Genomic DNA, 57,671 nt, shown 5'->3' on the forward strand with positions numbered 1-57,671 from the left:
CAGTAGCATTTATTAATGCAATTAATAAATCCTTATTTTCTTCTACCCCAAATATTTTTTTAAAGGCCAAATCTATTTTTGGCGTAATTTTTTCCATACTTTATTCTATTTTTTAGTTGTAAAGCGACAGCTTGTATAAGCGTAATACATGTTGTAAGATAATAGTTTTCTATAGAATGTAAGGGGAGTGTCTAAATGGTTTAGCCATTACAATGGCTGGTACGTTTAATGGACAATATGCGTTCTATTGGGTTGGCAAGATTCGCTTGGTAGGGAAGAGGATATTTACAATACTTACTGACTGCTTGCTACAATGCATCAATGCTGTTTATAGTATTGCTGGTATTTCATTAGGAATATTGCGTAATCTGCTTAATCTGTTCTGTAGATAATCCAGTTAGTGAGCTAATAGCTTCTATAGGGTAACCATGCTGAAGCATAGCCTTAGCTATAGAAAAGGCTTTTGCCATTTCTCCCTCTGCTTTACCTTCTGCTTTACCCTCTGCTTTACCTTCTGCTTTACCTTCGTTTCTAGCTTTCTCTAGCGTATTCGCTTCTATCCTTAACCATTTCAAGCGATCTTCATAAGCCATTCTTTCCTCAGCAGTGAAGTTTATCGTATCTAAAACATGCAACGCCTTTTTTAAGCTGTTGCTATTTAACGGTTGGGGCAAATTATCTTTGTTGAGTAAGTCATGTCGGGTAAGAAAAGCTATCCAAATGTCTAACGAATTCTTTATTTTTTTTAATAATGTTTCTAGGTTTTCCTTTGGATCGTTACTGAACTTAATCAGCTCTATGGTATGCAATTCCAGATCGGTAAAATAGGGCAGTCCACTCTCTTGTTCTCTGATATGGAATACATTATGATACTTATTGCTATCTGTTATAGAAATAAAATTAAGAATATGAATTCCTATTGCTTTGTTTAAAGAGGAGTAAGTCTCAGAAGATTTTAATTGATCAGTATACAGCTTAGCCCAATAATATAAGGCGCGTTTATCATAATCTGCTTCATCTGTAATTTGAATTTCTATATTAAACCTTTTCCCTGTTTCTCCTATGGCTTTCACATCTAGTATGGATAGTTTATCACTTCTAAAATTTTTTGGGTTATAGGGATTTAATAGGGTAAGATCTACCACTTGATCCTCCGGAGAAACAGTAGCATTTATTAACGCAATCAATAGATCCTTATTTTCTTCTACCCCAAATATTTTTTTAAAGGCCAAATCTATTTTTGGCGTAATTTTTTCCATATTATATTCTATTTTTTAGTTGTAAAGCGACAGCTTGTATAAGCGTAATACATGTTGTAAGATAATAGTTTTCTATAGAATGTAAGGGGAGTGTCTAAATGGTTTAGCCATTACAATGGCTGGCACGTTTGATGGACGATATGCGTTCTATTGGGTTGGCAAGATTCGCTTGATAGGGAAGAGGATATTTACAATACTTACTGACTGCTTGCTACAATGCATCAATGCTGTCTATAGTATTGCTGGTATTTCATTAGGAATATTGCGTAATCTGCTTAATTTGTTCTGTAGATAATCCAGTTAGTGAGCTAATAGCTTCTATAGGGTAACCATGCTGAAGCATAGCCTTAGCTATAGAAAGGGCTTTTGCCATTTCTCCCTCTGCTTTACCTTCGTTTCTAGCTTTCTCTAGCGTATTCGCTTCTATCCTTAACCATTTCAAGCGATCTTCATAAGCCATTCTTTCCTCAGCAGTGAAGTTTATCGTATCTAAAACATGCAACGCCTTTTTTAAGCTGTTGCTATTTAACGGTTGGGGCAAATTATCTTTGTTGAGTAAGTCATGTCGGGTAAGAAAAGCTATCCAAATGTCTAACGAATTCTTTATTTTTTTTAATAATGTTTCCAGGTCTTCCTTTGGATCGTTACTGAACTTAATCAGCTCTATGGTATGCAATTCCAGGTCAGTAAAGTAGGGCAGTCCACTCTCTTGTTCTCTGATATGGAATACATTATGATACTTATTGCTATCTGTTATAGAAATAAAATTAAGGATATGAATTCCTATTGCTTTGTTTAAAGAGGAGTAAGTCTCAGAAGATTTTAATTGATCAGTATACAGCTTAGCCCAATAATATAAAGCGCGTTTATCATAATCTGCCTCATCTGTAATTTGAATTTCTATATTAAACCTTTTCCCTGTTTCTCCTATGGCTTTCACATCTAGTATGGATAGTTTATCACTTCTAAAATTTTTTGGGTTATAGGGATTTAATAGGGTAAGATCTACCACTTGATCCTCCGGAGAAACAGTAGCATTTATTAATGCAATCAATAGATCCTTATTTTCTTCTACCCCAAAGATTTTTTTAAAGGCCAAATCTATTTTTGGCGTAATTTTTTCCATATTATATTCTATTTTTTAGTTGTAAAGCGACAGCTTGTATAAGCGTAATACATGTTGTAAGATAATAGTTTTCTATAGAATGTAAGGGGAGTGTCTAAATGGTTTAGCCATGCTAGCGGCCCACTACTTAGTAGTCCTTGAATTATTATGTATTTATTTATTAATCAATTATAAAAATTATAATATTCTATACAATAACCATATTGGGAAATATATAATATTGGTTATGATTATTTTCAGTTTAAGTCATCTTGTCATTTTTCTTATTGTTAATAATCGAATAGAAAAAGCCGCTGCTGTTGAAGCATTAAAAAGAACAGGACAATTAAAACTATTAATTTAAACGGAATCAATATTGGAGATGCAGCGCTGAAGACGTTAGCTGAAACAGTATAAAATAATACCACAATTACAACTATTAGCCTATAATTCAATAATATTAAAGATTCAGGTGCCATAGTCTTAGCAAAAGCCTTGCTACAGCTGCTATGGCGTTAGCGGAAGCATTAAAACAAAGCAATACAATTACAGCTATCGATTTAGAAGGCAATTGTATTGGAAATTCAGGCGCCGCAGTGTTAGCTGGAGAATCAAGATTCAATTTGGAGATTTAGGAGGAGGTTTAATGATCTAATAGGTTTGGACTACAATTTTATAAATTGTAAATTGCTAAGACTAGAAAAGTAAGCTGGCTTGTCGCTTTGGTGCTTAATAGGAAGAGGATGATCGAATAGCATGTTGCGTGCAGCATGTTTTCCTTATTAAGGAAGCGGTCAGCTATCCGTTTGGGTTAGCCGAAGAGGAAAGTCCGGGCAATAGAGAGCGCCCTACTTCCTAACGGGAAGGCATGGGGTAGTAGATGACCCTGTGACAGCAAGTGCCACAGAAAATAAACCGCTTGTTACATTAGCTGATGATGTAGCAAGTAAGGGTGAAACGGTGCGGTAAGAGCGCACCGCTCTATTGGTGACAATAGAGGCATGGTAAACCTTAGGGATTGCAAGGCCAAGTAGGCATACCTCTGCTTGCGTAGGTAAGTAGGACGGGCTGCTCGTCTGTTTTTCTTTTATTAGAAAGGGTATGCGGGTAGGCTGCTAGAGGGTCTAAGTGATTAGGCCCCCAGATAAATGACAAGCAAGTGTATCTGTTTTGCACTACAGAACCCGGCTTATAGGCTTACTTTTCTTCTTTATTTATTTTATTCTGTGTATTATCCTTTTATGCATCATAAAAAGATCGGTAGGGAAAATGACTATTTTTTATTCCTTTGACTTGCCTACCGATAAGGAGGCTCTATCATGAAAAACGCTACTTTTTCCTTCCAAAAGGCAAAACAATAAGTCAAGTCAATGTGATCCCTTTAACATGTAGAAGCAGCCATATGTGAAGGACATAAAGTGTTGCTGTTTTATTTATTACTTATGCTGGTAAATAAGCCTTTTGTCTTGGCAAATTTCTTTATTTGCTTGCGTAAAACCCGCTATAGCTAATTGGTGTGCATTATGTTTTTAGCTGAATTAGGCCTTAGCTGCATATACTCTGCTGCCTGATTTCAGTGCTACTTTATCCAACAAAACTGGTAAATGACTAGATGCTTTTGTGGTACTGACTGCTAGAACCAAACCTGCTTTATTTTCCACAATAAGGGTTGCTATGCTGTGCTATTTCTCTCTACTGATTATAAATACTGATTAGTAACAGTTTATATAACTAATTAATAAAAAATTAAAAGCAGCCACCATAGCTATACAGTGGCTGTTAGATATATTGTTCATTTTAAACCATATCTGGTTTATGATTTATGATACCCGCACTTACCGTAGTCTAACTCATCCAAAAGTTGTTCCAGACCTTCCTTCTCTTGTAGTGTCAATGCTTTATGATGCCGTATTGTAAACCTTAGCCTAGGCGTACAGTTCATTAGAAGAACCTGTTGAGTTACCGTTAGTTGCGTATTCGGATGCTGCGCATGTATAAGCGTCATCCGAAGATCCATCTTTTCTTCTGGAGTTAGCACTTGCTTCTGCAGTTGTAGCTCCAGTTTCTTCATTTGCATAAGCACTACAAATTCCTGGGTACGTTGGTATTCTTCATGTGTTAGTCTTGGCTTTTTTAATAACTGTTCGTATTCCTGGTATTCCTGATGTTCCAGTAGTAGTTGCGCTTGTTGTAGCAACATAGATTGCGTACGCTCAGGGTACCCCTTCTGTTCCTGTTGTTGCAGTTCTTCCCTCATTTGCATAAGCGCTACAAATTGCAGGCGACGTTGATTTTCATCTTGTGTTAATCTTGGCTTTTTTAGTAACTGCTCGTATTCTTGGTATTCCTGATGTTCCAGTAGTGGCTGCGCTTGTTGTAGCAACATAGATTGCGTACGCTCAGGGTACCCCTTCTGTTCCTGTTGTTGCAGTTCTTCCCTCATTTGCATAAGCGCTACAAATTGCAGGCGACGTTGATTTTCATCTTGTGTTAATCTTGGCTTTTTTAGTAACTGCTCGTATTCTTGGTATTCCTGATGTTCCAGTAGTGGCTGCGCTTGTTGTAGCAACATAAATTGTGTACGCTCAGGGTATCCCTTCTGTTCCTGTTGCTGCTGCTCTAAAAGTTGTTCCCTTTTTCGCTGATTATTATAAACAGATTTAATCGATGGATCGGTATTAGGGTTGGTCTTAATATTTTCACAATCTTGTGCTAATGCTACTAGAGCGGAAAAAAACAATAAAGGTATAATTTCTTTTTGGTATTTTTTGTTTTGCATATGGCTTCTTATGGTATTAAAGTTTGTTTGAATAATTATGTGTTTATACTGATTATGCTCCCTTGTAAATGTTAAGATACATACCTCCTTTAAGGATAAGGCAGTTTTAAGGAATTATTTTATATATTCCAAAGGGCTTGAGGGTACTCATGTATACTTGTTGTAATTTAACAGTAGTCTACCACCGTATCATACATAATAGAAGCAAGAACGCAACTAGATTATTATACATATAATATACATATAATTTTTAAACGCCCCTGTACAAGGGGGAAATATTTTATTAAACCGTTAAAGGGACAACCGAAAAAAGAAAACCCACTAGAACCTGTTCGTTGACCTCAAGTGAAATATTGTTAGGAACCAATAGAAAGACTTCATTTTTAATGAGTAAATTAACCTATTATAACCTTTTGTATATACATTTAAAAATGTACCAACTGCAACACGCCTCTTTGCCTATTCCTATTTTATATAGGAGAAACTTCCTTATTGGATAATAAACAATATAAAGAGTAACTTTCCCTGTAAGGCTAAAAATTTTATAAGGGTAATAACAACCTTTATTATTATTAAAACAAAGGCATAACAAAAATGTCTCTGTTCGGCACTGTGGCGGTAAGCTGAATGAGCACAAAAATTATGCTTCAAGGCAACATAGCCTCATTAAATAATAATAAATTATTCAGTTTATGCAAAACAATGCTAACAATAAAATAGCAATAAGCGTATTCCTATTAACCAGTGCAGTAGTTTCTTGTCGAATGAATAGGCAAGATATGGGTAATAAACAGCTCCCCAAGGAATTACTTTTCGAAATGACCCAATGTATAAAAAGAGATAGCATTGAAGAATTTTGGCGTTCCAATAGCGTAACGAAGACTTATGCAGAAAAAAAGTTTGAGAATTATATAAACTTGTTTAATCGTTATGAAAACTTGTTTAATAAGCTCGATACACTCGACGACGAACATGCAGACTTTCTTCTCACTATTGATGACCCAATACAAAAAGCCGCTGCTGTTAAAGCGTTAAAAAAAAATAAGACAATTACAACTATTAGCCTAACCCAGAATAGGATTGAAGATGCAGGTGCAACAGCATTAGCGGAAGCTTTAAAGGTTAATAAGACAATTACAACTATTGACCTCTTTTACAATGCTATTGAAGATGCAGGTGCAGCAGCATTAGCGGAAGCTTTAAAGGTTAATAAGACAATTACAACTATTACACTAAGCTGTAATTCTATTGGAGATGCAGGTGCAACAGCATTAGCGGAAGCTTTAAAGGTTAATAAGACAATTACAACTATTAACCTCTTTTACAATGCTATTGAATATGCAGGAGCAGCAGCATTAGCGGAAGCTTTAAAGGTTAATAAGACAATTACAACTATTAGCCTAACCCATAATAAGATTGAAGATGCAGGAGCAGCAGCATTAGCGGAAGCTTTAAAGGTTAATAAGACAATTACAACTATTAGCCTAACCCATAATAAGATTGAAGATGCAGGTATAGCAGCATTAGCGGAAGCTTTAAAAGTTAATAAGACAATTACAGATATTAACCTAAACTCTAATAGGATTGAAGATGCAGGTATAGCAGCATTAGCGGAAGCTTTAAAGGTTAATAAGACAATTACAACTATTAGCCTAACCCATAATAAGATTGGAAATGCAGGTACAGCAGCATTAGCGGAAGCTTTAAAGGTTAATAAGACAATTACATCTATTAGCCTAAGCTATAATACTATTGGAAATGCAGGTACAGCAGCATTAGCGGAAGCTTTAAAGGTTAATAAGACAATTACATCTATTTACCTACTGTACAATGGTATTGAAGATGCAGGAGCAGCAGCATTAGTGGAAGCTTTAAAGGTTAATAAGACAATTACAACTATTCATCTAATGTACAATGGTATTACAAAGAGAGGTGCAAGAACGTTCGCCAAAGTAGATGGCCGTATTTATTATTAGATATGGCTGCTTTATCTTTTTTTCTGTAAGCTGTAGGAGGGTACAGAGCTGTTGAAAGGTATAGGATTTGTCCGGGGCTTTTTTAAATTAAAGCCTGTAGGATTATTAGTGCAGTTTGTTTGGATGCTTCTTTGGCGTATTATGCATGATTTTAGTTATGGTTGTACCCTTAGGTATGAAAAAACAGACCCATATGCCAAGGTTGTTCCCTACTGGAACTAGGTGCCATAGCCCGGACTATATGCCAAATGTATATAAGCATCTAGCTTATATAAGTAGAATAGACCAACTATAATTAACCTTGCAGGGTTAAAGATCTTACACAGAAATTCCACAGGGGACCCATTGTAATAAAGATAAATTATTCAAAAACCTCTTGTGCAAAACAATAGTAGCGAAATGATTACTATTAACCAGTTCAATAGCTTCTTTTTAAATGAACAGGCAAAATAGGGACGCTACGCTTCGGATGATCAACATGGCCTATTGTCCTATTTGGTTTTATACATCTCTTGTTATGCATAAGGAATTGCATCATAAATAAATTATAAGAAAAGCTTTTATGTTACCCCTTAGCGTCAAACGGCATGGCAGGCTTAGGGAGGGTGGTGCTGCTATTTTCTGCTGATAGTAAGCTTATGTCCATTAATGTAGCAATAATTTTATATGCGAACAAAGGTGTAGGCGTCAAGATTTAATCTTGCAGGCAGTAAAAATCTAACCCTCCTATACTTGTCAGTTAAGTTTAGTCTGTTAGTTATTGCTCTTACATATACGCGAAATGGGGTCGCTCACAATTATAGTAGTGTAACCAGCTATTTAAATCCTGTTGTAAGTCATCCAGTTCTGTATAGATCTTTTTACGCATAGCTGTTTTTATATAGGAGTAGCTTCCTTATTGGATAATAAAAATATAAAGAGTAACTTTTTGCTTACTTTATAAGGCTAAAAATTTTATAAGGATAATGATAACCTTTATTAAAACATAATAATAAATTATTCAGTTTATGCAAAACAATGCTAACAATAAAATAGCAATAAGCGTATTCCTATTAACCAGTGCAGTAGTTTCTTGTCGAATGAATAGGCAAGATATGGGTAAACACCTCCCCAATGAATTACTTTTCGAAATGACCCAATGTATAAAAAGAGATAGCATTGAAGAATTTTGGCGTTCCAATAGCGTAACGAAGACTTATGCAGAAGAAAATTTATATAAGTATTATAAAAACAGATTTAATGAGCGCGATACATTCTACTGCAAAGACGAATACTTTCTTATCGCTGTTAATGAACCAATACTACGAGCTGCTGCTGTTAAAGCGTTTAAAGAAAATACGACAATGACAACTATTAAGGTATCCAACTTCGACGAATACTTCAGGAGGGGGAATCCAAGGATTATATCACCTTTTAGTTGGAATATGTTAGCTGAAATACTGAAAGAAAATAATACAGTTAGAACTATTAATCTAGGTGACGGTATTATTGCAGGTGGTCTAGCAACATTAGCGGAAGCTTTAAAGGTTAATAAGACAATTACAACTATTAAGCTAAATGGCACGTATATTAACAATGCAGATATAGCAGCATTAGTGGAAGCTTTAAAGGTTAATAAGACGATTACAACTATTGAGCTAGTTTGCGATAGAATGACAAATGGATATATAGCACGATTAGCGGAAGCAATACGAAATAATACCACAATAACTATTTTCCCAAGCCCTTTTAGAATAATTAGATATGGCCGTATTTATTATTAGATATGGCTGCTTTATCTTTTTTTCTGTAAGCTGTAGGAGGGTACAGAGCTGTTGAAAGGTATAGGATTTGTCCGGGGCTTTTTTAAATTAAAGCCTGTAGGATTATTAGTGCAGTTTGTTTGGATGCTTCTTTGGCGTATTATGCATGATTTTAGTTATGGTTGTACCCTTAGGTATGAAAAAACAGACCCATATGCCAAGGTTGTTCCCTACTGGAACTAGGTGCCATAGCCCGGACTATATGCCAAATGTATATAAGCATCTAGCTTATATAAGTAGAATAGACCAACTATAATTAACCTTGCAGGGTTAAAGATCTTACACAGAAATTCCACAGGGGACCCATTGTAATAAATAAATTATTCAAAAACCTCTTGTGCAAAACAATAGTAGCGAAATGATTACTATTGACCAGTTCAATAGCTTCTTTTTAAATGAACAGGCAAAATAGGGACGCTACGCTTCGGATGATCAACATGGCCTATTGTCCTATTTGGTTTTATACATCTCTTGTTATGCATAAGGAATTGCATCATAAATAAATTATAAGAAAAGCTTTTATGTTACCCCTTAGCGTCAAACGGCATGGCAGGCTTAGGGAGGGTGGTGCTGCTATTTTCTGCTGATAGTAAGCTTATGTCCATTAATGTAGCAATAATTTTATATGCGAACAAAGGTGTAGGCGTCAAGATTTAATCTTGCAGGCAGTAAAAATCTAACCCTCCTATACTTGTCAGTTAAGTTTAGTCTGTTAGTTATTGCTCTTACATATACGCGAAATGGGGTCGCTCACAATTATAGTAGTGTAACCAGCTATTTAAATCCTGTTGTAAGTCATCCAGTTCTGTATAGATCTTTTTACGCATAGCTGTTTTTATATAGGAGTAGCTTCCTTATTGGATAATAAAAATATAAAGAGTAACTTTTTGCTTACTTTATAAGGCTAAAAATTTTATAAGGATAATGATAACCTTTATTAAAACATAATAATAAATTATTCAGTTTATGCAAAACAATGCTAACAATAAAATAGCAATAAGCGTATTCCTATTAACCAGTGCAGTAGTTTCTTGTCGAATGAATAGGCAAGATATGGGTAAACACCTCCCCAATGAATTACTTTTCGAAATGACCCAATGTATAAAAAGAGATAGCATTGAAGAATTTTGGCGTTCCAATAGCGTAACGAAGACTTATGCAGAAGAAAAGTTATATAAGCTTTATAAAAACAGCTTTAATGAGCTCGATACATTCTACTGCAAAGACGAATACTTTCTTATCGCTGTTAATGAACCAATACTACGAGCTGCTGCTGTTAAAGCGTTTAAAGAAAATACGACAATGACAACTATTAAGGTATCCGAATTCAGGAAGAGGAATCCAAGGATTATATCACCTTTTAGTTGGAATATGTTAGCTGAAATACTGAAAGAAAATAATACAGTTAGAACTATTAATCTAGGTGACGGTATTATTGCAGGTGGTCTAGCAACATTGGCGGAAGCTTTAAAGGTTAATAAGACAATTACAACTATTAAGCTAAATGGCACGTATATTAACAATGCAGATATAGCAGCATTAGTGGAAGCTTTAAAGGTTAATAAGACGATTACAACTATTGAGCTAGTTTGCGATGGAATGACAAATGGATATATAGCACGATTAGCGGAAGCAATACGAAATAATACCACAATAACTATTTTCCCAAGCCCTTTTAGAATAATTAGATATGGCCGTTCTATACACATTTAAAGACGCAGCATACATTGCAAGGCGATGCTTTGTTTTTTGCTATTAGGATTAGCCATTCTTTGTTTTAAGTATATGGATTCCAGTAGATAAGTTACTGTATATTTTGCTTCCAAACGTATCCATGGTATAGGTTTCCAACAAATTAAAAAATGGGAGTCTATACCATGACCATAAAAAGGTTTGAAGAACATACCATTATATAATGGTTGGGGCGTATGGATATATAATCTTGCTGCATAATTTTTTGCATTGAAATAAATCACTTTACAAGCAATTTGTAATTTGTTACAGATCCATTTCTGTACAGCGGATAATGCATAACCCGAATAGGTTACCGCTCCAAAAGTATAGTGGGTATATTGCATTTCTATGTTGGTCCACCAAGTGGGCGTAAATATATGGTCTATTTTACATTTAAAATGATGTTTCTGAATTATGCCTACTACGTTATCCATAGGATGTATACGCATGGTTTCTATAGATTTATTTTTGGGGTTTTGGTTAAATCTGTGCTGTAGTACCCATGTAGTAGTTCGATGCCATGTATAGCTGGAACGTGTAACAACAGTATAGCCATGGCCAGCTTTGTCTAATTGTGGTTTAGGGCGTAACGTAGCAAAAAGATGCGCATGGGTAGACAGCTTCCAGTTAGATTGTGGCGTCCAGCTGATGCCACCATACATACCCTCTTCATTACCATGGTTTGTAGCATACTGTTTAAAAGGATTGCCGTAAGGAGCATAAAATGTTTTACCATAGTAATACAATGCGGTGGCAAAATCTAGATAGCGTGAAAGACTAATGATTAATCCTGTAATAAAAGCAGCTCCCACTTTGTGCTTTGCTAAAGCAGTACTAAAAATTCCAACGCCCCCTTCTCCAAACCATAGGCTATTGTACCAGGGGAGGCAGTAAAATAAACTACTAGCTGCTGCCTGTTGACCTTGGAATAAATAGCTGCTATAGTGACTCACTTTAGGTATGATAGGCAAGTCATAATAATGGTAAAGTACATTTATCCCTACTGCTGCTTGGTTATGAAGATAAGGTAGACGTAACGTACAACCTACTGTCTGTTCATTCAGGGTACCTTTCTTTTCTAAATGATGGAGCGTATCGTATTTAGTTGTATAGGCTATATGATGGGTATAAGGTTTGTAATGGGTAGCCCATTTTAAATCAGCATCCAAATTGTTATTAGCATAAAATCCAGTCCATTCAAGCGGTCCTATAGTAGAGGTAATAGCTATACCACGTAATCCTTTACGTTGTATACTTTTATAAGGCCGAATGCCTATGTTATTAGAACGCATAACAGCAACCAGATCAGACCCCTTTTCCCTAGTATAACCTGCATTTAGCAACAGACCTTGCCCTTGTCCAATTTGGAAATCGCCTATTATCAAGTACTTAAAATATTTGCTAGCTGTTAAGGAAAGAGAAATGGACCATATATTAAATCCATAACGATGGGTAGCTGGATCCCAGCAAAAAGCTTCCCCAGCTTGTTTGCTGGCTGTAATATGTAATGCCATGTTATGATATTTAATAGCCAATCGGGTGATCCATTTATCAAAATTACCCAAAGGTAAATAATTTACGCTTGGGCTTATATTAGCTTTTGAAAACCAATAAGGATCATAACGAACCAGCCAATAATAGTTACCGCTTTTTATCTTTTCCCCTAATGAATGAGCTGGAACACTATAACTTTCTTGTACATATACAAAAGGCAATAGCAATGCAATGCTATCTCGGTCAAATTCAGGAATAGCTTGTAGCTCATATTTGGAATAGAGCGGCCCTGTGTTGGCAAGGTGCTTAAAAAAGTGCTCAATTTGCCTATCTGATAGAATCCCTAATGAGGTCAATGCTACAGGGGTAATTTTATTTAAATCTAGCGGTTTAGCATAAGCTGCTTGAAGGTTTTCCTGAATGGATATAAAATCTGCTTCTTCTTCAAAATTTTGTCTTTGATAAACTTGCATAATAGCATCATCCAAAGAACGTAAAAGAGGGGCTTGGGCTAGACAAGGCGCATGTATATTTGTTAGGGTACCCAAACAAAAATAAACCATTGTGACGTATTTGTTTCTAAACGTATGCATTAGATTTAGATTAAAATAGAGCCTCCTTTTGACATAGCGATATGGTTTTTGAGTTTGAAAAAATTTTAAAAGTATCTTTGCTTAGCTTTAGTTGATTGTCCAGCATTCATAGGGTAATATGTATCGTATATAGTTTTTCAAAAAGCCTTACCTTTACCAGTAGGATAAATAAAAAATTATGGATTTTAGCAAGTATACCATCAAAGCACAAGAAGCCATACAACGTGCCATAGAAGTGGCACAGCAACACCAGCAGTTGGCTATAGATACGGGCCATCTCTTAAAGGCTATCCTCAGCAATCCTGAAACACATGTTGCTTTTCTAATGAGCCAGTTGCAGGTTATGTTAACGCAATTAGCATCAGCAGTGGATCAAATTATTCAAAGTTACCCTAAAGCATCTGGGCAGCAGCCCTACTTATCACCTACTATAGAGGCTACTTTACGGAGTGCGGCAGATTATCAAAAAGAATTAGGAGATAATTTCATTGCCATAGAACATTTACTGTTGGGTCTCTGTAGTGGAACAGATAAAACAGCAGTACTTATGAAAAAGTATGGTATAGAAGAGCAAGCATTACTTCGAGCGATTCAAACATTGCGTGGTGGTCATAAAGTTGAAGATCCTAGTGCAGAATCTAAATACCAATCCTTAGCACGTTATGCCAAAAATTTAAATGAGCTTGTTAAAGATGGTAAGATAGATCCCGTTATTGGGCGTGAGGAGGAATCCCGCAGAACCTTACAAATTATCTCCCGGAGAACGAAAAACAATCCCTTACTAATTGGGGAACCTGGGGTAGGTAAGACAGCCATTGTGGAAGGGTTAGCCCAACGTATTGTAAGCGGAGATGTTCCCGAAAATATGAAATCTAAAATTATTTTTTCGTTAGACCTAGGTCTCCTCATTGCTGGCGCTAAGTACAAAGGGGAATTTGAAGAGCGGCTTAAAGCTGTAATCAAAGAAGTGATTGATTCTAATGGCGAGTATATTCTTTTTATTGATGAAATACATACCCTTATTGGGGCTGGTGCAACTGGAGAAGGCGCCATGGATGCAGCTAATTTATTGAAACCTGCATTAGCACGCGGAGAGTTACGTTCCATCGGTGCTACTACACTAAAAGAATACCAAAGGTATATAGAAAAAGATAAAGCTTTAGAAAGAAGGTTTCAAATAGTTTTGGTAGAAGAACCAAAAGAAGCGGATGCTATTTCTATTTTACGTGGCATTAAAGAAAAATATGAATTACATCACGGTGTACGCATTAAAGACAGTGCTGTTGTTGCGGCTGTAAAACTTTCTAGTCGTTATTTATCGGAACGTTTCTTACCCGATAAGGCGATTGATTTAATGGATGAAGCTGCTTCCAAGCAACGCATCATATTGGACACGATACCAGTTGACTTAGATCAACTACAGCGGAACATCACACAATTAGAAATTGAACGAGAAGCCCTACGCAAAGAAAAAGACACAACAAAATTAGAAGAACTGACGAAAACCATTGCTAATTTAAGCGAAAAAAGAGATACAGTAAAAGCAAAATGGGAACAGGACAAAGCCATTATACAAGGTATTAGCGTCCAAAAAAAGCAGCTAGAACAGCTGCGTTTAGAAGCAGAACAAGCAGAAAGAAATTTTGATTATGGCAAGGTTGCAGAGATTCGTTATGGCAGATTAGTAGAAGCAGAAAATAAGCTAAGCGCATTACAAGTAGAGGCAGAGGCCTTGCGTGATGCCAACCCCTTATTTCAAGAAGAAGTTGGCCCAGAAGATATTGCTAAAATTGTAGCCCAATGGACAGGCATACCCGTTGCCAAAATGTTACAGGATGAAAAAGAGAAGCTATTGCAATTAGAAAGTTTCCTAAGAAGTCGGGTAGCAGGTCAAGAGGAGGCCATTCAAGCCGTTGCCCATGCAGTACGCAGGAGCCGTGCTGGATTGCAAGATCCCAGCAGGCCTATTGGTTCTTTTATTTTCCTGGGCACTACAGGGGTAGGAAAAACAGAACTAGCTAAGGCATTGGCCTATTTTTTATTCAACGATGAGCAAGCCATGGTTCGTATTGATATGTCTGAATATCAAGAAAAACATTCGGTTAGCCGTTTGATTGGGGCGCCACCTGGTTATGTAGGGTATGAAGAGGGGGGACAACTAACCGAGGCTATACGCAGGAAACCATATGCTGTAGTGCTGTTGGATGAAATAGAAAAGGCCCATGGGGATGTGTTTAATATCCTATTGCAGGTATTAGATGAGGGCAGGTTAACGGACAGCAAGGGGAGAACGGCTAATTTTAAGAACACCCTTATCATTATGACGAGCAATATGGGTGCGCAGCTTATTCAAAGTAGGTTTTTGGCTATGGAAGAGCTTCCTTCCCCTGCATTATGGATGCAGACCAAGGATGAGGTTATGCAGCTGTTGCAGCAGCAGTTGCGTCCAGAATTCCTTAATCGGGTTGATGAGCTGATTATGTTTAATCCACTTTCTAAAAGTGTAATCAAAGATATTGTTTCCATCCAAGTAAAGAAACTGCAAGCAGATTTACAGAAGAATGGTATTGCTATAGCATTGGATGAAGCAGTAGTAGCCTATTTAGCAGAGGAAGGATACAGCATACAATTTGGGGCAAGGCCATTAAAACGTCTGATCCAGAGATGTATACTTAACAGTTTGTCTACAGAATTACTAGCTGGTCATATTGCCAAAACGCAGCCTATTGGGGTTACCTATAAAGAAGGGAAAATTTTGTTTAGCAACCGCAGTGGGTAGCACATTTTATTGGATAATAAGAAATAGGTAACTAAACCCTGTAAGGTAAGAAACTTTATACAGGATAGCAGTACTTAAGCATAAAGGAAGTGAGGGTATGCTAAAAAGGTAATAGAAGATCTATTGCAATCAATATAAATTCAAATATAAACCATCATACAGAACCATTTTAATAGAATAGTAGTAGGGTTATTATTAACGAGTGTAGTAACTGCTTGTTAAATGAATAGGCAAGCTATGGCCGATAAACGGCGTGGTTTACCACGTGAATTGTGCTACGAAATAATTGATTGTGTAAAGTAAACTAGTAGTTACAAGCTGTGGTGTACTAATCGGATGATACGAGAATCTATAGTAGCGAAGAAATATAATAAAGTTGGGAAAGAAAGATGTTTTCAGTTAATTAAAGATTATAGGGAACGTTTTAATAGTGCCACTTATTTTACTGTGAAAATGCGTAATTTCTCAAAATTGCTGACCCAATAGAAAGAGCCATTGCTCTTGAGATGTTAGAGGTAAATAAGATAATTTAAATTATTTTTAAATTGTGATCATATTTTAGATGAAGATGTCATAGATTTAGCTAAAGTATTAGAAAAAAATAGGACAATTAAAAGTATTAACTTAGCTTCTAATAAAGTTAAAGAATAAGGTGCCCCTAGCATTGGCTGAGGTATTGCAAAAAAGTAAGACAATTATACAGATTTACCTAGGATACAATAGAATTAAAAATGAAGGTACCATAGCGTTAGCTGATACATTAAAAGAAAATAGTACATTTACAGACTTTGGTCTAGAGGGCAATTGTTTTGGAAATGAAGGTATCAAGGAATTTTCTAAAGAATTGGAAATCAATGATACAATTACGGACATTTATCTAAGTAGCAATTATTTTAAAAGTGAAGTTGTCGAGGAATTGCTTAAAGCATTGGAAGTCAATAAGACAATTACAAATATTGACCTAAGTAAAAATAAGATTGGAATTAAAGGTGCCATAGCATTAGCTAGAGTATTAGAAAAAAATAAGAATATTAAATACATTAACCTGGAAGACAATGTAATTGGGGCGTTAGGTATAGAAGCATTAACTAAAGTATCAAGAAGAAAAGGCATAGAGATTGGGCTAGGCTCTTAACAATAAGCTTTCCAAGCATTTTGTTGTATAAATTAGGCGATTTTCTTTAGGACCTACCCAAATTTTTAAGAAGGTATATTTTCTTCTTCAGAAGAAACTTTTTCAATATTGGAACAGTGCTATGGTACATTTCATGATTAAACTTTAAGGTAGATTTTAAAGAACTCTTATCCATTCACACAATTTTTTGAAAAGATCCGTTCTTTTTTTTCATTAGCTTTGGTATTATATGCGTATATCGGTAGAAGAGTAAAAAATTAGCAATCGCATCTGCTTTGCTATTCCTATTCTCCCTGTTTAATACTTATTAGTAAGTTATCTTTATGACAGGAAGATTAAAACATGATGGGCTGGCCAAAAGAATCCTTTCCGATCCAATAGCTGCTCAGGAATTTCTAAACCATTATTTACCAGAATCCTGTAAATCATTATTGGATTTTACCACGCTTAAGATAGAAAAAGAATCTTTTGTAGAGGACGATTTAAAGCAAAAACTCAGTGATCTAATCTTCTCCATGAAGATGAAAGATAATAAGGAAGTATTCATTTATACATTGATCGAAGCGGAGGTTAGTCCTAAGTATTGGCTATCGTTTAAGTTATGGAAATATATGTTTCTGTTACTTGAAAGGCATAAAACAAAGAAGAAATCAAAATTACCACTGGTACTTCCCATAGTGTTATACCATGGTAATAGCCCCTTTAATTCCCCAAGGAATTTATGGGATTTGTTTAGTCACCCCATTCTTGCTAAAGAATTTATGGGAGGAGATTATCAACTGGTAGATTTATTTTCTATGCCAGATGAGGAGATCAAGCAGAAGGCACATTTAGGTATGTTGGAATATTTCATGAAGCACATTTATGCCCGTGATATGCTTGCTTTATGGGAAAAATTTTTAGACAATTTTAAGTCTTGTATTCTCCTTGATAAGGAAAAAGGTTATATTTATATAAGGAATTTCTTATGGTATAGTGACAGCAAATTATCTGAAGATACACAACCCGTTCTAGAAAAGATTATCTCAAAGCATCTACCTAGAGAAGATAAAGAAGATATTATGAGAACTATAGCACAAAAATATAGGGACGAAGGTAAACTACAAGGCAAACTAGAGGGCAAACTAGAGGGTAAGCTAGAGGGCAAATTAGAAGGTAAGCTAGAAATTGCCAAGTCTATGCTTCAAAAAGGGTACTATATAGAGGATATTATGCTTCTTACTGGATTATCTCGTTCTCATATTGAGAATATTATGTAATTATTAGGTAGGGATTTTATAAATGCTTATCTATGAAAACATCCTTTCTTAAGCTATTTTTATAATACGGGAAGATGTTGTTTAGTTGTTATCATGGAGCCATGTATGGGTTTGCGTGTTACGTGCTAAAAAATGCATTTTCATTTTTAGGTAAACATATGAGTAGGTTGTTTGATACAAATTAATACAAAACATTGCTGTATGCTTGGGTATACTATGTGTTTATTTATAATTTGTTACATAAAAAATGCAGAAAGTAAAAAAAGAAACCTACTTACTGCAAATCCGATTTGAAAACCATAGCCTGCTATAATGTAGCCAAAGAGTGCACCTGCTAAGATTTCTCCTACAGATTCTGTCAATACACATAAGGAGAAAATCAATGCTTTATGATTCGAATCATAAAGCATTTTCTAATGCGCCCTAAAAGAAAGGAAATTCTGAAGATCCCATAGGTGAAATAGTAATGAAGGAATTGAGTATTAAGTAAAAATAATAAATAGGTTTTTTTGAGAAAAAAGCACATCCAATAAGAAGGCATAAAGGCTTCTATAGAACCGGAGAGATTGCGTTATATTTACAAAATGAAATCCATTACTGAGAGATCAGTAGAGATCTTTCAAATAGATAAAGCAAAAAGAATCACTATGGTATGTCCGATTTCCTATCATTTTAAACCATAGAATAAGCACTTAATCATGCATTTACAATTAACCAATCCGCTTGTTGTTTTAGATTTAGAAACTACAGGTATAGATCTTATCAATGATCGTATTTTAGAGATTGCGTTTATTAAGCTTATGCCCAATGGACAACGCTCTACTTTTCATAAAAGAGTTAACCCAGAAATACCGATTCCTCTTGAATCAAGTTTAATACATGGTCTATATGCAGAAGATCTCAAAGATCAACCTACCTTTAAGCAGCTTGCCAAGGAGCTACTTGTCTTTTTAAAAGGTTCTGATTTAGCTGGTTTTAATCTGATTCGTTTTGATGTGCCGATACTGGTAGAAAGCTTTCTGCGTGCTGAATTAGACTTTAAGATAGACAATAGGAAAATGATAGATGTACAAAGGCTCTTTCATTTAATGGAAAAAAGAACCTTAAAGGCAGCCTATCAATTCTATTGCCAAAAAGAATTAAAGGGAGCGCATAATGCGCTGGTAGATTCAGAAGCAACTATAGAGATTTTACTAGAACAGATTAAAAGATATGAAAACCAGAATGTAACGGATCCGTTGGGAAATATAATGGGTACCATACAAAACGATGTAAAAACATTGCACAACCTCACCAATAGCAATAGGATAGATCTAGCAGGCAGAATCATTTACAATACAGAGCGTTTACCTGTTTTTAATTTTGGCAAACATAAAGGAAAAATAGTAACAGAAGTGCTTAAATTAGAGCCGTCTTATTATAATTGGATACTACAAGGCGACTTTTCACTGGATACGAAGCGTAGACTTACCCAAATTAAAATGGGGACGTTGGTTTAAACGGTTGGTTAGCTTACTACTAGCCATATTACCCATTCATAAGGGACTATACAAATGGTAGGTCATCGAAGTGCTTTTGCAGATGTTATGTTGCCTTTGCCGCTTAAAGTACTAACCTATCGTGTTCCCCCTCCCTACCAAAATAGCCTAAAAGTAGGAAGTGGCGTATTGGTACCGTTGCGTTCAGGAAAAATTTTATTCGCTATAGTAACCAAATTACATAATATTATACCTGATTATACGACTAGATCATTATTAGCAGTAGTCTATGCGCAACCATTGTGCAGCAAACCGCAATTAGCTTTCCTAACATGGCTAGCGGATTACTATTTGGCAACTGTTGGGAAAGTGTTATCTATTGGATTACCTAAGTCACTATACTTACCACACAATATCATTTTTACAGCTACCCCTGCTCTTGACATAAAAACGACAGCAGCTGGAGCAAAAAATATATTAACGGCCCTACAACGGCATCCACACAGTTATCCAGCACTTACCAAATTAGTAGGGAAAGAAGCGCATAAAGCCATTATACATTGCTTAGCAGAAGGATGGATTAAAGCCACAGTTGCAAGAACCATAGCAGATAAGTCAACCGCATCAATACCCCCCCTCTTTGCTGCTGCGTTACAACCGTTGACTATATTGACAACCATGCAAAAAAAAACATTTACGGCTATTCAATCACAATTTGCCACTAAAACGGTAGTATTGCTCTATGGTGCCATAGGGAGTGGTAAAACGGAATTGTATATGCATTGGATAGCAGAAATCTTACGAAAACAAAAACAGGTTTTATTCCTATTACCAGAAATAAGCTTGTTAACGCATATGATAGAGCGTATCAAGCCTTTTTTTGAAAAATGGCTGGTCGTCTACCACTCCAAGCAAACTACGGCAGCACGTTTACAAGCATGGGAACGTACCCTACAGGAACCAACTTTGTTGGTTGTGGGAACCCGCTCTGCTCTTTTTATGCCTTTTCAGCAGTTAGGATTGATTATTGTGGACGAAGAGCACGATATGGCTTATAAACATACAGATAGCGCGCCTACCTATCAGGCACGTGATAGCAGCATTATCCTAGCCAAACAGCATCAAGCCAATGTTTTACTTGGCTCTGGGACCCCTTCTATTGAGAGCTATTACAATGCCCAATCTGCTAAATTTGGACTAGTAACATTGAGCCAAAGATTTAGTACATCCACTGCTCCAAAGTTTTTTTTTATTGATCTAAAAAAAGAAAAACAATATAAGACAATGCGTGAAAACTTCTCTTTGACGCTATTAGCTGCGATGCAAGCAAACAGTCAGGAGGGTGGGCAAACCATCATTTTTCACAATCGAAGAGGGTATGCCTGCTATCTTTTATGTGCTGCTTGTGGAGGGGTTCCCTGTTGCCTTACCTGTTCCGTTAGTTTAACCTATCATCAGGAAGTACAGCAGTTAATTTGTCATTATTGTGGCTATACTACCGCTCCTTTTACCATAGCGCCCTGTTGTGGTTCTCGGCAGCTGCATAATAGGGGATTTGGAACGGAGAAGATTGAAGAAACAGTGCAGTTATTTTTCCCAGAACAAAAAATTGTTCGTATGGATTTGGATAGTACCAAAAGTAAAACTGCCTGTCAAGCTCTTTTACAAAAGATTTCTTCTGATCCAACAGCTATGTTAGTGGGAACCCAACTGATCGCCAAAGGGTTAGATTTTGCTCATATACGCCTAGTAGGCGTACTGGATATAGATGGCTTATTACATTTCCCTGACTTCAGGGCTAATGAAAAATGTTTTCAACTGATTACCCAATTGGCAGGTAGAGCAGGCAGACGCGAACACCGCGGTAAGGTTTTTATTCAAACTGCCCAACCACACCACCCTTTGTTCCGCTACCTAGCTGATGGAAATTACCAAGGTATGTACCAAACTGAATTAGCAGAAAGAGAGAAATTTCTATACCCCCCCTATGTTAAATTAATAAAAGTAACCTTACGTTGTACCAATGAAACTACCCTACAGTTGGGGGCAATGGAACTTAAAAAAATGTTACAAGCAAAGCTTGGCCCTACCGTAATAGGTCCACAGCAACCCTTGGTCGGGAAGGTTAAAAGTTTTTTTCTGTTGGATTTTTTTGTGAAAATAGAAAATAAATATTTACCCCATTTACCAATAAGAAAAGCAATGCTACAAACAGCGTGCCAACAACTTATCAAGCAAAAATTATTCAGTAAAATTCAGTTGCTATTGGATGTGGATCCCATGTAAGCGCTCCCCTCTCACTTGGCTAGAGGAGAAGCTCAGTATACCTATTGTTTTGCTCCCTGCCAAGCCCATCTGGCACTAAAAGCTATTCTCTTGCTTTTCCTATTCCTAAATGGCAAGGGGGCAATGGTAAGCATGTACAATTGGTTGTAAAAACGTAATTTTATGTAAAAAAGTGTACTATTTTTTGGTTGTTAGGAATCCTTAGCTTATTTTTAAGAGGTTTTCTAGGTCAAAGCAATTTATGTTAAAATTAGAAAAATTTAGATACCGCATTTTAGGTATGGTTCTGTGTGCAAAATAGGATAGCTTGTGCTTTTCTATTAACTTTATTTATATAATATATAAAAAGTAGGGGCCTGTAGCTCAGCTGGTTAGAGTGCTACACTGATAATGTAGAGGTCCGTGGTTCAAGTCCACGCAGGCCCACTTTTATTTGATTAATGCTATATAAATTACTAAAGATGAGTCGTTTTTTTAAGCAGGTTTGTACCATTGCTATAGGTTGCTTTATGGCTTTAATGGGCCTATGTTTATTGATGGTGTATGTGTTTTCATTCGCAATAGGTACGGATAAGAAATATGCGATCAAGGAGTCTTCCATTTTAACCCTCTCCATGCAGGGCAAAGTAATTGAAATAAATGCACCGGAGGACTCGCTCTGCTCGTTGTTTGAAGTGGGGAAAGAAAAAAATAGAAATATAGACTTAAGAAAACTAAAGAGATCCATTCAAGCGGCCACGACCGATGAGCGCATCGAGGCTATCTTTTTAAAGGTATCTCCCCTGTTTAATGGAGGTTGGGCTGCTTTAGAGGAAATAAGGGAGGCTTTGTTGTCCTTTAAAAAAGCAGGAAAACCCATTGTAGCGTATGGAGCGCCCTCTTATACCAATAAATCTTATTATATAGCTTCCGTAGCAGATGATATTGTATTACATCCTGAGGGGCAAGTTTTATTTAAGGGATTAGCTGCAACCGTTTATTTTTATACGAAACTATTGCAACAGCTGTCTATTGAGCCAGTTATATTCCGTGTAGGCAAGTGCAAAAGTTATGTGGAGCCTTTTTGCTTGAATCAAATGAGTGCAGAAAATAGGCAACAAATAGAAGTTTATCTTTCTGATATCTACAATCATTTCTTAGGGAACATTAGCTTAGCTAGAAATATACCAGTTCCTAAGCTTAAGCAATTGGCCCATAATCTTTCTGCTATCTTGCCCTGTGATGCACAGCAGGCGGCGCTAGTTACTAAAATAGACTGTGAGGAAGGAGCTAGGGAACTGTTTCAAAAGCAATACGTTAAAACAACAAATAAAAAAGATATTAATTTTATTGATTATAGGAATTATTTATGGGACAAACGGGTAGCTGCGAAGCAGGATCAAGCAGCTTGTAAAAATAGGGTAGCCGTTATTGTAGCAGAGGGGGAGATAGTGGATGACCGCAGCAGTGATCCAAACTACTTAGGGGGGGATACCTTTATCCGTAATATTAAAGCCGCACAAGAGGATCCTACCGTTAAGGCAGTAGTCTTACGCATCAATTCTCCCGGTGGGTTAGCCTATGTATCAGAGAGCATGTGGCGGGCTATAGAGGAATTAAAAAAGACTAAAAAAGTAGTAGCTTCGCTATCAGATGTGGCTGCTTCAGGTGGTTATTATATGGCGGCACCTTGTCATTATATTTTTGCTCATCCTACTACGCTAACCGGCTCTATTGGTATCTTTGCTTTGCTCTTTAACCCTGAGCCATTGATGCAAAAAATAGGTATTGAGCAAGATGTGGTTAAGACAGCGCCTTCTGCAGATTGGGGGGTATCTCGTATAAAATGCACCCTTGAGGAAACTAAGTTGATCAATAGGTGTCTGCAAGAAGGATATGCTAATTTTCTGTATAAAGTCTGTAAAGGACGCAATATGACCTTGACTCAAGCGGAAGCAGTGGCGGATGGGAGGGTATATACAGGTAAGATGGCCGTGGCCAATGGATTGGTGGATGCATTAGGCGATCTTGAAGCGGCTGTTGTAAAAGCAGCCGAATTGGCCGAGCTAACAGAAAAGTATGAAACTATTTATTTCCCATTTCCTCGATCGAGATGGGAACGATTGATAAGTTATATTGATAAGGGTATCAGTGGGAAAGAACCCATGCTTACTGCCTTGCAGAAGGAATACCCCTTTTTGCAGCAGTTGGCTAGGACCCGCTCGCAACAAGGTATCCAAGCGCTACTCCCCTATACGGTTGCTATTGCATAGTAAATAAAAATAGTTTAAATCCAATGCCGATTTATCTATCCGCTTGTTCTGCACATGCAACTGTCCGCTTATTCCCTACTCCCTAAGGAAAATTGCCATGGAATAGCCTGGTATATGTATATCTATGCCTCCTTAAAACTTCAAAGCGTGACGTTACCATGGTGTATACATAAAATGATAACCAAAGTTTCCAAATAAATATGGTACAAATTGGCGATCTTAAATTAAGTGATTTTCCCCTTTTATTAGCACCTATGGAAGAGGTCAGTGATCCTCCTTTTCGGGCTATCTGTAAGACGTATGGCGCAGATCTGATGTATACAGAGTTTATCTCGTCAGAGGGACTTACACGTAACGCTAACAAAAGTTTAAAAAAGTTAACCATATATGAACAAGAACGCCCCATAGGCATACAAATTTTTGGTGAAAAAATAGAAGTTATGCGGGAAGCAGCCGCTATCGTAGAACAAGCACAACCTACTTTACTCGATATCAATTACGGTTGCCCTGTTAAGCAGGTAGCCTGTAGAGGAGCAGGTGCTGGTATTCTGTTAGATTTGCCTAAAATGCAGGCTATGGCAGCAGAAATTGTTAAACAAGTGTCCATCCCTGTTACCGTTAAAACACGTCTGGGATGGGACCACCACTCTATTAAAATTGTAGAAGTGGTACAACGGTTACAAGATGTAGGTATACAAGCGGTTAGTATCCATGGTAGAACAAGACAACAAATGTATAAAGGCATAGCAGATTGGAGCTATATTGCCGCTGTAAAAGCCCACCCTGGCATCCATATCCCTATTTTTGGAAATGGTGATATCGATACCCCACTTAAAGCTATTGCTTATAAAGAAAAATATGGGGTAGATGGTATAATGATTGGCCGTGCTACTATTGGGTATCCTTGGATCTTTAGAGAAATTAAGCATTATTATGCAACGGGTACGCTGCTCCCCCCACCGACCTTGGTAGAACGTGTGGCTACCATTCAACAACATCTATCCCATGCCATCCAGTGGAAGGGAATGCAAACCGCTATGCTAGAAATGCGGCGGCATTATAGCAATTACTTCAAGGGAATACCATATATCAAACCCTATCGCGCTCAATTGGTAGAAGCTTCCTCCTATGCTGCCCTATGCGATGTATTAGAAGAAATAGCTGCCTTGCCCATAACACAAATGGTTGCCAACTAGAACGTACGCAATAATGCTATATGCTCCTTTCCCCAATGCTTCATTTTATTATGCGGAGTGTACCTCTACCATCGATAGGATCCAGCCTTATTTAGCACAAGGGAGATTAGCAGAGGGAACCGTATGGATAGCAGATTATCAAACCAATGGAAGAGGACAAAGACAGAATAATTGGGAATCGGAAGTAGGAAAAAATTTATTATTTACCTTGCTGCTTTATCCAACGGTATTGGCAGCCGCAGCTGTCTTTGCTTTGAATATGATTACTTCCTTAGCAGTTTATGAAGCGGCAGCCTACTGGCTTAACCCAATAAATGTGGCCATTAAATGGCCCAATGATATTTATTATAAAAATAAAAAGCTAGGAGGTATCTTAATTGCTACGCAAATAGGCAAAACACATGTTAAATCAGCCGTAATCAGCGTTGGATTTAATGTGAATCAGTTAACGTTTAAAACGCCTTTTGCTACTTCTTTGGCATTGCATCATGCGGCCCCCTTAGATAGGTCCTTACTGCTCAATCAAATGCTCCATGCATTGGGTATGTATTATGGCCAGCTTCAAGCTAATAAAATAGAATCGCTTTGGACATGCTATTTGGATAAATTATATTGTAAGAATGAATGGCATGGCTTTCAAACAGTAAATGGATATAAGCATGGTAAGATTGTAACCGTAAATAGCATAGGACAATTGGTGATAGAAACATACCATGGACAACAGGAGCTATACAATCCTAAAGAGATAGCTATGGTCAGCTAGGGATATTTTAAGAAGATGTGTATATTCCTCCCTGGCGGCTTTGCCCTGTGTTAAAGGAATATGTTTAGGAAGAATGGCTGGACTTTTCTAGCGTAGTGCCTATAAATCAGCAGAGGGTACTCTGACAGGTAGCTTAAGTGGTTGTAATAAATTTTGTATGAGCAGTATGCTCCAGTGACCTAGCATAAAAACTACCTTAACCTCTAAGGGAAGTAGTAAAATTACCTTACATTGCATTCTAGATTTTTGCATGTTAGCTACGCCTATTGATCCGATACTTTTTCGTAAACTATTACTGGGATGGTATGCCATACATCAGCGCTGTTTACCTTGGCGTGCTACTAAAGATCCCTATAAAATATGGCTATCAGAAATTATCTTACAACAAACTAGAGTAGTACAGGGGTTGCCTTATTATGAACGTTTGGTAGCACAATATCCTACCTTAAGCGTATTGGCTCATGCAACAGAACAAGAAGTCTTACGTTCGTGGCAGGGGTTGGGTTACTATAGTAGGGCACGTAATTTACATCAGTGCGCTAAAACTGTTGTACAACAGTATCAGGGAGAATTTCCTAATAACTACCGTACACTGTTAACGCTTAAGGGCATTGGGCCTTATACAGCCGCAGCGATTGCGTCTATTGCTTTTAAGGAAGTGGTGGCGGCAGTGGATGGGAATGTTTACCGTGTATTGGCACGTATCTTTGGATTAGCCCATGACATAAGCACGCTGCAAGGAAAAAAATACATTACGCAACTAGCAACGGCATTGGTGGATCCTTTGTATCCCGATCGTTACAGTCAAGCTATTATGGATTTTGGTGCGCTGCAGTGTACGCCTTCGTTGCCGCTTTGTGCAACTTGCGTTTTTCAATCTTATTGTAACGCTTTCCATAGCAATAGACAGCATATATTGCCTGTTAAAACTGCTAAAATACATAAAAGAAAACGCTACTTTGACTACATTATGGTCGCACATGGGGATACTGTATTTATGAAAAAGCGTACGCACCGTGGTATTTGGCAAAATATGTATGATTTCCATTTGGTGGAAAATAGTCAACGGCTTACCTTAGATCAAATGCAGGATGCGCTGCTTAATTTATTGCAAGAGCATCGTTTGCCTATTGTAACGTTTACAGAGGAGGTAACTCATCTGCTAACCCATCAAACGTTGCTTATAAAATTCCATAAAGTAGAGGTTTCGTTGCCTTTTTTACAAATGGCTACTGCTTGTTTGACTGAAATGGCTTTGGAACCTTTTGCTACTGCTGCTGTGGAAGCTTTGCCTAAACCTATAGTTATTCAGAAATTTTTACAGAAACGCTTGCTGGAAAAGAAATAGAACTTGGAAGAAATCTTACAATAGGGATACCTTATGATTCATTACGAGTCTTTTATAGGGTATCCTATGTTCTTCAATTGATAAAGATGGGGATGAGAACGCTTGGAGTGTGGTGTATGTAAAATTAAATAAATAGGAAATGTCTGTTGAAAGGGATGGGTTGGCTCTTGCAACAGAAGTGTAAAATTTGTATAAGAGTGTAAAAACTGTTAAATTGCCTCTAGTTTTTAGCTACACAAAACACAATGACCCAACATTTCTTCCTGGAGGCAAAATAAGGGGCAAGATAAGGGGGGCAAGATAAGGGGGGCAAGATAAGGGGGGCAAGATAAGGGAGGCAAGATAAGGGAGGCAAGATAAGGGAGGCAAGATAAGGGGGGCAAGATAAGGGGCAAGATAAGGGGGGCAAGATAAGGGGAAGCAAGATAAGGGAGGCAAGATAGGAGAGAGTGAGGTGAGGGGGGCAGCAATAGAAGACCTACACACACAAGGAACGGCAGCTATTGAGGGGGAGCGTGAAGGGGGAAGAAAAGGAAGGATTCCGTGTAAGGGAGTGGGAATGGGGCGCATTCAGTTTTTGGTGGAAAAATTTAGAAAAATGGAAGGATATGGGCAGAAAAGCACGTCTCCATCTAAGGCTTATATTTATTAATAATAATTTTTAATCAGTTTATTTTGCATAATACTTTTCAAAAATATAACTTGCCACCTGCGCTATTGAGTGCGTTGGCAACCATGCAATACACCTGTCCTACTGCTATTCAAGATCAGGTGATCCCCATAGCCTTAACAGGTCAAGATGTTTTAGGTTCTTCTAAAACAGGTAGTGGTAAAACAGCTGCCTTCTCTATACCTGTGGTAGCGCGGCTTATGCAAAATCCAGCTGCAGCTGCATTGGTTTTAGCGCCTACACGTGAACTTGCAGAGCAAGTAGCAGAGGTGTTTACTACTATGGTTAGAGGTTCTAGGCATTTACGTACGCTACTATTAATAGGGGGTGAACCTATTGGTAAACAGTTAATGCGCTTGCGTAGTCGCCCTACTATTATTGTAGGTACACCTGGTCGAGTAGAAGATCATTTGTGTAGAGGATCGTTGCAACTGCATGATACCACTTTCTTAGTATTGGATGAAATCGACCGTATGCTAGATATGGGTTTTGCTATTCAAATAGATAAAATTATTAAACGTTTGCCCATAGAACGACAAACTTTAATGTTTTCAGCTACATTAGATAAGAATATTGAATGCTTGGCAAAAACCTATTTGAGGAAACCGGTACGTGTCCATATTGAAACGGCTGATAGTGATGTGAAAAGCATTGAGGAATCCTATAAGTACCTGTCGGAATCAGATAAATTCCCCGTTTTATTGGAACAGTTAACTAAACGGGAAGGATCTATTATTGTTTTTGTTAAAACACAACTAAGAGCAGATGAACTTAGCTATAAATTGCAGCAGGCAAATTATAGCGTTCGTGCTATCCATGGTGGCTTAAAGCAACAGCAGCGAAAACGTGTCATAGAAGATTTTAGAAACAAACGCTATGCCGTTATTGTAGCCACTGATGTAGCAGCAAGGGGATTGGATATCGATCACATTAAACATGTCATTAATTATGATTTTCCGCAAGCGGCAGAAGATTATATCCATAGGATTGGTAGAACAGGAAGAGCAGGTGCTACAGGTTTTGCTTTTTCTATGCTTGCCGCTTCTAAGGAAAAAAGACTCTGGCATATCATTCATAATGAACCGATAGAGGAAGAACGAAGCGCCTTTAGACGGGGACCTTCCATAAGGTTTAACAAAAGGAAGCCCTTGGGATTCCATTCCAATTCAAGGCGTAGTTGCTCTAACTAAAAATAAGACCAAGCTTGTTCCTCCCTATCTACTTAACCGTGTAAAGAGAGCCGTTAAGCGACCATAGCATGTAATATATCCTAGGCTGCCCCCTGCTGTTGCAGCCTAGGTGGCTAACCATTTAACGCTATTTTGATTTTTAGCTTAATGATGGTACGCTTACCCTCTGCTGCTCGGATCAAATTGGATCAATATAGTTGTGGAGAATGCCCTAAATAATGCTATACAGACGGAAAGAGGAGCTATCTTATTGATTGATAAGCCCCTTAAGTGGACTTCTTTTGATGTAGTTAAGAAGCTCCGCTGTGCGCTTAAAGTAAAAAAAATAGGTCATGCGGGTACCTTAGATCCGTTAGCAACTGGGTTGCTTCTGATTTGTAGCGGGAAACAAACTAAAATAATTAGTTCTTTACAAGAATTACCTAAAACCTATAAAGGGCAAATAGTGTTGGGTAAGACTACACCTTCCATGGATTTAGAAACCCCTTTTATAAGTGAAACTAATTGTACGCATATTACAAAAGAAATGGTATATGCAGCAGCTGCTTCCTTTGTAGGAACCACAATGCAAACACCACCTGCTTACTCAGCATGCCGTCTGAATGGTAAAAGAGCTTATGCAATGGCTAGACAGGGACAAGCGGTTAACTTAAACGCTCGTTCTGTTACAATTTATTCCTTAGAACTTACCGCTATGCGTCTACCAGTTATATCGTTTGAATTGACTTGTAGTAAAGGAACCTATGTGCGTAGCCTTGCGCATGACCTCGGGCAAAAATTAGGGGTCGGTGGCTACTTACATAGCCTCTGTAGAACACAGATAGGTCCTTATAATCTAAAACATGCCTTTGCTATAGAGGAAGTGTGCTAGCTGGTGAACTAAGCCCTATCCTGTTAAACGGGATAAAGATTGATTACATTTAATTTGCTTTGAAAAAATAAATATAGAACCCGGACAAATAATTGTATTAAAAGCTAATTTTTTGTATAATACCTGAGCTTCCCTAGTTTAAATAGAGAAACGCTAACGACGAAACATGCGTTGCCTAATGGCATAGCGCTGCTTGGTGTAGTTAGTAAATTGAACTAAGTTAAAATAGTGTTGTGTTTACAATAAAGATAAACTTTAATTAAATAGACCGATGAAACTTAAAATTATAGTAGGGGGCATGCTGCTATGGCATGGCACTACCTATACTGTTTACAGTAAGGTAACCCAGAAGGAAATTCAGCAAGATAATATAGAGTTATTTGATAATGAAGAAGATAAGTCAATTATGTTTGAGGGGAAGGAAACAGGGGAAAAAGCAAATGAAGAAGAGCCTTTTTTGTTGAAGCTACGGGGTGCTGTGGCTATGGAGCCTTCTATGGGCGTGCAAGGGAATAGTGTAAAACCTGCTAATAAGGTAAAGGTAGGGTTAACCTTAAAAGCAGATATCCCAGGTATATTGCGTAATAACCAAAATGTGCAGGTAACTACGAAGCTTGGTTTTAGTACGAAAGAAGCAAAGTACACGGAGATAATGGTAGCATTAGGAAAATATAGCTTGGGTTATGGTACTACTTTTTTTGCTCATAAGGAAGGCAACCCTTCTTTACCAGTCTCTGTAGATGGTAACACCATACAGTTCAAGTTTGAAGATGCTTTGGATTGCTTTAGATGGGGCTTGGCAATTGAGCAGCCTATTGCGGTAAAGGTGGGTTGTTTTTGTATAAATCCCAAGCAACAAAGTAATACCTTTCCTAAGCAGCAAGAAAAAGAAGATACAAAAGAGGAGGAAGAAGAGCAAAAGGCCATTCAATTAGATGATGATAAGAAATCTTCCTTTAAGTTAAAAAATGATATCCCTACCTTAATCTTAAAAGGAGGGATTGTTACAGATTGTTTTCATGTGACGTTAGGTTTGTTAGGACGTTTAACAAATTATACACATAGTAGTAGTAGCGACCCTAAACAGAAAGGGCTCAATAGTTTTCAAGAAAGTTGGGGTTGTAATTTAGTTGCGCAGTATAAAAAAGCTAAATGTACGTTTACAGCGCAGGGTGTGTATGTGTATGGGTTGGGTGATTATGTAACGGGCTTAGCAGCGATTCAAAAGGATAAGGAGCGGGAAGAAATGTGCGCTTTCTATTACCTTGATAAGGATAAAAAAGAATTAAAAGCAATAGCTGCAGTGGGAGGAGGTGCTACACTTGGGTGGGAGCTTACTTCTAAATGGGACATTCAGACAGCAGTGACTTATCTTACTGTGGTAAATGAGGATAAACAAGATAAACCAGCTATTGCTTATAAGAGCCAGTGGGCGGTAGTATTTCCAGAAATTACTTATAAGTTTAGTAAGCATTGGGCAATCGCTGGAAGCTATAGTTTGGATAAGGAATTGAAAAAAGACAAACTCAAAAATGAACCTATTAAACATGCATTCAATAGTGCTATAAAGTTTATTCTTTAAAAGAAAGGCGTTTTTGGAGTAATGGTTCGGTAATGGGATGTGTAATCTATATTTTCAGTGGCACTTTTTAGCTTTATTTAATTTTGTTTTAATAAGTTCGCATAAAGTAGGGTGTATGTATTGTTTCCAATAATTTAAATTTAGTTATGCTGTAAGTAAACAAAATGAAGTGTGCAAAGGGAAGCTTGATGCTTAGTGTAGGGATCGTGCTGAGCAGTATTATTTTCAGTTTGGCGTTTGTGCATGTACGCAACGATAAACGTTAATGTATTCATGTGAAGGGGTTAGCAGAGCGGGAGGTAGATGCTCCACTCGGGATTTGGACTATTCATTTTGAAGCTGTAGATAATGATTTGAATAAACTGAATGCACAGCTAAAAACCCAAACAGAAAGTGTGACCTCTTTTTGCTTGAGCAGGGTTTTACACATCAGCAGATTGTTTACGGAGTCCCTATGCTAAGCGACTATAGAGAAGAAAACGCACAAAAATTAAGATATGCATTAAAAATGAAAGTAACGCTATATGCTCCAGATGTTTCCTTAATCTGGTCATCTGCTCAAAAATCTAAGAAGTTAATGGACAAAGGTGTACATTTGAGTGACTATTGGGGGAGTCCTGTAAAGTTTGATTTTACGGAATTAAATAAGATTAAGCCTTCTATGCTAAGGGAAGCAGCAGACCAGTTAGCTGCTGATGCCCATATAACGTTAGCTGCTTTGTCTAATGCTACGCAAGGTTTACTTGACGATCAATGATACAAATATACCCACTAAAAAGCTTGTGCGTGTTGTTATCTCTATGACTTATAATATTAAATAATAATATAAGATGCATCTTTCAAAAACCAGCCGCTTTATTGCTTGCTTTTTTGTATTAAACTTTTGTCCTATTCTTGTATCTAAGAATAGGTCGATGAGGATATAACCATGAACAGCCTTGATATTCTATTGACTATACCACTTATAGTAGGTATTTATAGTGGCTTTAAAAAGGGGTTTGTAGTAGAATTGGTTTCTTTTTTGCTATTGCTAGTTGGCTTAAGGCAGGGGGTATCTTTGTATTATGGATTGTTACCTATTGCACTGCGCACGTTGCCTGCTTTAGCAGAAGTGCTTCCTACTTGTTTAACTATACTCCTGCTTATGCTGGGAGGAGGGGTTGTTTATGTGTTGATAGCATTAGTAAAACGTATGGTACGCTATACTTTTTTGGGTACCTTTGATAATGTGTTGGGTGCATTACTTGGGTTTTGTAAATCAGCTTTTTGTATGGGCATATTGCTATGTGCTTGGAGCTATATAGGTTTTAAACCTTTGCCTCCTGTTTATATGGCTAATAGTAAACTTTTGCCCTTATTACAGTCTATGATCCCCTGTATGGTGCAAGTTTTAAAAGCGAAGCTTCCTTGCTAGTAGTAGAGGTACATACAATCGTACAGCTATACAACTTTAGCTGCTTCCTCTTTATGTTTATATATGTTTCTCTTTTTTGTTGTGTGTCTGTTATGGATTCTGTAAATTTACGCTATCCATGTTAGTTTAGGTTTAGATACATTACAGTAGACGCTTTGCATAGATCGTTGAATTTTATGTAGGACTTATTTCAAGTAAGCAGATAAATGATGAGTAGATGCCGCCAATTAAAGAACAGCAGAAGATGCGCCTTTGTAGTTTTCTTGTGGGTAATAGGTATGGCTACCATAGCCCCCCTCTTTGCTGCACGGAAAAAAGAAAAAGCAGCTACAAAGGACAGTAAGGATCCCTTTTTAATCCAATATGCGGAGGCAAAAGCAGTATATAGGGAAGGAAATTATAAAAAAGCAAAAATAGCATTAGAGGCGCTTAGGGCAGCAAAGTGCCCGGAAACACTTAGGCCATATGTTCATTTTTACTATGCGCTGACTGCTTACCATGAGGGCGACAAACCATTAGCTGCCCAAACTTTTAATGAGCTGTCCCATGATTTCCCCCTATGGGATAAAAAAGAGGAAGTATACTATTGGATAGCCCACTGTAAATTTCAAGAAAAACACTTCGCAGAAGCTTTACACTTTCTTAGCTTGATTCAAAATAAACGTATGGCTGAGTCTGTAGCACAAATGAAAAAATATTTTCTTAGCCAAATAGAAGCGGTTTCATGCTTACAACAGCTAGCGGAAACGTTTGATAAGGAAGTTATTGTAAAAAAACTCTTATATAAAAAAGCAGCTTATCAGGCCTATATAACACAGGACTTTACACTACTTAATCAAATCAAACAACAATATAATCTAGGAGATTATACCTATACCTATGATCCTTTATATCGTCTGGTATCCAATCGAAAAGCCTGTTACCGTGTAGCGATCTTTTTTCCGTTTTTTGTAGATGAGATTGATTATGAGTCTAGTACGAGTTTGTCTTCATTGGTGCTGCCTCTTTATCAAGGTATACAGCTGGCTAGAGAAGCATTAGCAAAAGAAGGCATTGCCTTACAGCTTTTTGTTTTTGATACTAAAGGGGATACCTCTATTACACAAGCATTGCTTACACAGAAAGAGCTACCTTATATGGATCTCATCATAGGTCCCTTCTATTCAGATCCCATTTCTTTGGTAGCTTCCTTTGCAAAGCAGCATAAGATTAATTTTGTGAATCCTATTTCCAGTAATGCTGCCATCATCCAGGGAAATCCCTTTGCTTTTCTTTTTCAACCTATGCTGGAGACCTATGCCCAAAAGGCAGCTCAGCTTACGCTAAGTGCTATCCAAAACAAGTCGGTAGCAGAACCTTGTATAGCTGTTTTTTATACCCATGCACGAGAAGATGTGTTGCAAGCAACACGATACAAATATTGGGTAGAGCAAACACTAAGGAGACCATTGGATTGGTTTATAGAATTATCCGATAATGCAATAAAAGATTTTTTTGCGCAGCTCAATAAACCCGATCAAGAAATAGAAAAAGAAGATTCAGATAATAATAATGATAGTAAAATAACAAAAGAAGACTTAGCAAAAATTACCCATATTTATATCCCATCTAAAGATAAATTATTGGTTTCCAATGTAATAAATTTGCCTTTTAAATTAGGTACACGCCCACAGATTATAGGGCATGAGCAGTGGATCAAAGATGAAATAGTAACGCTACATCAGCTAAGAAAATTGCCTTTTTTATTTTTATCTGGTTGTTACATAGATTTTAGTAGAGCTGAAGTAACAGATTTTCGCAATAAGTTTTTCCAAAGGACGGCTACTTTTCCCACATTATACAGTTATATCGGTTATGAAATGATGCTATTTTTTGGACGTATGCTAGCAACATATGGTACTTACTTTCAGAAGGAGTGGGAAAATAAACCCTATGACGGAACCCTGCTTCAGAAAATAAATTATGGAAAATACCATGCGAATCAGCATATTACGGTATTACATTTTAGTGGAAATACGTTCACAGTGGCAGAAACACCCTAAATTATGTACAGGCAACTAATAAGCTACTGCATGGGGAAATACGGGCAGTATAAGGATGATATAATGGTAGTATATTGAGCATGTCTACTTCTCTTATAAATGGTTATCATTTACCTGTAATGCTAGATGAGGTAATACAGGGATTAGCGATTACCCCAACAGGCTACTATGTGGATAGCACTTTTGGGGGAGGGGGGCATGCAAGGGGCATAATGGCTTCTCTTGTTACAGGTCATTTATTTGCCTTTGATAGGGATAGAGCAGCCGCTCAAATAGCCCGTAGCTATACAAATACTACTTGTACCTTTATAAGAGCCCCTTTTAGCTTTATAAAGGAATTTCTAAGTTTTTATGGTATTACCATCTTAGATGGATTGGTAGCAGATTTAGGCACTTCTGCGCACCAGATAGATACGCCAGCGCGTGGCTTTGCTACACGTTGGGATGGTAATTTAGATATGCGTATGGATCAAACCTCCCCCCATACAGCACAGCACATTGTGCAGCATTATACAGAAGCACAACTAACACAATTGTTACGCCTGTATGGAGAAGTCGATCGGCCCGCTGCTATTGCGGATGCCATTGTCAAAGCCCGTAAGAAAACAGCCATGCTAACTACCTATCAGTTGAGAACAGTAGTCGAACCCTTTGCACCTAGGTGGCGTGTTGACCAATATTTTGCGAAAGTATTTCAAGCATTCCGTATAGAGGTAAATAATGAATTAGTTGAGCTGGAATGCCTATTAAAGCAATGTGTGGATCTTATTAAGCCGGGTGGTCGAATTGCCTTTATTGCTTACCATTCGCTAGAAGATCGCTTGATTAAAAATTTTTTATATACAGGAAACTGTTCGGGCAATGTCGAAAAAGATGCTTACGGCAATCTTTTGCGTCCTTTTGTACCCTTGCAACGCAAACCTATAACCCCTTCTCAGGAAGAAATCAATAGAAATAGACGTGCACGCAGCGCACGGTTACGCATAGGTGTACGGATTCCGCAAAACCCGTAAAAAAGTAGTTTAGAAAAGTTTGATTTTTGTATCTTTATACGCATATAGTTCAGGGCACATGTTAAGGTAAGTATGGTTATACTATTTTGGATGCTTTTTTTTGCTGCCTTATTGGGTGGTTTAGCAGTTGCTATGCAATCCACTATTCCAGCTAGCGTTTTACCGTTTTTATTAGCTTTTTCAGGAGGATATCTATTGGCTGTTACGCTGTTGCATCTCTTACCAGAACTGTTTGCTTCTGAAATAGAGCCATTGCATATAGGTAGCTATATGCTAATGGGGTTTTTCTTGCAACGCATTATTGAACTATTTAGCGGAGGTGTAGAGCATGGCCACACCATGGCCTCTGATGCAAAGCATGATACCATACATCAACATAAAGTGCTTCCTTTTTTGGTTTGTATAACATTGCATGCGCTCTTAGATGGTGCTGTTTTGGTGCATGGTCATTGGTGCCATTATGCGACCCGTCAGATGAGTCTTGTAGCAGGCATGCTGTTACATAAAGCCTTGGAGGCCTTTGCCTTTGTAGGTGTATTGCGCAGCTTTTCCTTAAGCAGAGGTTCCCATTTGCTTTATTTGGTTTTATTCTCCTTAGCTTCCCCTTTAGGATTGTGGATAAGTAATTATGTAAAGCATTACCTTTCTGGGTATGTTAGTACACTGCTATTGGCTATTGTAACAGGTAACTTTCTGTATATTGCTGCTACTATACTTTTCGAGGCAAATCCAGGTCATCGTTTCAACCGGTTTACTTTTTGGGTTAGCTTACTAGGCGCTAGCTTGGCTGCTTATATAGAATTTTTAGGATAGCAGATTATATCTTTGTGGTATAAAGCGCAGCAATTTTAGTAATAGAAGTAGCGTACCTATGCAGGCATCTGATAAAGCAATCATTAATGAAATTAAAGCTTTAACCGATTTGATTAGGCACCATAATTTTTGTTATTTTCAGAAAAATGCAGCTGAGATTTCAGATTATGCTTATGATCAATTGGTAGAGAGGTTAGTACAACTGGAGAAGACTTACCCTCATTTTAAAGAACCGAATTCTCCAACAGAAACAATTGGCGAAAAGCCTTCCTATCGATCTCCATTGGTGCACCATCCACTTCCCATGCTTTCCCTAGCTAAAACTTACTCAGAAGCGGAAATCGTTCAATTTGTTGCAAGGGTAAAAAAAATAGCACCAGACTTATCTATAAGTTTTGTATGTGAACCCAAAATAGATGGTGTAGCATTGTGCATACGGTATGAAAGCGGTAAGTTGGTAGCTATAGTCACACGGGGGGATGGCACCGCAGGCGATGATATTACCCAGCGTGCACTCCAATGTATGCAGCTACCTACTGTAATTGAGGATGCTCCCCTTGCTTCATTTGAAGTACGTGGGGAAGCATTTATGTCCAAAGCTTCCTTTAAAGCCTTCAATGATAAGCGAAAAAAAGAAGGCAAACCATTATGGGCGAATCCTCGAAACATTACGGCGGGTACGCTCAATGCTTTAGATATAGATCTAGTGGAGGGACGTCAATTGGCATTTTATGGTTATAGTTTATATACACCTAAACCATTCCTTGCTACCCATCAGGAAGCCCTTGCATGGCTTGCCAAGTGGGGTTTCTCTACACTTCCTATTTATAAAGTATGCAAAGATGTATCAGCTATAATGACCTATATCCATTATTGGGCTGAACACAAAAATGAGTTACCTGTTGGCATAGATGGTATTGTTATTAAGGTTAATGAGTTCGATCAACAACAATTGCTAGGTGCTACCGCCAAAGCACCCCGTTGGGCTATTGCTTATAAATATCAACCAGAAACGGCTCATTCTACCCTGGAAAATATTACTTTTCAAGTAGGTAGGAGTGGGGTAGTTACGCCTGTGGCCCATTTTAAACCTGTTGTATTGGCAGGGACCTATGTAAGTCGAGCTTCCTTATACAATGCAGAGGAGCTTGCTAGAAGGGCATTCCACGTAGGGGATACCATTTTAATTGAGAAAGGGGGCGATATTATTCCTAAAATCGTAGGGATAAATCTTGCGCATCGCAAGGCAGCACAGCAACCTATCCTATTTCCTCAATCCTGTCCTGCGTGTGCCACGCCGCTCTATCGAGCAGCAGGAGAAGCCATTTATTATTGTCCCAATAAGCAGCGCTGTTTGCCTCAGCTGAAAGGTCTCCTATTGCATTTTGTGCAGCGCAGAGCAATGGCGATTGATGCCATAGGACCTAAAACAATTGATGCATTATGGGAGGCCAAGCTAGTGCAAACAGCAGCAGATCTTTATAAGTTGCGTTATGAAGATGTTATCCAGTTAGCAGGTTTTCAAGCGCTATCTGCACGTAAACTTTTAGCTAACATTCAATCTTCCAAAGCAAGACCCTTTGATAGGGTATTGTTTGCATTAGGTATTAAGCATGTGGGAGATACCCTAGCTAAGACATTAGCCCTTCATTTTGCGTGCATGGAGCGTTTGCAGCAAGCTCCCCTATCAGAACTGCTAGCGATACCAACCATTGGAGCAACTATTGCGCAACATATAGTAGCCTACTTTCAGGATCCCGATCAACAAGCATTACTAGCTGATTTACAATCAGCAGGTTTGCAATTTTCTTTACAACAACAAGCTATAGCAGAGCTCCCGCTATCAGCAAAGAAAATTGTCATTTCAGGTACGTTCCACTATTTTACACGGGAAGCATTGATGTATTGTATCGAACAAGCAGGTGCTACTTTGGTAACTTCTATTTCTGCTAAAGTAGATTATGTAATAGCAGGACAAAAGGCTGGCCCAGCAAAATTAGCCAAAGCAAAAGCGTTAGCTATCCCTATTTTAGGGGAGCAGGATTTTATGAATTTAATTCGTTATGAGTCTTTATCTTGCATTTAAGTTTATAGTTTTGCAATGGGTTACGAGGCTCTCTCTAAAACGCGTAGTTAGGGAAAGAAGCAACGTAGGTTTATCTAAAGCAGCAACCATAGGCGTACTGTATAGCTATCAAACAGCTGCTAAGCATGATATGGTACAACGTTTTGTTCGAGATTTAAAAAATTTAGATAAAAAAGTCAGTGTACTTTGCTATATTACAGAGCAAGAGCGGATGCATCCCAGTAGCGGTAGTTTGCGTTATACTTTTGGGCATGAGGCGTTTACAGTTTTTGGGAAAGTAAGCAATGAGCTTGTGCGCACTTTTATTAAAATGCCTTTTGATTATTTGTTTCATGTAGATATGGATGCAAATGCTTTATTGGATTATATTGTAGCAAATAATCAGGCTAAATGTCGTGTTGGTCATTTTGATTCTAGCCGTAAGCATCTCTTTGAAGTCATGGTCAAGGTTAAGCAAACCAACCCAATAGACAATATCAAGCGTTTAGCCAGCCAAATGCTGCATTACACAGGTTGTATGGAGAACTAGATGGCTATTTATTTAGATAATGCGGCTACTACGCTAATAGATCCAGCTGTATTGACTGCTATGTTGCCGTATCTAACGCAGCTTTGTGGTAATCCCTCTTCTATACATCGTTATGGTTGTCAGGCTAAATCTGCAGTAGAGAAAGCACGAAAAAAAATAGCCCAGCTATTGAATATAGCGCCGGCTGAATTGGTTTTTACCTCTGGTGGCACGGAGGGGAACAACATGTTGTTAAGAGGTATCGTAGAAGCCAAACAGATTAAGTATGTTTTAACTTCTGAGTTGGAGCATCTTTCTGTGCGTATGCCTTTGGTGCAGCTAGCAAAGCAGGGGAAGCTTAGCGTGACCTATTTACCTGTTGATGGAAAAGGAACGTTAGCGTTTGATGCGATAGAGAAGTGGTTGAAACGTCATTCGAATGCGCTGGTAAGCTTCATGCATGTCAACCATGAGATTGGTAATGTAACAGATATAGAGCGCATAGGGCTACTTTGCAGGCAGTATGGTGCCTATTTTCATTCAGACATGGTACAAGGTATGTATTGTTTTAGCCATGATTTTTCTGCTTTACCTATTCAGCTTGCAGTTGGATCCGGGCATAAAATACATGCCCCTAAAGGTATTGGGTTTGCTTATATAGAGGCTTCCCTATCGGTTGATCCGCTCATCTATGGCGGCAGTCAAGAATTGAATAGGCGTGGTGGAACGGAAAATGTAGCCTATATTGTAGGTCTAGCCCAGGCATTAGAAATTGCGTATAGGGATAGAACAAAAACTGTAGCCTATCTTTTGTCTATTAAGCAATATATGATAGCTTTACTGAAAGCCTGTTTACCTAATGTGATTTTTAATGGCCATAGTTCGGATTTAACCAGAAGTAACCCTGCTCTATTGAGTATTACGCTACCAGGTAGAGAAGATAATGATATGCTAATCCATAACTTAGCGATTCATGGCATAGCCGCTGCCGAGGGGAGTGCTTGTAGTAGTGGTAGTGCGATTGCTTCACCCGTTATAGCCGCATTACAGGGGGAACACAATCAGGCAATACGCTTTTCCTTCAGCAAGTATACGACCCATGAAGAGATTGCAAAGACCGTTGAAGTATTGCGGCACCTTGCCTTGTAAAAAGTATTAAATAAGCTTTTCGGACCAAGTAGTAGACTTCTTCAGCTGCCTGCTTCGTAAAAACATACCCCTTCCGCTATATGCTCCCTTCTGCCTCCCTCTAAATTATCTACACCAACTACTTCATGTCCCAGGTGAAGCATCCTTTCTGCTAGATGAGTCCCTAAAAACCCAGCGATGCCTGTTATAAAAATTTTCATTTAAAGCTAAAACCATGTTTTCCCCTTGGGAAGGCAACGGAAATAAAACTCCTTTTTATAGGTAGCTTTTCTGCTATTTTTCACTTCTTGCTGCTATGCCTTCCTGCTCTTTAATTGCCCTTGTAGTTTTTCTGCTATTTTTTCACTATTGCTGTTACTGCTTTCCTTGTTGCTTTTTGCTCTCTGTTGTATAATTCTTTTGCCATTCTTGCTTCTTCTGCTCTTCGTGAACTTCCTTTGCTAGGGGAAGTGGATACTACCTTATGATCCGTAGCTGCTTTAACTTTAACCCCAGGTAGATAGCAATGCATATTTTTAGTATTTTCCCTAAAGTATTTAAAGTTTTTATTTTAGTTTGTTTTTTATAACCTCGGAAAGTTAGTATAGTTATGTAATAATCGTTTAAAGATGAAAAAACTTATGATACATTATAAATTCTATGGGTATATGAACCAGATTAAGCGTATGCTAAATAAAAATAGAAAGCAGGGCATTGTGCTTTTATTGCTTCTTGCTGCAACCATGTTAGCAACGGATTGTACTAAGTTGCTGCTCCACACAGATTAATCTGTTTATATGCATCAGATATATATTGCTTATTACCATTGAGGACAGGAGTTTCTGCACATAGGGTAGCTAAAATCAGTAAAATTTTTCATTAATATTTCTTGCAGACAATCCAAATAAAAAGCATGCCTACACTGCTTTCCCTGTTTCGGTAAACATACCCTGGATTTCAGGGTTTTGCTTTTTTAGCGTTCATTTGTTCAAGGCATACCGCACAGTTATTTTCTTTTACTGTTTCTGCTGATTGGACTTGTTGTTTTGCTTGCTCTGTTGTATTCCTGTCAGGAATGGACGCTTTGCTATAATTCCCTGCTAGCACTATGGTAGAAAGCAGTAACAAGGACATAATGGTTTTGTAAAGGTGATCGCATATGCTTTAAGCATTTAATTGCTACAAGGATTTATAAATTATAACCTTCCTCTATTTTTTAGGGAGTCTATCTCCCTCTTTACTTCCATCCTCTCCATTGTTCCTGCTATTTTCGTTTTATGACTAATCACGCTACGCGAGTGGATTCATACTATTGAGCATAATGTTATACAAAGATTCTGATGTTTCTGAGCATGGTGTTACACCAAGATTATAGTGTTTCTATTGGATTTCCTCCTCCTGCTGTTTCTGCTTCTGCTGCTTCTGCTTCTGCTGTTTCTGTTTCTGCTGCTCCTGCTGTTTCTGTTTCTGTTTCTGCTGTTTCTGTTTCTGTTTCTGCTGTTTCTGCTGTTTCTGTTTCTGCTGCTCCTGCTGTTTCTGTTTCTGTTTCTGTTTCTGCTGTTTCTGCTCCTGCTGTTTCTGTTTCTGTTTCTGCTGTTTCTGCTGTTTCTGTTTCTGTTTCTGCTGTTTCTGCTGTTTCTCCTATTGCTTCTATTATTGCTTTTGTTCCTGCTGTTCCTGCTGTTCCTGCTAACTAGGGTTTGTATGGTATGTAACGGTACATAGTCGCTTATTCCGTTTTAAATGTACAATGGATAGAAGCTGTTAAATAGAGCAGGCTGTTATGGATATAGTCCCAGTAAGCGAAAAAAATCTTGTCGCTTTCTTTGCTAACTTTTACTTTATGGTTATTCTTTTTAAAGGATTATGCCTTTTGTTTGTGCAAATTGTGGTGGTCCGGTCTAGCTAACAATGCATTGTCTCTTCCTAACAACCAGCCTATAAAGATAGATGACGTTGCTACAGTTCCTCTTGCTCTTTTATGTACGCAAGATATAGAATTAAATAGGGTATTGGGAGGTGGAATTGTACCAAGTTCTTTGGTATTATTAGGTGGGGAGCCAGGTATTGAGAAATCCACGCTTTTACTTCAAATGGCTTTGCAATTAGAATCCTGTAAGGTTTTGTATGCTTCTGGGGAAGAAACGGTAGCTCAAATTAAGATACGTGCTGCACGCTTGGCATTGGCTGCTCAAAATTGTTTCTTACTGCAGGAAAATTCGCTTAGGAAGCGATCCCAGACGGCTTACTATGCTACTGGCTGTATTAGAGAAGCGAGCAGGTTTGCGTTTACAGGATCGAAATGTTTTTGTAAATATTACAGGTGGGTTAAAGGTAGATGACCCTGCCTTGGATTTAGCCGTTTGCATGGCGATAGTTGGATCACTGAAGGATAATGCTATTGTACATGACCAATGTTTTATAGGAGAGGTAGGGTTAAGTGGTACGCTCAGAAAAGTTTTACGTGTGGAACAAAGGATAGCAGAAGCTGAACGATTGGGATTTAAGGAAGTTTTCGTAGCTCCCCAAAATCAATCGATTGCCAGATCCTTTGGCGTAAAAGTTCATTACGTCCAGACATTAAAAGAACTTATAACCTATTTGCTACATTAGCATAGTGGGTTATATAGGCAATACGTTTTTCTTTTAGCAAGTATACTACCCATGAGGAGATTGCAAAGACCGTTGAAGTATTGTGCGGTACCTTGCCTTGTAAAAGTATTAAATAAGCTTTTCGGACCAAGTAGTAGGGGTTAAAGCGTTGTGTATTTCAAGAGGCCTATTGTAAATAAAAGGTCTGGGTTCTTTGTTTTTAATATAGGTAATCATACTTTGTAAGCCTTCCTCCAGTGTTGTTTGAGTGCGGTAGCCCAATAGTTTTCTAGCTTTTTCGGCGGAACAAGTGGCATATCGTACTTCTAATGGTCTATTGTTTACATAGATAGGCTTACAATTTACCTGCATAAGCTTGCCAATCATTTTGGCTAAATGATTTATGGTAATAAATGCTTCTGATTCGTCTGGACCAACATTAATAATTTCACCGTGTAAGCCAGGAGTTAAAAGTGCTTTTTCGAAGCAGTGTACCACATCATCTATAAAGCTAAAACACCTTTTTTGGTTCCCATCACCATATATGATGGGTTGCTTACCCTGTAAGAGCCTGTTAATCATTATAGCTGCTACATTTCTGTAAGGATCTTCATAGCATTGCTTCGGTCCAATGATATTGTGCGGGATTAAGATGACGTATTCCATCCCATGGACTTTTGCCAATCCTTTCAGCACCTCCTCAGCTGCTAATTTGGCTATTCCATATGGATTTTCAGGTTGGCATACCATATCCTCTCGGAAAGGTACTTCTTTGAGGTTTCCATATCTAGCCATGCTAGAGCAGTAGACAAAGCGTTGAATCCTATTTTCTATAGCAGCTGTAATAACACTTATGCTAATTTGAAAAGTATTACGAGAAACATATGTAGGTGCAAATAGCGATAACCCATCGTAGGCAGTAGCCGCAGCATGGTATACCGCTGTGCAACCCCGCATATATTGCACCATTTTATTTAGATCCCCACAATCTGCTTCGAAAAAACATACACCTTTCGGTATATTTTCCCTGTTACCACCCTCTAAATTATCTACGCCAACTACTTCGTGTCCCAAGTGGAGCATTCTTTCTGCTAGATGACTTCCTAAAAATCCCGCAATTCCTGTTATAAAAATCTTCATTTTAAGCTAAAATCATGTTTCCCATTGGGTACGCAATGGAAATGATTTTTTATATATAGTTCTTTTAGTTTTTCTGTTATTTTTATGCTATTGCTGCTTTTTTTCTGCTTCTTGTCTAATTCTTTTTCCATATATACAGCATAAATATAAAAAGATATCCTTTGATATTCTAATTCTCTAAATGCTTTATTTGCTTCTTGTCTTTTTTCTTTCGCCTTTATTGTTGCTATTTCTAAATATTGTAGCTGATTCCACTACTGCGGCGGGTACTGTTGCTGTGGCTGGTAATAGTACTGCAGTTGGTACTGTTGTTGCGGTTGGTGCTGGCTAATCTTGTTCCTACTGTTGCTGCTACTGGATCCATTTTTTTAAATGGATGGCATAATATTTGAATGCATTTACTTGTTATTGTTATGGAGATTTATAATTTATGGACTTCTTAATTTGGGAGGATTTGTAGGAGGCACAATCTCTATTTCTGTTGTAGAATAGGGATTTATTTGGTATATGTCAAGTAGATTAATGCCATGGTGCAGCATGGCATTAGATTTATCTATTGTGATTTTTTTTAGAAGATTAAGGCTGAAAAGCTGGTGCGCTATACTGGTTTTTTCTATAGTACATTTTTTATTGGAGGGAAATAAGGGACAAAGCAGTCCATGTTGTTCCCCAGCGGATAGTTTAGACACATCCGTTGGGGACTTGAATAAATTGAGTATATGGATGTTAATATTTACTGCGATTGTAATCCTTGTTTTTTCCAATCTTCAACATATAATATAATAAAAAGCCTTCTATTATTATTTGCAAATTTTCCCATTAGACATAACATAATCAATTACTTTCTTATTAAAGAAAGCTATTAAAGGTAAGCTCTCTTCCCTTAGAGCCTTAAGACATTCTTCATTATTATTCTGCTGCTGCTCCTCCTCCTGCTTTAATTGTTGCTGTTTTCAAAAGGAATTGTTCTTGCTCCTTGTTGAATTGCTCGAGTAATTTTTGGTCTAATATTATTCCCGTTATCCCCAATGTACTATGTGATACGCGCTTAATTGCTTAAGAATATTATTTCCTGTATACGGTATCAATTGCATATTTTTTGTATCATATTGTGGTGCTGGTGCTGCCTCCTCCTGCTGGTGTAGTTTTTGGTGGTGGCGGTGTTTGATTTGCTTTTCCTGGTCCTGGTGCTGGTCCTGGTTTTGTTGGTGCTACTTTACTTCCGGGGCTGTATTTTTTGTCACAATCTCCTGCTAGGATTAGCGTAGAAAAAAAACAATAAAGGGGCAATCCTTTTTTTAAGTGTGTATTTTTTGTACATTTAAACATAGCTCTAGCTGTTTATCATTTTACAATGATTTACAACGTACGCTTCCCCCAACTGTTCTTAGGAGAGACCCTGTAGAGGCTTTTGTAGGACAAATGCCTTCTAGCTATGCCAAGTTATAAATTTATTTAATATATCTAAATAAGGTTATACTATTTTTTATGTAGTGTACGCTATTGCTTAGCGTAATTTCCTTAATGAGATCAAAAGATCAGCGTGCTGATTACACTATAATGGTTTGTTTTAATGTTTGGGTTTGTAGGCTATATACACAATAATGCAAACATTAATGAGGAGGCTGTTTTCTTGGTAAAATGATTGGATTGAGGCTCTAATTCTCCCTTGTTTTATTTTGGCTTTGGGGGTACTTATATAAAAAAGGGAATTAATACATTTTTTGCCAGCTTTGGCTTTCTGCTACTGTCCAGTGCAAGGCAGTTGTTTATGCATTCTATCTTACAGATGTAAGCTTAAGTAGTGAAGGAAGTGTTGCTACTTTATTTGCCAAAAGAAGCTGATTTGCTGTACCCTTGAAAAGTTCGGTTGAGACATATGGCCCCTGGTATTATAGGAAACCACATTGGGCTGTCTTTCATATCCATTGCTTCGTTTTCCAAGTGGAGCATCCTTTCTGCTAGATGACTCCCTAAAAACCCAGCGATGCCTGTTATAAAAATTTGCATTTAAAGCTAAAACCATGTATTTCCCTTGGGCAAGCAACGGAAATACAATTCCTTTTTATAGGTAACTTTTCTGCTATTTTTCACTTCTTGCTATTATGCTTCCTGCTTTTAATTGCTCTTGTAGTTTTTCTGCTATTTTTTCACTTTTTATTGCTGTTATTGCTTGCCTTTTTGCTTTTTGCTCTCTGTTGTATACTTCTTTTGCCAGAGATATAGCATAAACACGAAAATGTATCTTTGTTTGTTCTAACAGGATAAGTTCTTCATATGCTTCCTTTTTTGCTTCTTCTGCTCTTCTTTTTACTATTTCTAAATATTGCAGTTGATTCCACTGTTGCGGCTGGAAATGTTGCTGTTGTGGCTGGAAGTGTTGCTGTTGTGGCTGGAAATGTTGCTGCTGTGGCTGGAAGTGTTGCTGTTGTGGCTGGAAGTGTTGCTGTTGTGGCTGGAAATGTTGCTGTTGTGGCTGGAAGTGTTGCTGTTGTGGCTGGAAATGTTGCTGCTGTGGCTGGAAGTGTTGCTGTTGTGGCTGGAAGTGTTGCTGTTGTAGGTAATAGTATTGCAGTAGTTCGAAGCCGTAAGCATAGTGCTGCTGTTGGTTGCTAGCTGATACTGTGCTTATTGTTGTGGCTTCTGATTTACTTACTGCTTCTAATGCACTGTAATTGATTCTATTATTTATACTGGTAGTGGGCCCCCTCCCGCAGCTCCCTATTAGCATTAGTATAGAAGAAAGAAACAACAAAGGGGCAGTATTTTTTTGTAAATGTAATGGCATATGCTTGAATATATTAATTAATTATATTTATTATTATGGATGTACAAGATGTATACTTATGAACTTCCTTTATTTGGGAATAGTTGGAAGAGGAATGACCGCTATTACTAATATTAAGTTAGAAATTTATTTAGCATACGCCAAATAAATTAATGCCAGTAGGAACCCAGTCTAATAATGCCAGCAATAGGAGCAATAACAAACGTTTAGATCATGGGGAAACATCCTGGAAGGGTCCATCGTTTGCTATTGCTATTTCTCCAGCTGTTGCTGTTATTTGCTATTATTGCAGCCATTTCCTACGGTTTCGGCTGTAGCTGCAGGTCATTCAGCTATTGTGCTGTTTGCGTTATCTGTTGAAGCAACAGTTCGAGCAGATCACTTATTGCTTGTGATGAAAGCGACCCTAATACTGCTTTCATACAACTGTAACGCTTATCTTTCTATTGTGGTGGATCTTGCTGCTGCAGCAAGAGGAACGGAAGAGGGGTCTGCTGTTCTGGCGTAAGCGTTTGCAGCTGTTGCAGAGCTGCTGCCCTTTGTTCTGGAATCGTAAGGACTTTTAGGCTATTGCTTTCTGCTGTTCCTCCTTGTGCTGCTGATTCTATTTTATTGCTGCTACTATTGGATTGCGCATTACAGGTCCCATGCCACTATTATTGTAGAAACAAATAATAAAGGGGCAATACCTTTTTTAAGTGTGCATTTTTCATATGCTTAAGCATATCTATGCCTGTTGATATTTATAACGATTTACAACTTATGTTCTCCTATATGCCTAAGAGGATTTGTATCACAATTTCCTATTATGCCAAGGCTAAAGTGTTGGTTTCGCAGGAATAGTTTGTTTTACTGTTTGGGTGTATAAGTATATACAAGGATGGAGAGGCTAGGTCAAGTTTACTGGGAATTATTTTGTAACCCCTCAATAAGTTGAAGGCTATATAGATACACATCTGGGGTAATTTAGCAGCCAGTTGTTATTTATACCGCATAGGCAAAGATTTTAGTCAGCCTGTAGTAAGTATATACTATAATGTGCTTTGAATAGTATTGCAAAGGGGAAGCTATCGGTTAAATAACTCAAAAGAGACTTAACCGATGTAGTTCCGTGTATCAGCGCTTGCCCTTTATATTTTCTTTTTATGCCTCTATGAAATATATTGTTTCTAGAGGATAGTGGCCCTAGACATCTTCTTCTTACATTCTATCTGCTCCTTTTGTTCGGCTAAGTTTTTGTTCAGTGTTAGCTTTTTTTGCGGAACGAGGTTCCTCTTTTTGCTTCTGTTTCTTCTGTTGTTGGTGGACCATCTTCCTCACTCTTCAGCTTCTCGAAGTCACCGTAGCTTGGTAGAAGGGTTAACCACTTGAATAAAAATAAAAGAGAGGCATTTTTTTAATATATCCAAGTATGCTCATACTATGCTGTGCCATGGCACAGCATAGCTTATTGTGATTTCCTATGGAACCAAAGCCAGCCTGCTGATTAGGTTCTACATATACCCCCTGCTTTTTTGCTGCTGCTTTTGTTTCCGTTGGTACTGATTTTACTGTTTTATTTCTAGCTCCTATCCCATTCATTAGAGGGAAAGCGTTTGGTCCGTTATTATTAATCCTATTCCTTGGTAGAATAGGTATTTACGATCTATTTCTCTTTGTCTTTCTTTGTCTTTCTTTTTTTTTCTTTCTTTTTTCTCCTTTTCTATTCTCTTTGCTCTTTGCTCTTCTTGCTGGGGACCACTTGCTTCAGAATTTCTAGTTTTTTTTCTTTTTGCTACTCTCTTTCTATTTTCCTGCTGTTCTTCTGCTGTTAGTGCTTCCAGTTCCCCTGCTGTTAGTGGGTCCAGTTTTTCTATTGCTCTTCTTTTTGCTTCTGTCTTTTTTTTTCTTCTTTCTACTTCTTCTTTTATTTCTGCTTCTTTTCTTTCTACTTCTGCTATTGCTACTGCTTCTTTTCTTTCTACTTCTGCTATTGCTACTGCTTCTTTTCTTTCTACTTCTTCTTTTATTTCTGCTTCTTTTCTTTCTACTTCTGCTATTGCTACTGCTTCTTTTCTTCTTTCTGCTTCTTTTATTATTTCTTTTTCTTCTTTTTTTCTTTTTACTTCTTCTTTTCTTCTTTCCGCTGCTTTTGCTTTTGCTGCTTCTTTTCTTTCTTGTGCTGCTTTACTTGTTTTTTGTATTTTTATTTTATTTTTCTGCATATATCCTTGCTGTTTTTCTGATCGGCAGCGTTCTTTAGAAGCATTACATGCGAGCATTGTTGTAGAAAGCAATAATAAAAGCGCTATACCTTTTTTAAATCTGAATACCTTTTTTAAATCTGAATGTTGCATAATCCTTAATATGTTTAATTGTTAATTATTAAATAACTTATACACGCTCCTCATAGGAGACATGCTACTTTGAGAGAAAAATTTTTTATTTACTTCCTTCTGAATATGAAATAAAATGTAAGTACTTCTTTCTTATATTCCAAATGAATTAATATTATTCAGTGCTACAGAACAGTATTTTTATACTTTACGCCCGCAAATAGGAAACGGCTACAACCCAAGTAGGTGCAGAAATAAGTGAACTTCCTTTGCTAGGGGAAGTGGATACTACGGGGGAAAATGTTTTAAATGATGCTTTCAGTATATGGATCAATCTTTAGCAGAAGAGATATATCTTTTACACCGTAGCTATTTTGTAAAATTGTATAACGTACGTTTGTACAAATTGTGGTGTAGAATATATGCAGTGGCAAGGGAAATCTGGTACCTGTCAGACATGGCGTTTACTAGCATCATAACTGCATCAACTAAACGCAGTGTTCTGCCTGGTATAACGGAAAATAAACCATCTATTTCTATCAACCAGCCTATAAAGATAGAGGACATATCCGTAGCTACTTTAACTCCAGGTGGATAGCAATGCATATTTTTAGTACTTTCCCTAAAGTATTTAAAGTTTTTATTTTAGTTTTTTTTTTTATAATCTCGGAAAGTTATTATAGTTATGTAATAATCGTTTTAAGATGAAAAAACTTATTTGATACATTATAAATTCTGGGTATATGCACCAGATTAAGCGTATGCTAAATAAAAATAGAAAGAAGGGCATTGCGCCTTTATTGCTTCTTGCTGCAACCATGTTAGCAGTGGATTGTAATAAGTTATTGCCCCACACAGATTAATCTGTTTATATGCATCAGAATATATTGCTTATTACCATTGAGGACAGGAGTTTTGCACATAGGGCAGTTAAAATCAGTAAAATTTTTCATTAATATTTCTTGCAGACAATCCAAATAAAAAGCATGCCTACACTGCTTTCCCTATTTCGGCATACCCTGGATTTCAAGGTTTTGCTTTTTTAGCGTCCATTTGTTCAAGGCATACCGCACAGTTATTTTCTTTTACTTTTTCTGCTGATTGGACTTGTTGTTTTGCTTGCTCTGTTGTATTCCTGTCAGGAATGGACGCTTTACTATAATTTCCTGCTAGCACTATGGTAGAAAGAAGTAACAAGGACATAATGCTTTTTTAAAGGTGATGGCATATGCTTTAAGCATTTAATTGCTACAAGGATTTATCAATCTATAATTTTTCTCTATTTTTTTTAGGAAACCATATTGGGATGTCTTTCATATCCATTGCTTCGTTTTCCAAGTGCAGTATCCTTTCTGCTAGATGACTCCCTTCCTAATACAAGCGTGATGGCATTTGGGGTGTACGGCTTTTGGTTAAGCAACGTATGCTGACATATGCAATGCCTGTTATAAAAATCTTCATTTAACCGAAAGCAATTTGAAGTGCTTAATAGCTTTCTATTTACTCCCCCTCCCAATAAATTTAGGTTATTACATACAATGGCGTAATATTGTCTTTTAGAAATTACCTATATCAGCTATTGCATGTCCCAAATCGCTTATTATTTTTGTTAGGTGATTCCATGAGAATACAACAATAGTTGATTCTTCTCTTCATAGGGGAAATGACCTCTTCCCATCGTGCCATCCTGATGCGGCATGGAATAGGATGGCATGTTTACGTGGCATGTCCTCTAGGCTCAGTCATTCTGTAATATACATAATTCGTCAATCTGTTTTGTATAGAATTACGAAAAATGGGGAACTATCGGTTAAGTCCCTTTTAGCTACTTAACCGATATAATTCCGTGCATAAGCGTTTGCCTGCTTTATATTTTCTTTTACTATGCCTCTTAATATGAGCTCCAGAAAGGAATATACCCCCTGTTTCCAAATTCATTTTTTTATTCTTCATTTCCTTCTTTCCCTATTTCATTTTCTCCCTCATTTGCTGCTTTTTTGTATTATATACTACTTTTTCTTGTTTTTCTTCTTGCTGCCTTTCTTGTTTTTCTTCTTGCTGCCTTTCTTGCTTTTGTTGCTGCCTTTCTTGCTTCTGTTGCTGCCTTTCTTGCTTCTGTTGCTGCCTTTCTTGCTTCTGTTGCTGCTTTGTTTGCTTCTGTTGCTGCCTTTCTTGCTTCTGTTGCTGCCTTTCTTGCTTTTGTTGCTGCTTCTGTTACTGCTTTTGTTGCTGCATTTCTTGTTTCTGTTGCTGCATTTTCTGCTTCATCTGCTGCATTATTTGCTATTTCTGCTTTTCTTGCTGCTTTTGTTGCTGCCTTTCTTGCTTTTTTTGCTTTTGTTTTTGCTGTTTCATTTGCTTCTCTTCTTGCTTCTGTTACTGCTTCATTTGCTTCTGTTACTGCTTCATTTGCTTCTATTGCTGCATCGCTTGCATTTTTTGCTGCCTTTCTTGCTTCTATTGCTGCTTCTGTTGCTTTTTTTATTGCTGCATTTCTTGCTTTTTTTATTTCCGCATCTTCATCTTTTTCTGGTGGTGCTCCTGTTTTTGGGGCTGGTAGTGCTAGTAGTGTTCCTTCTCCTGCTGGTGGAGTTTTTAGTGGTGGCGGTGTTTGATTTGCTTTTCCTGGTCCTGGTTTTGTTGGTGCTACTTTATTTCTGCCGGGGCTGTATTTTTTGTCACAATCTCCTGCTAGGATTAGCGTAGAAAAAAACAATAAAAATAAAGGGGCAATCCCTTTTTTTAAGTGTGTATTTTTTTGTATATTTAAACATAGCTTTACCTGTCTATAATTTTTTTTTGTATATTTAAACATAGCTTTACCTGTCTATAATTTTACAATGATATACAACGTACGCTTCCCCCAACTGTTCTTAGGAGAGACCTTGTAAAAGCTTTTGTAGGAGAAATGCCTTCTAACTATGCTAAGTTATAAATTTATTTAATATATCCAAATAAGGTTATACTATTTTTTATGTAGTGTACGCTATTGATTAGCGTAATTTCCTTAATGGGACTAAAGATCAGCGTGCTGATTACACTATAATGGTTTATTTTAATGTTTGGGTGTGTAAGCATATGCACAATGATGCAAACATTAATGAGGAAGGCTGTTTTGTTGGTAAAATGATTGGATTGAGGCTATAATTCTCCCTTGTTTTATTATTTTGGCTTTACTTATATAAAAAAGAGCATTAATGCATTTTTTGCCAGCTTTGGCTTTCTGCTACTGTCCGGTGCAAGGCAGTTGTTTATGCATTCTATCTTATAGATGTAAGCTAACAAAGTGTTACTGCTTTCTTTGTCAAAAGAAGCCGGTTTGCTGTACCCTTTAAAAGTGCGGTTGTGACATATGGTCCCTGGTATTTAGGAACCCATGTTGGGCTGTCTTTCATATCCATTGCTTCGTGTCCCAAGTGGAGCATTCTTTCTGCTAAATGACTCCCTAAAAACCCAGCGATGCCTGTTATAAAAATTTGCATTTAAAGCTAAAACCATGTATTTCTTGGGCAAGCAACGGAAATACAATTCCTTTTTATAGGTAACTTTTCTGCTATTTTTCACTTCTTGCTATTATGCTTTCTGCTTTAATTGCTCTTGTAGTTGTTCTGCTATTTTTTCACTTTTTATTGCTGTTACTGCTTTCCTTTTTGCTTTTTGCTCTCTGTTGTATACTTCTTTTGCCAGAGATATAGCATAAACACGAAAATGTATCTTTGTTTGTTCTAACAGGATAAGTTCTTCATATGCTTCCTTTTTTGCTTCTTCTGCTCTTCTTTTTACTATTTCTAAATATTGCAGTTGATTCCAGTGTTGCTGTTGTGGCTGGAAGTATTGCTGTTGTGGCTGGAAATGTTGCTGCTGTGGCTGGAAGTGTTGCTGTTGTGGCTGGAAGTGTTGCTGTTGTGGCTGGAAGTGTTGCTGTTGTGGCTGGAAATGTTGCTGTTGTGGCTGGAAATGTTGCTGTTGTGGCTGGAAATGTTGCTGTTGTGGCTGGAAGTGTTGCTGTTGTGGCTGGAAATGTTGCTGTTGTGGCTGGAAGTGTTGCAGTAGTTCGAAGCCGTAAGCATAGTGCTGCTGTTGGTTGCTAGCTGATACTGTGCTTATTGTTGTGGCTTCTGATTTACTTACTGATTTTAATGCACTGTAATTGATTCTATTATTTATACTGGTAGTGGGCCCCCTCCCGCAGCTCCCTATTAGCATTAGTATAGAAGAAAGAAACAACAAAGGGGCAGTATTTTTTTGTAAATGTAATGGCATATGCTTGAATATATTAATTAATTATATTTATTATTATGGGTGTACAAGATGTATACTTATGAACTTCCTTTATTTGGGAATAGTTGGAAGAGGAATGACCGCTACTACTAATATTAAGTTAGAAATTTATTTAGCATACGCCAAATAAATTAATGCCAGTAGGAACCCAGTCTAATAATGCCAGCAATAGGAGCAATAACAAACGTTTAGATCATGGGGAAACATCCCTGGAAGGGTCCATCGTTTGCTATTGCTGTTTTTCCAGCTGTTGCTATTATTGCAGCCAGTTCCTACGGTGTCGGCTGCAGCTGTAGGTCATTCAGCTATTGTGCTGTTTGCGTTATCTGTTGAAGCAACAGTTCGAGCAGATCACTTGTTTTTTGTGGTGAAAGCGAACCTCTTAATACTAATTCCATATCACTGTAACGCTTATCTTTCTGTTGGGGTGGATCTAGATTCTGCAGCAAGAGGAGCGGAAGAAGGGCCTTCTGTTCTGGCGTAAGCGTTTGCAGCTGTTGCAGAGCTGCTGCCCTTTGTTCTGGATTCGTAAGGACGTTTAGTAGCAATAGAAGATGATTATTATCCTGAATTATTAGAAGAAGATTATCATTATTCTGCATTACGAAATTTGGAGTATCTAAATACTCTAAGAACCATTGCAAGTCTTGTTGCAATTTTTGCTGCTTTTGGCGCAACTGATCCCTCTGCTGCATTGACATCAGTGCTAGTCTGTCAGCTATTTGTTTTATTGTTTCCTCCTTCTCTGCTGGTTGTGGTGTTCCTCCTCCTGTTTCTCCTGTTCCTCCTCTTGTTTCTCCTGTTGATGGTGGTGTTGATGCTCCTGTTTTTGCTGTTCCTCCTGCTGCTGGGCTTCCTCCTCCTGTTCCTCCTGTTGATGGTGGTGTTGATGCTCCTGTTTTTGCTGTTCCTCCTGCTGCTGGGCTTCCTCCTCCTGTTCCTCCTGTTGATGGTGGTGTTGATGCTCCTGTTTTTGCTGTTCCTGCTCCTCCTCCACTTCCTGGTTTTGATGTTACCTCTTTTTCTCCTGTTTTACTGTTTTTTGTCTTAGGTTTTTCATTGCAATCCGCTGCCAACAATAGTTGTAGCAAGAAACAATAAAGGGGCATACATTTTTTTATATTTGAATGTTTCATATGCTTTAATTTAATAGTAATAGTATAATTATTATAATTTATAGTCTTCTATTATTTAGGTAAGGGCTTTTCTGCTTAGTGGAAGAATTTTCCCAAGTTTAGGGGTTTATTTAATATATTCCAAATAAATTAATGCTACGCTGTGCCATGGTGCAGCATAGCTTATTGCAATTTGCTATGAGGGCAAGGCCAACGGTGTTAGATTGGAGATGGGGATAGGGTTTGGTTAAGTAATGAGATAGAGGGGATTTCCAGTTCGAATGCTACAAAAAGATAAAAAAGTGCTAGAAAGTGCTAGAAATTGCTAAAAAGAAAAAACGTAACGAAAAGATATAAAACCCAATGTTACAGAAGGGAATAATTCAGCCGATCACCAGAATATAAAAGTAAAAACTAAAGCAAAGAGAAGGAAATAAGGGACAAAGTAGGCCATGTTGCTCCCCAGTGGATAGTTTAGACACATCCGTTGGGGACTTGAACAAATTGAGCATATGGATATTAATATTTACCGCGATTGTAATCCTTTTTTTCCAATCTTCAACCTATAATAAAAAGTTTCTATTATTATTTTTAAATTCCCCTATTAGACATAAATAATCAATTATTTCCTTATTAAATAAAGCTATTAATGGTAAGGGCCCTTCCCTTAGAGCCTTAAGACATTATTTATTGTTATTCTACTCCTCTTCTTCTACTGCTGCTTTTTCTTCTTCTTCTTCTATTTCTTCTTTTTTCTCTGCTGTTGCTACTTTTTGTTTTTCTTCATACGCTCTTTGATCTTTTCTTTTGATTTCTTCTTCTGTTTTTTTCGTCTGTTCTTTTTTTCTTTTGCTGCTGTATGTTTTTGTTGAACTTTTAAACTATTTTCTGCCTTACGTCCTTTCTCTTTTTCTGCACGGCACCTTACTTCTTCTTTAGAAGAGTTACATGCAAACATTGTTGTAAAAAGTAATAAAAACGTTATGCTTTTTTTTAATTTGAATATTAGTATGATCTCTAATCATGTTTAATTGCTAATTCAATAATCTATACACGTTCTTCTATATAAAAGACGTTCTACTTTGTGAGTAAAAATTTTTATTTACTTCCCTGCTGAATATGAAATAAAAGTAAGTATTTCTTCCTTATATTCCCAATAAGTTAATGTTATTTAATGCTGTGGTACAGTATTTTATATTCTACGTCCACAAATAGGAGACGGCTATAACCCAAGTAGATGCAGAAATAATGGCGCTCCTTTTGCTAGGGAAAGTGTATACTATATGTGGGGAAATGCTATTTTTGAACAAAAATAACATAGGAAATGTGCAGGTTATATAGTTTCCATTGTCAAATTTTAAACTTTAAGCGTTAAATAATGCTTTCAGTATATTGATCAATCCTTAGCAGAGGAGATATATCTTTTACACCGTAGCTATTTTTTAAAATTTTATGACTTACGTTTGTACAAATTGTGGTGTAGAATATATGCAGTAGCAAGGGAAATCTGCTACCTGTCAGACATGGAGTTTACTAGCATCATAACTGCATCAACTAAACGCAGTGTCCTGCCTGGTATAACGGAAAATAAACCATCTATTCCTATTTTTGGTACTTTCCCTAAAGTATTTAAAGTTTTTATTTTAGTTTGTTTTTTTATAACCTCGGAAAGTTATTATAGTTATGTAATAATCGTTTTAAGATGAAAAAACTTATTTGATACATTATAAATTCTATGGGTATATAAACCAGATTAAGCGTATGCTAAACAAAAATAGAAAGAAGGGCATTGCGCCTTTACTGCTTGCTACACTTCTTTCCCTGTTTCGGTAAACATACCCTGGATTTCAGGGTTTTGCTTTTTTAGTGTCCATTTGTTCAAGGCATACCGCACAGTTATTTTCTTTTACTGTTTCTGCTGATTGGACTTGTTATTTTTCTTTCTCTGTTTTATTCCTGTCAGGAATGGACGCTTTACTATAATTCCCTGCTAGCACTATGGTAGAAAGAAGTAACAAGGACACTTTGCTACTTTTAAAGGTGATTGCATATGCTTTAAGCATTTAATTGCTACAAGGATTTATACATTATAATCTTCCTCTATTTTTTTAGGGAACCATATAAGGGTGGTTGTTTTTCATCGGTTAGAATGGAAAGGAGGGTATACTGCATTTAAACTAGCCTGTACACCCCACGCTTCACCTCCATCCTTTAAACTCTGTCTATCTCCCTCTTTACTTCCATCCTCTCCATTGTTCCTGCTATTTTCGTTTTATGGCGTCTTCCAATACGTGGCAAGATGCCACCATGGTGTTGTTTCTGTTGGATTTCCTTTTTCTACTGGTTGGCTTTCTTCTGCTGTTTCTGTTGGCTTTCCTTCTTCTGCTGTTTCTGTTGGCTTTCCTTCTTCTGCTGTTTCTGTTGGCTTTCCTCCTGTTGTTGGATTTCCTTCTCCTGCTGTTGGGTTTCCTCCTGTTGTTGGATTTCCTGCTCCTGCTGCTGCTGTTGGGTTTCCTCCTGTTGTTGGATTTCCTGCTCCTGCTGCTGCTGTTGGGTTTCCTCCTGCTGGTGGTGGTGTTTTTCCTCCTGCTGGTGGTGGTGTTTTTCCTCCTGCTGGTGGTGGTGTTTTTCCTCCTGCTGGTGGTGGTGTTTTTCCTCCTGCTGGTGGTGGTGTTTTTCCTCCTGCTGGTGGTGGTGTTTTTCCTCCTGCTGGTGGTGGTGTTTTTCCTCCTGCTGGTGGTGGTGTTTTTCCTCCTGCTGGTGGTGGTGTTTTTCCTGCTGGTTCTGATGTTGTTATTGCTATTTCTGGTTTTGATGTTGTTCCTCCTCCTGCTCCTCCTCCTTTTGTCTTAGGTTTTTCATTGCAATCCCCTGCCAACATAGTT

55 protein-coding genes, 1 tRNA gene, 1 other RNA gene and 3 pseudogenes (2 of these 60 running past the window's edge) are annotated in these 57,671 nt (G+C 37.6%); 35 read left to right on the forward strand and 25 right to left on the reverse strand.

Annotated features, from left to right (window positions below; genetic code table 11):
* The 3 genes from DK880_RS04330 to DK880_RS04340 form a co-directional block, all read right to left on the reverse strand.
* On the reverse strand, positions 1–97 hold the start of the coding sequence (locus DK880_RS04330; RefSeq protein WP_109997562.1) for an Rpn family recombination-promoting nuclease/putative transposase. 836 nt of this gene lie to the left of the window's left edge; the window shows 97 of its 933 coding nt (coding positions 1–97); the start codon lies at positions 95–97; its stop codon lies beyond the left edge, outside the window.
* A gap of 253 nt (positions 98–350) precedes the next feature.
* Positions 351–1,259: an Rpn family recombination-promoting nuclease/putative transposase gene (locus tag DK880_RS04335; RefSeq protein WP_109997563.1), complete on the reverse strand. Its 909-nt coding sequence runs from the start codon at positions 1,257–1,259 to the stop codon at positions 351–353.
* Positions 1,260–1,512: 253 nt separating this feature from the next.
* Positions 1,513–2,385, reverse strand: coding sequence for an Rpn family recombination-promoting nuclease/putative transposase (locus DK880_RS04340; protein WP_109997564.1), 873 nt, complete (start codon positions 2,383–2,385; stop codon positions 1,513–1,515).
* A gap of 488 nt (positions 2,386–2,873) precedes the next feature.
* Between DK880_RS04340 and DK880_RS05610 the strand changes: the two genes are divergently transcribed.
* Complete coding sequence (locus DK880_RS05610; RefSeq protein WP_262494592.1) at positions 2,874–2,999, forward strand: hypothetical protein; 126 nt, start codon at positions 2,874–2,876, stop codon at positions 2,997–2,999.
* Between the two features lie 152 nt (positions 3,000–3,151).
* Positions 3,152–3,572: RNase P RNA component class A (rnpB, locus tag DK880_RS04350), an RNA gene on the forward strand.
* A gap of 336 nt (positions 3,573–3,908) precedes the next feature.
* Here the strand turns inward: rnpB and DK880_RS04355 are convergent.
* Positions 3,909–4,022: pseudogene (locus tag DK880_RS04355) on the reverse strand (IS5-like element ISCca3 family transposase); the annotation flags it as partial.
* A gap of 155 nt (positions 4,023–4,177) precedes the next feature.
* On the reverse strand, positions 4,178–5,143 hold the full coding sequence (locus DK880_RS04360) for a hypothetical protein (RefSeq protein WP_109997566.1): 966 nt from the start codon (positions 5,141–5,143) through the stop codon (positions 4,178–4,180).
* Between the two features lie 692 nt (positions 5,144–5,835).
* Between DK880_RS04360 and DK880_RS04365 the strand changes: the two genes are divergently transcribed.
* Positions 5,836–7,119 (forward strand): leucine-rich repeat domain-containing protein, encoded by a 1,284-nt coding sequence (locus DK880_RS04365; RefSeq protein WP_109997567.1) that lies wholly within the window; start codon positions 5,836–5,838, stop codon positions 7,117–7,119.
* A 781-nt stretch (positions 7,120–7,900) separates the two neighbouring features.
* On the opposite strand, the pseudogene DK880_RS04370 reads toward DK880_RS04365, so the two are convergent.
* Positions 7,901–8,002 (reverse strand): annotated as a pseudogene (locus DK880_RS04370) (IS481 family transposase); the annotation flags it as partial.
* A gap of 124 nt (positions 8,003–8,126) precedes the next feature.
* On the opposite strand from DK880_RS04370, the gene DK880_RS04375 reads away from it, so the two are divergent.
* The gene (locus tag DK880_RS04375) at positions 8,127–8,882 is read left to right on the forward strand and encodes a leucine-rich repeat domain-containing protein (protein ID WP_109997568.1); all 756 of its coding nucleotides are present in this window, start codon (positions 8,127–8,129) and stop codon (positions 8,880–8,882) included.
* Between the two features lie 779 nt (positions 8,883–9,661).
* Here DK880_RS04375 and DK880_RS04380 read toward each other — a convergent pair.
* A pseudogene (locus tag DK880_RS04380) lies at positions 9,662–9,763 on the reverse strand (IS481 family transposase); the annotation flags it as partial.
* Between the two features lie 124 nt (positions 9,764–9,887).
* Here DK880_RS04380 and DK880_RS04385 point away from each other — a divergent pair.
* Entirely contained in the window at positions 9,888–10,634 is a 747-nt protein-coding gene (locus DK880_RS04385) for a leucine-rich repeat domain-containing protein (protein WP_109997569.1), read from the forward strand.
* On the opposite strand, the gene DK880_RS04390 is transcribed toward DK880_RS04385, so the two are convergent.
* Entirely contained in the window at positions 10,631–12,712 is a 2,082-nt protein-coding gene (locus tag DK880_RS04390) for a hypothetical protein (protein WP_109997570.1), read from the reverse strand. The genes DK880_RS04385 and DK880_RS04390 overlap by 4 nt on opposite strands.
* 208 nt (positions 12,713–12,920) lie before the next feature.
* Here DK880_RS04390 and DK880_RS04395 point away from each other — a divergent pair, with 208 nt between their 5' ends.
* The 3 genes from DK880_RS04395 (at position 12,921) to DK880_RS04405 (ending at position 17,915) form a co-directional block, all read left to right on the forward strand.
* Positions 12,921–15,521 carry an ATP-dependent Clp protease ATP-binding subunit gene (locus DK880_RS04395; protein ID WP_109997571.1) on the forward strand — a complete coding sequence of 867 codons (2,601 nt, stop codon included), beginning with the start codon at positions 12,921–12,923 and terminating at the stop codon, positions 15,519–15,521.
* Positions 15,522–16,197: 676 nt separating this feature from the next.
* Positions 16,198–16,656, forward strand: coding sequence for a leucine-rich repeat domain-containing protein (locus tag DK880_RS04400; RefSeq protein WP_162534208.1), 459 nt, complete (start codon positions 16,198–16,200; stop codon positions 16,654–16,656).
* 323 nt (positions 16,657–16,979) lie between these two features.
* A complete protein-coding gene (locus DK880_RS04405) occupies positions 16,980–17,915 on the forward strand; it encodes an Rpn family recombination-promoting nuclease/putative transposase (protein WP_109997573.1) in 936 nt (311 codons plus the stop codon).
* A 236-nt stretch (positions 17,916–18,151) separates the two neighbouring features.
* Here DK880_RS04405 and DK880_RS05285 read toward each other — a convergent pair whose 3' ends face one another.
* The gene (locus DK880_RS05285; protein ID WP_162534209.1) at positions 18,152–18,325 is read right to left on the reverse strand and encodes a hypothetical protein; all 174 of its coding nucleotides are present in this window, start codon (positions 18,323–18,325) and stop codon (positions 18,152–18,154) included.
* Positions 18,326–18,613: 288 nt separating this feature from the next.
* Here DK880_RS05285 and DK880_RS04410 point away from each other — a divergent pair, with 288 nt between their 5' ends.
* From DK880_RS04410 to DK880_RS04500, 19 genes are all read left to right on the forward strand, one after another.
* Positions 18,614–19,414 carry a 3'-5' exonuclease gene (locus DK880_RS04410; protein WP_109997574.1) on the forward strand — a complete coding sequence of 267 codons (801 nt, stop codon included), beginning with the start codon at positions 18,614–18,616 and terminating at the stop codon, positions 19,412–19,414.
* A 54-nt stretch (positions 19,415–19,468) separates the two neighbouring features.
* On the forward strand, positions 19,469–21,679 hold the full coding sequence (gene priA / locus DK880_RS04415) for a replication restart helicase PriA (protein WP_109997575.1): 2,211 nt from the start codon (positions 19,469–19,471) through the stop codon (positions 21,677–21,679).
* A gap of 352 nt (positions 21,680–22,031) precedes the next feature.
* A tRNA-Ile gene (locus DK880_RS04420) sits at positions 22,032–22,105 on the forward strand.
* A gap of 35 nt (positions 22,106–22,140) precedes the next feature.
* Complete coding sequence (sppA, locus tag DK880_RS04425) at positions 22,141–23,931, forward strand: signal peptide peptidase SppA (RefSeq protein ID WP_162534210.1); 1,791 nt, start codon at positions 22,141–22,143, stop codon at positions 23,929–23,931.
* 200 nt (positions 23,932–24,131) lie between these two features.
* Positions 24,132–25,127, forward strand: a complete 996-nt coding sequence (gene dusB / locus DK880_RS04430; protein WP_109997577.1) for a tRNA dihydrouridine synthase DusB — start codon at positions 24,132–24,134, stop codon at positions 25,125–25,127.
* On the forward strand, positions 25,117–25,890 hold the full coding sequence (locus DK880_RS04435; protein WP_162534211.1) for a biotin--[acetyl-CoA-carboxylase] ligase: 774 nt from the start codon (positions 25,117–25,119) through the stop codon (positions 25,888–25,890). The genes dusB and DK880_RS04435 overlap by 11 nt, the downstream gene beginning before the upstream one ends.
* Before the next feature lie 250 nt (positions 25,891–26,140).
* Positions 26,141–27,238, forward strand: a complete 1,098-nt coding sequence (mutY, locus tag DK880_RS04440) for an A/G-specific adenine glycosylase (protein WP_109997579.1) — start codon at positions 26,141–26,143, stop codon at positions 27,236–27,238.
* Between the two features lie 454 nt (positions 27,239–27,692).
* The gene (locus DK880_RS04445; protein ID WP_109997580.1) at positions 27,693–27,890 is read left to right on the forward strand and encodes a hypothetical protein; all 198 of its coding nucleotides are present in this window, start codon (positions 27,693–27,695) and stop codon (positions 27,888–27,890) included.
* Positions 27,891–27,913: 23 nt separating this feature from the next.
* Positions 27,914–29,098 (forward strand): DEAD/DEAH box helicase, encoded by a 1,185-nt coding sequence (locus tag DK880_RS04450; RefSeq protein ID WP_109997581.1) that lies wholly within the window; start codon positions 27,914–27,916, stop codon positions 29,096–29,098.
* A 199-nt stretch (positions 29,099–29,297) separates the two neighbouring features.
* Entirely contained in the window at positions 29,298–29,969 is a 672-nt protein-coding gene (gene truB / locus DK880_RS04455; protein WP_239302522.1) for a tRNA pseudouridine(55) synthase TruB, read from the forward strand.
* Positions 29,970–30,240: 271 nt separating this feature from the next.
* Entirely contained in the window at positions 30,241–31,551 is a 1,311-nt protein-coding gene (locus DK880_RS04460) for a hypothetical protein (RefSeq protein ID WP_109997582.1), read from the forward strand.
* A gap of 454 nt (positions 31,552–32,005) precedes the next feature.
* A complete protein-coding gene (locus DK880_RS04465; protein WP_162534212.1) occupies positions 32,006–32,308 on the forward strand; it encodes a hypothetical protein in 303 nt (100 codons plus the stop codon).
* 171 nt (positions 32,309–32,479) lie between these two features.
* Positions 32,480–32,965 carry a CvpA family protein gene (locus DK880_RS04470; protein ID WP_109997584.1) on the forward strand — a complete coding sequence of 162 codons (486 nt, stop codon included), beginning with the start codon at positions 32,480–32,482 and terminating at the stop codon, positions 32,963–32,965.
* A 278-nt stretch (positions 32,966–33,243) separates the two neighbouring features.
* Positions 33,244–35,007: an ABC transporter substrate-binding protein gene (locus tag DK880_RS04475; RefSeq protein ID WP_109997585.1), complete on the forward strand. Its 1,764-nt coding sequence runs from the start codon at positions 33,244–33,246 to the stop codon at positions 35,005–35,007.
* 80 nt (positions 35,008–35,087) lie between these two features.
* A complete protein-coding gene (rsmH, locus tag DK880_RS04480; RefSeq protein ID WP_109997586.1) occupies positions 35,088–36,020 on the forward strand; it encodes a 16S rRNA (cytosine(1402)-N(4))-methyltransferase RsmH in 933 nt (310 codons plus the stop codon).
* Positions 36,021–36,092: 72 nt separating this feature from the next.
* Positions 36,093–36,833 carry a ZIP family metal transporter gene (locus tag DK880_RS04485; protein WP_109997587.1) on the forward strand — a complete coding sequence of 247 codons (741 nt, stop codon included), beginning with the start codon at positions 36,093–36,095 and terminating at the stop codon, positions 36,831–36,833.
* A 58-nt stretch (positions 36,834–36,891) separates the two neighbouring features.
* Entirely contained in the window at positions 36,892–38,919 is a 2,028-nt protein-coding gene (gene ligA, locus DK880_RS04490; RefSeq protein WP_109997588.1) for an NAD-dependent DNA ligase LigA, read from the forward strand.
* A 10-nt stretch (positions 38,920–38,929) separates the two neighbouring features.
* Positions 38,930–39,448 carry a DUF6913 domain-containing protein gene (locus DK880_RS04495; protein ID WP_162534213.1) on the forward strand — a complete coding sequence of 173 codons (519 nt, stop codon included), beginning with the start codon at positions 38,930–38,932 and terminating at the stop codon, positions 39,446–39,448.
* Positions 39,449–40,576: a cysteine desulfurase family protein gene (locus tag DK880_RS04500; protein WP_109997590.1), complete on the forward strand. Its 1,128-nt coding sequence runs from the start codon at positions 39,449–39,451 to the stop codon at positions 40,574–40,576.
* A gap of 41 nt (positions 40,577–40,617) precedes the next feature.
* Here the strand turns inward: DK880_RS04500 and DK880_RS04505 are convergent, their stop codons facing one another.
* Together DK880_RS04505 and DK880_RS05290 are read right to left on the reverse strand one after the other, a co-directional pair.
* Entirely contained in the window at positions 40,618–40,776 is a 159-nt protein-coding gene (locus DK880_RS04505) for an NAD-dependent epimerase/dehydratase family protein (protein WP_109997591.1), read from the reverse strand.
* Between the two features lie 134 nt (positions 40,777–40,910).
* Positions 40,911–41,087 (reverse strand): hypothetical protein, encoded by a 177-nt coding sequence (locus DK880_RS05290; protein WP_162534214.1) that lies wholly within the window; start codon positions 41,085–41,087, stop codon positions 40,911–40,913.
* A gap of 109 nt (positions 41,088–41,196) precedes the next feature.
* On the opposite strand from DK880_RS05290, the gene DK880_RS05295 reads away from it, so the two are divergent.
* Positions 41,197–41,343, forward strand: coding sequence for a hypothetical protein (locus DK880_RS05295; RefSeq protein ID WP_162534215.1), 147 nt, complete (start codon positions 41,197–41,199; stop codon positions 41,341–41,343).
* Between the two features lie 169 nt (positions 41,344–41,512).
* On the opposite strand, the gene DK880_RS05300 is transcribed toward DK880_RS05295, so the two are convergent.
* A complete protein-coding gene (locus DK880_RS05300; protein ID WP_162534216.1) occupies positions 41,513–41,689 on the reverse strand; it encodes a hypothetical protein in 177 nt (58 codons plus the stop codon).
* A gap of 218 nt (positions 41,690–41,907) precedes the next feature.
* On the opposite strand from DK880_RS05300, the gene DK880_RS04510 reads away from it, so the two are divergent.
* From DK880_RS04510 to DK880_RS05570, 3 genes are all read left to right on the forward strand, one after another.
* On the forward strand, positions 41,908–42,252 hold the full coding sequence (locus DK880_RS04510) for a hypothetical protein (RefSeq protein WP_204082259.1): 345 nt from the start codon (positions 41,908–41,910) through the stop codon (positions 42,250–42,252).
* Between the two features lie 180 nt (positions 42,253–42,432).
* Positions 42,433–42,897, forward strand: coding sequence for a DNA repair protein RadA family protein (locus DK880_RS05565; RefSeq protein WP_162534218.1), 465 nt, complete (start codon positions 42,433–42,435; stop codon positions 42,895–42,897).
* Positions 42,806–43,168: a magnesium chelatase domain-containing protein gene (locus DK880_RS05570; RefSeq protein WP_109997594.1), complete on the forward strand. Its 363-nt coding sequence runs from the start codon at positions 42,806–42,808 to the stop codon at positions 43,166–43,168. The genes DK880_RS05565 and DK880_RS05570 overlap by 92 nt, the downstream gene beginning before the upstream one ends.
* A 108-nt stretch (positions 43,169–43,276) precedes the next feature.
* On the opposite strand, the gene DK880_RS04525 is transcribed toward DK880_RS05570, so the two are convergent.
* Positions 43,277–44,287: an NAD-dependent epimerase/dehydratase family protein gene (locus DK880_RS04525; RefSeq protein WP_109997595.1), complete on the reverse strand. Its 1,011-nt coding sequence runs from the start codon at positions 44,285–44,287 to the stop codon at positions 43,277–43,279.
* 181 nt (positions 44,288–44,468) lie between these two features.
* On the opposite strand from DK880_RS04525, the gene DK880_RS05305 reads away from it, so the two are divergent.
* Complete coding sequence (locus DK880_RS05305; protein WP_162534220.1) at positions 44,469–44,618, forward strand: hypothetical protein; 150 nt, start codon at positions 44,469–44,471, stop codon at positions 44,616–44,618.
* A 773-nt stretch (positions 44,619–45,391) separates the two neighbouring features.
* Here DK880_RS05305 and DK880_RS04535 read toward each other — a convergent pair.
* The 3 genes from DK880_RS04535 to DK880_RS05750 all read right to left on the reverse strand — a co-directional run bounded on the left by DK880_RS04535 (position 45,392) and on the right by DK880_RS05750 (position 47,075).
* Positions 45,392–45,616: a hypothetical protein gene (locus DK880_RS04535; RefSeq protein ID WP_109997597.1), complete on the reverse strand. Its 225-nt coding sequence runs from the start codon at positions 45,614–45,616 to the stop codon at positions 45,392–45,394.
* 495 nt (positions 45,617–46,111) lie between these two features.
* The gene (locus DK880_RS04540; protein ID WP_109997598.1) at positions 46,112–46,297 is read right to left on the reverse strand and encodes a hypothetical protein; all 186 of its coding nucleotides are present in this window, start codon (positions 46,295–46,297) and stop codon (positions 46,112–46,114) included.
* Positions 46,298–46,370: 73 nt separating this feature from the next.
* On the reverse strand, positions 46,371–47,075 hold the full coding sequence (locus DK880_RS05750) for a hypothetical protein (RefSeq protein ID WP_109997599.1): 705 nt from the start codon (positions 47,073–47,075) through the stop codon (positions 46,371–46,373).
* 277 nt (positions 47,076–47,352) lie between these two features.
* Here DK880_RS05750 and DK880_RS04550 point away from each other — a divergent pair, with 277 nt between their 5' ends.
* Positions 47,353–47,583 carry a hypothetical protein gene (locus DK880_RS04550; RefSeq protein ID WP_109997600.1) on the forward strand — a complete coding sequence of 77 codons (231 nt, stop codon included), beginning with the start codon at positions 47,353–47,355 and terminating at the stop codon, positions 47,581–47,583.
* Between the two features lie 851 nt (positions 47,584–48,434).
* Here DK880_RS04550 and DK880_RS04555 read toward each other — a convergent pair.
* Both DK880_RS04555 and DK880_RS05310 read right to left on the reverse strand, forming a co-directional pair.
* A complete protein-coding gene (locus DK880_RS04555) occupies positions 48,435–48,656 on the reverse strand; it encodes a hypothetical protein (RefSeq protein WP_109997601.1) in 222 nt (73 codons plus the stop codon).
* Positions 48,656–49,411, reverse strand: coding sequence for a hypothetical protein (locus DK880_RS05310; protein WP_162534221.1), 756 nt, complete (start codon positions 49,409–49,411; stop codon positions 48,656–48,658). The genes DK880_RS04555 and DK880_RS05310 overlap by 1 nt, the downstream gene beginning before the upstream one ends.
* Positions 49,412–49,812: 401 nt before the next feature.
* On the opposite strand from DK880_RS05310, the gene DK880_RS05725 reads away from it, so the two are divergent.
* Together DK880_RS05725 and DK880_RS05315 are read left to right on the forward strand one after the other, a co-directional pair.
* The gene (locus tag DK880_RS05725) at positions 49,813–49,869 is read left to right on the forward strand and encodes a hypothetical protein (protein ID WP_420886312.1); all 57 of its coding nucleotides are present in this window, start codon (positions 49,813–49,815) and stop codon (positions 49,867–49,869) included.
* Positions 49,848–49,988, forward strand: a complete 141-nt coding sequence (locus DK880_RS05315) for a hypothetical protein (protein WP_162534204.1) — start codon at positions 49,848–49,850, stop codon at positions 49,986–49,988. The genes DK880_RS05725 and DK880_RS05315 overlap by 22 nt, the downstream gene beginning before the upstream one ends.
* Before the next feature lie 428 nt (positions 49,989–50,416).
* Here the strand turns inward: DK880_RS05315 and DK880_RS05320 are convergent, their stop codons facing one another.
* From DK880_RS05320 to DK880_RS05490, 7 genes are all read right to left on the reverse strand, one after another.
* A complete protein-coding gene (locus tag DK880_RS05320) occupies positions 50,417–50,593 on the reverse strand; it encodes a hypothetical protein (RefSeq protein WP_162534205.1) in 177 nt (58 codons plus the stop codon).
* Positions 50,594–51,392: 799 nt separating this feature from the next.
* Positions 51,393–52,205 (reverse strand): hypothetical protein, encoded by an 813-nt coding sequence (locus DK880_RS05325; protein WP_162534222.1) that lies wholly within the window; start codon positions 52,203–52,205, stop codon positions 51,393–51,395.
* A 463-nt stretch (positions 52,206–52,668) separates the two neighbouring features.
* On the reverse strand, positions 52,669–52,872 hold the full coding sequence (locus DK880_RS04580) for an NAD-dependent epimerase/dehydratase family protein (RefSeq protein WP_109997602.1): 204 nt from the start codon (positions 52,870–52,872) through the stop codon (positions 52,669–52,671).
* Between the two features lie 91 nt (positions 52,873–52,963).
* On the reverse strand, positions 52,964–53,653 hold the full coding sequence (locus DK880_RS04585) for a hypothetical protein (protein WP_109997603.1): 690 nt from the start codon (positions 53,651–53,653) through the stop codon (positions 52,964–52,966).
* A 323-nt stretch (positions 53,654–53,976) separates the two neighbouring features.
* Positions 53,977–54,807 carry a hypothetical protein gene (locus DK880_RS05330; RefSeq protein WP_162534223.1) on the reverse strand — a complete coding sequence of 277 codons (831 nt, stop codon included), beginning with the start codon at positions 54,805–54,807 and terminating at the stop codon, positions 53,977–53,979.
* A 745-nt stretch (positions 54,808–55,552) separates the two neighbouring features.
* Positions 55,553–55,744, reverse strand: coding sequence for a hypothetical protein (locus tag DK880_RS04600; RefSeq protein ID WP_109997606.1), 192 nt, complete (start codon positions 55,742–55,744; stop codon positions 55,553–55,555).
* Between the two features lie 1,314 nt (positions 55,745–57,058).
* Positions 57,059–57,671, reverse strand: the 3' portion of a protein-coding gene (locus tag DK880_RS05490) for a hypothetical protein (protein WP_204082260.1). The gene runs 53 nt beyond the window's last position; the window shows 613 of its 666 coding nt (coding positions 54–666); its start codon lies off the right edge, out of view — the gene reads right to left on this strand; it ends in the stop codon at positions 57,059–57,061.

Origin of the sequence: Candidatus Cardinium hertigii, assembly GCF_003176915.1 — a bacterium.
In the GTDB taxonomy this organism is placed as follows: Bacteria; Bacteroidota; Bacteroidia; order Cytophagales; family Amoebophilaceae; genus Cardinium; species Cardinium hertigii_A.

Bases quoted from the DNA above. Each gene is read 5' to 3' on its own strand.
- DK880_RS04505 (WP_109997591.1), bottom strand. From the start codon at position 40,776: ATGAAAATTTTTATAACAGGCATCGCTGGGTTTTTAGGGACTCATCTA.
- DK880_RS04510 (WP_204082259.1), top strand. From the start codon at position 41,908: ATGGTGTTACACCAAGATTATAGTGTTTCTATTGGATTTCCTCCTCCT.
- DK880_RS04365 (WP_109997567.1), top strand. From the start codon at position 5,836: ATGCAAAACAATGCTAACAATAAAATAGCAATAAGCGTATTCCTATTA.
- DK880_RS04500 (WP_109997590.1), top strand. From the start codon at position 39,449: ATGGCTATTTATTTAGATAATGCGGCTACTACGCTAATAGATCCAGCT.
- DK880_RS04580 (WP_109997602.1), bottom strand. From the start codon at position 52,872: ATGCAAATTTTTATAACAGGCATCGCTGGGTTTTTAGGGAGTCATTTA.
- DK880_RS04555 (WP_109997601.1), bottom strand. From the start codon at position 48,656: ATGAATGGGATAGGAGCTAGAAATAAAACAGTAAAATCAGTACCAACG.
- DK880_RS04390 (WP_109997570.1), bottom strand. From the start codon at position 12,712: ATGGTTTATTTTTGTTTGGGTACCCTAACAAATATACATGCGCCTTGT.
- sppA (WP_162534210.1), top strand. From the start codon at position 22,141: ATGAGTCGTTTTTTTAAGCAGGTTTGTACCATTGCTATAGGTTGCTTT.
- priA (WP_109997575.1), top strand. From the start codon at position 19,469: ATGGTAGGTCATCGAAGTGCTTTTGCAGATGTTATGTTGCCTTTGCCG.
- ligA (WP_109997588.1), top strand. From the start codon at position 36,892: ATGCAGGCATCTGATAAAGCAATCATTAATGAAATTAAAGCTTTAACC.
- DK880_RS05610 (WP_262494592.1), top strand. From the start codon at position 2,874: ATGGCGTTAGCGGAAGCATTAAAACAAAGCAATACAATTACAGCTATC.
- DK880_RS04385 (WP_109997569.1), top strand. From the start codon at position 9,888: ATGCAAAACAATGCTAACAATAAAATAGCAATAAGCGTATTCCTATTA.
- DK880_RS04600 (WP_109997606.1), bottom strand. From the start codon at position 55,744: ATGTTTGCATGTAACTCTTCTAAAGAAGAAGTAAGGTGCCGTGCAGAA.
- DK880_RS05570 (WP_109997594.1), top strand. From the start codon at position 42,806: ATGCTACTGGCTGTATTAGAGAAGCGAGCAGGTTTGCGTTTACAGGAT.
- DK880_RS04525 (WP_109997595.1), bottom strand. From the start codon at position 44,287: ATGAAGATTTTTATAACAGGAATTGCGGGATTTTTAGGAAGTCATCTA.
- DK880_RS05330 (WP_162534223.1), bottom strand. From the start codon at position 54,807: ATGAAACATTCAAATATAAAAAAATGTATGCCCCTTTATTGTTTCTTG.
- DK880_RS04335 (WP_109997563.1), bottom strand. From the start codon at position 1,259: ATGGAAAAAATTACGCCAAAAATAGATTTGGCCTTTAAAAAAATATTT.
- DK880_RS05750 (WP_109997599.1), bottom strand. From the start codon at position 47,075: ATGCCATTACATTTACAAAAAAATACTGCCCCTTTGTTGTTTCTTTCT.
- DK880_RS05300 (WP_162534216.1), bottom strand. From the start codon at position 41,689: ATGTCCTTGTTACTGCTTTCTACCATAGTGCTAGCAGGGAATTATAGC.
- DK880_RS04470 (WP_109997584.1), top strand. From the start codon at position 32,480: ATGAACAGCCTTGATATTCTATTGACTATACCACTTATAGTAGGTATT.
- DK880_RS05325 (WP_162534222.1), bottom strand. From the start codon at position 52,205: ATGTTTAAATATACAAAAAAAAATTATAGACAGGTAAAGCTATGTTTA.
- DK880_RS04340 (WP_109997564.1), bottom strand. From the start codon at position 2,385: ATGGAAAAAATTACGCCAAAAATAGATTTGGCCTTTAAAAAAATCTTT.
- DK880_RS04360 (WP_109997566.1), bottom strand. From the start codon at position 5,143: ATGCAAAACAAAAAATACCAAAAAGAAATTATACCTTTATTGTTTTTT.
- rsmH (WP_109997586.1), top strand. From the start codon at position 35,088: ATGTCTACTTCTCTTATAAATGGTTATCATTTACCTGTAATGCTAGAT.
- DK880_RS04465 (WP_162534212.1), top strand. From the start codon at position 32,006: ATGCTAAGCGACTATAGAGAAGAAAACGCACAAAAATTAAGATATGCA.
- DK880_RS04375 (WP_109997568.1), top strand. From the start codon at position 8,127: ATGCAAAACAATGCTAACAATAAAATAGCAATAAGCGTATTCCTATTA.
- DK880_RS04485 (WP_109997587.1), top strand. From the start codon at position 36,093: ATGGTTATACTATTTTGGATGCTTTTTTTTGCTGCCTTATTGGGTGGT.
- DK880_RS05290 (WP_162534214.1), bottom strand. From the start codon at position 41,087: ATGCATTGCTATCTACCTGGGGTTAAAGTTAAAGCAGCTACGGATCAT.
- DK880_RS04405 (WP_109997573.1), top strand. From the start codon at position 16,980: ATGACAGGAAGATTAAAACATGATGGGCTGGCCAAAAGAATCCTTTCC.
- DK880_RS05285 (WP_162534209.1), bottom strand. From the start codon at position 18,325: ATGCTTTATGATTCGAATCATAAAGCATTGATTTTCTCCTTATGTGTA.
- DK880_RS05320 (WP_162534205.1), bottom strand. From the start codon at position 50,593: ATGTCCTTGTTACTTCTTTCTACCATAGTGCTAGCAGGAAATTATAGT.
- DK880_RS04460 (WP_109997582.1), top strand. From the start codon at position 30,241: ATGAAACTTAAAATTATAGTAGGGGGCATGCTGCTATGGCATGGCACT.
- DK880_RS04535 (WP_109997597.1), bottom strand. From the start codon at position 45,616: ATGTTTAAATGTACAAAAAATACACACTTAAAAAAAGGATTGCCCCTT.
- DK880_RS04395 (WP_109997571.1), top strand. From the start codon at position 12,921: ATGGATTTTAGCAAGTATACCATCAAAGCACAAGAAGCCATACAACGT.
- DK880_RS05295 (WP_162534215.1), top strand. From the start codon at position 41,197: ATGATACATTATAAATTCTATGGGTATATGAACCAGATTAAGCGTATG.
- DK880_RS04410 (WP_109997574.1), top strand. From the start codon at position 18,614: ATGCATTTACAATTAACCAATCCGCTTGTTGTTTTAGATTTAGAAACT.
- DK880_RS04540 (WP_109997598.1), bottom strand. From the start codon at position 46,297: ATGCAAATTTTTATAACAGGCATCGCTGGGTTTTTAGGGAGTCATCTA.
- dusB (WP_109997577.1), top strand. From the start codon at position 24,132: ATGGTACAAATTGGCGATCTTAAATTAAGTGATTTTCCCCTTTTATTA.
- mutY (WP_109997579.1), top strand. From the start codon at position 26,141: ATGTTAGCTACGCCTATTGATCCGATACTTTTTCGTAAACTATTACTG.
- DK880_RS04585 (WP_109997603.1), bottom strand. From the start codon at position 53,653: ATGCCATTACATTTACAAAAAAATACTGCCCCTTTGTTGTTTCTTTCT.
- DK880_RS05310 (WP_162534221.1), bottom strand. From the start codon at position 49,411: ATGCAACATTCAGATTTAAAAAAGGTATTCAGATTTAAAAAAGGTATA.
- DK880_RS05315 (WP_162534204.1), top strand. From the start codon at position 49,848: ATGGCGTTTACTAGCATCATAACTGCATCAACTAAACGCAGTGTTCTG.
- DK880_RS05305 (WP_162534220.1), top strand. From the start codon at position 44,469: ATGCTTTATTTGCTTCTTGTCTTTTTTCTTTCGCCTTTATTGTTGCTA.
- DK880_RS04475 (WP_109997585.1), top strand. From the start codon at position 33,244: ATGGCTACCATAGCCCCCCTCTTTGCTGCACGGAAAAAAGAAAAAGCA.